At 70.3% G+C, this 54293-nt stretch carries 63 protein-coding genes (1 of these 63 running past the window's edge); 40 read left to right on the top strand and 23 right to left on the bottom strand.

Annotation, left to right across the window (positions count from 1 at the left end):
- Window positions 1–783 carry the 3' portion of an MFS transporter gene (locus tag ACTWPT_RS40940; protein ID WP_443182919.1) on the top strand. It extends 390 nt beyond the left edge of the window, so only the last 783 of its 1173 coding nucleotides appear in the window; its start codon lies off the left edge, out of view; its stop codon occupies window positions 781–783.
- A gap of 200 nt (window positions 784–983) precedes the next feature.
- On the opposite strand, the gene ACTWPT_RS40935 is transcribed toward ACTWPT_RS40940, so the two are convergent.
- From ACTWPT_RS40935 to ACTWPT_RS40925, 3 genes are all read right to left on the bottom strand, one after another.
- Window positions 984–1241, bottom strand: coding sequence for a hypothetical protein (locus tag ACTWPT_RS40935; RefSeq protein WP_443182918.1), 258 nt, complete (start codon window positions 1239–1241; stop codon window positions 984–986).
- A 263-nt stretch (window positions 1242–1504) separates the two neighbouring features.
- Complete coding sequence (locus tag ACTWPT_RS40930; protein WP_443182917.1) at window positions 1505–3772, bottom strand: arylsulfatase; 2268 nt, start codon at window positions 3770–3772, stop codon at window positions 1505–1507.
- 100 nt (window positions 3773–3872) lie between these two features.
- Window positions 3873–4769 carry a TauD/TfdA dioxygenase family protein gene (locus tag ACTWPT_RS40925; RefSeq protein WP_443182916.1) on the bottom strand — a complete coding sequence of 299 codons (897 nt, stop codon included), beginning with the start codon at window positions 4767–4769 and terminating at the stop codon, window positions 3873–3875.
- Window positions 4770–4951: 182 nt separating this feature from the next.
- On the opposite strand from ACTWPT_RS40925, the gene ACTWPT_RS40920 reads away from it, so the two are divergent.
- Together ACTWPT_RS40920 and ACTWPT_RS40915 are read left to right on the top strand one after the other, a co-directional pair.
- Window positions 4952–5182, top strand: a complete 231-nt coding sequence (locus tag ACTWPT_RS40920) for a hypothetical protein (protein WP_443182915.1) — start codon at window positions 4952–4954, stop codon at window positions 5180–5182.
- Between the two features lie 18 nt (window positions 5183–5200).
- A complete protein-coding gene (locus ACTWPT_RS40915) occupies window positions 5201–5533 on the top strand; it encodes a chromate transporter (protein WP_443182914.1) in 333 nt (110 codons plus the stop codon).
- 126 nt (window positions 5534–5659) lie between these two features.
- Here the strand turns inward: ACTWPT_RS40915 and ACTWPT_RS40910 are convergent, their stop codons facing one another.
- The gene (locus ACTWPT_RS40910) at window positions 5660–6256 is read right to left on the bottom strand and encodes a 1,2-dihydroxy-3-keto-5-methylthiopentene dioxygenase (protein ID WP_443182913.1); all 597 of its coding nucleotides are present in this window, start codon (window positions 6254–6256) and stop codon (window positions 5660–5662) included.
- Between the two features lie 50 nt (window positions 6257–6306).
- Here ACTWPT_RS40910 and ACTWPT_RS40905 point away from each other — a divergent pair, with 50 nt between their 5' ends.
- The 9 genes from ACTWPT_RS40905 to ACTWPT_RS40865 are packed head-to-tail and all read left to right on the top strand — an operon-like array spanning window position 6307 to window position 12946.
- A complete protein-coding gene (locus tag ACTWPT_RS40905; protein WP_443182912.1) occupies window positions 6307–7389 on the top strand; it encodes a substrate-binding domain-containing protein in 1083 nt (360 codons plus the stop codon).
- Window positions 7386–8930, top strand: coding sequence for a sugar ABC transporter ATP-binding protein (locus tag ACTWPT_RS40900; RefSeq protein ID WP_443182911.1), 1545 nt, complete (start codon window positions 7386–7388; stop codon window positions 8928–8930). Before ACTWPT_RS40905 ends, ACTWPT_RS40900 begins: the two co-directional genes overlap by 4 nt.
- Complete coding sequence (locus tag ACTWPT_RS40895; RefSeq protein WP_443182910.1) at window positions 8927–9952, top strand: ABC transporter permease; 1026 nt, start codon at window positions 8927–8929, stop codon at window positions 9950–9952. The genes ACTWPT_RS40900 and ACTWPT_RS40895 overlap by 4 nt, the downstream gene beginning before the upstream one ends.
- Window positions 9949–11130 carry an S-methyl-5-thioribose kinase gene (mtnK, locus tag ACTWPT_RS40890; RefSeq protein ID WP_443182909.1) on the top strand — a complete coding sequence of 394 codons (1182 nt, stop codon included), beginning with the start codon at window positions 9949–9951 and terminating at the stop codon, window positions 11128–11130. Before ACTWPT_RS40895 ends, mtnK begins: the two co-directional genes overlap by 4 nt.
- The gene (locus tag ACTWPT_RS40885) at window positions 11127–11549 is read left to right on the top strand and encodes a hypothetical protein (protein ID WP_443182908.1); all 423 of its coding nucleotides are present in this window, start codon (window positions 11127–11129) and stop codon (window positions 11547–11549) included. The genes mtnK and ACTWPT_RS40885 overlap by 4 nt, the downstream gene beginning before the upstream one ends.
- A 4-nt stretch (window positions 11550–11553) precedes the next feature.
- A complete protein-coding gene (locus ACTWPT_RS40880) occupies window positions 11554–11862 on the top strand; it encodes a hypothetical protein (RefSeq protein WP_443182907.1) in 309 nt (102 codons plus the stop codon).
- The gene (locus ACTWPT_RS40875; protein ID WP_443182906.1) at window positions 11853–12344 is read left to right on the top strand and encodes a WXG100-like domain-containing protein; all 492 of its coding nucleotides are present in this window, start codon (window positions 11853–11855) and stop codon (window positions 12342–12344) included. Before ACTWPT_RS40880 ends, ACTWPT_RS40875 begins: the two co-directional genes overlap by 10 nt.
- A complete protein-coding gene (locus tag ACTWPT_RS40870) occupies window positions 12337–12804 on the top strand; it encodes a hypothetical protein (protein WP_443182905.1) in 468 nt (155 codons plus the stop codon). Before ACTWPT_RS40875 ends, ACTWPT_RS40870 begins: the two co-directional genes overlap by 8 nt.
- The gene (locus ACTWPT_RS40865) at window positions 12785–12946 is read left to right on the top strand and encodes a hypothetical protein (protein WP_443182904.1); all 162 of its coding nucleotides are present in this window, start codon (window positions 12785–12787) and stop codon (window positions 12944–12946) included. The genes ACTWPT_RS40870 and ACTWPT_RS40865 overlap by 20 nt, the downstream gene beginning before the upstream one ends.
- Here ACTWPT_RS40865 and mtnB read toward each other — a convergent pair.
- From mtnB to ACTWPT_RS40825, 8 genes are read right to left on the bottom strand one after another with little or no spacing between them, the layout of a single operon-like run.
- On the bottom strand, window positions 12932–13564 hold the full coding sequence (mtnB, locus tag ACTWPT_RS40860) for a methylthioribulose 1-phosphate dehydratase (RefSeq protein WP_443182903.1): 633 nt from the start codon (window positions 13562–13564) through the stop codon (window positions 12932–12934). The two genes, ACTWPT_RS40865 and mtnB, sit on opposite strands and share 15 nt — an antisense overlap.
- On the bottom strand, window positions 13561–14226 hold the full coding sequence (gene mtnC, locus ACTWPT_RS40855) for an acireductone synthase (protein WP_443182902.1): 666 nt from the start codon (window positions 14224–14226) through the stop codon (window positions 13561–13563). The genes mtnB and mtnC overlap by 4 nt, the downstream gene beginning before the upstream one ends.
- Entirely contained in the window at window positions 14223–15170 is a 948-nt protein-coding gene (locus tag ACTWPT_RS40850) for a nucleoside hydrolase (RefSeq protein WP_443182901.1), read from the bottom strand. Before ACTWPT_RS40850 ends, mtnC begins: the two co-directional genes overlap by 4 nt.
- Window positions 15167–16171, bottom strand: coding sequence for a s-methyl-5-thioribose-1-phosphate isomerase (locus tag ACTWPT_RS40845; RefSeq protein WP_443182900.1), 1005 nt, complete (start codon window positions 16169–16171; stop codon window positions 15167–15169). Before ACTWPT_RS40845 ends, ACTWPT_RS40850 begins: the two co-directional genes overlap by 4 nt.
- Complete coding sequence (locus ACTWPT_RS40840) at window positions 16168–17037, bottom strand: ABC transporter permease (RefSeq protein WP_443182899.1); 870 nt, start codon at window positions 17035–17037, stop codon at window positions 16168–16170. The genes ACTWPT_RS40845 and ACTWPT_RS40840 overlap by 4 nt, the downstream gene beginning before the upstream one ends.
- A complete protein-coding gene (locus ACTWPT_RS40835) occupies window positions 17034–18056 on the bottom strand; it encodes an ABC transporter permease (protein ID WP_443182898.1) in 1023 nt (340 codons plus the stop codon). Before ACTWPT_RS40835 ends, ACTWPT_RS40840 begins: the two co-directional genes overlap by 4 nt.
- Before the next feature lie 50 nt (window positions 18057–18106).
- Window positions 18107–19675: an ABC transporter ATP-binding protein gene (locus tag ACTWPT_RS40830; protein ID WP_443182897.1), complete on the bottom strand. Its 1569-nt coding sequence runs from the start codon at window positions 19673–19675 to the stop codon at window positions 18107–18109.
- Window positions 19672–20694 carry a BMP family ABC transporter substrate-binding protein gene (locus ACTWPT_RS40825; RefSeq protein WP_443182896.1) on the bottom strand — a complete coding sequence of 341 codons (1023 nt, stop codon included), beginning with the start codon at window positions 20692–20694 and terminating at the stop codon, window positions 19672–19674. Before ACTWPT_RS40825 ends, ACTWPT_RS40830 begins: the two co-directional genes overlap by 4 nt.
- Before the next feature lie 77 nt (window positions 20695–20771).
- Here ACTWPT_RS40825 and ACTWPT_RS40820 point away from each other — a divergent pair, with 77 nt between their 5' ends.
- On the top strand, window positions 20772–22037 hold the full coding sequence (locus ACTWPT_RS40820; RefSeq protein WP_443182895.1) for an MFS transporter: 1266 nt from the start codon (window positions 20772–20774) through the stop codon (window positions 22035–22037).
- Window positions 22034–22591, top strand: a complete 558-nt coding sequence (locus ACTWPT_RS40815) for a hypothetical protein (protein ID WP_443182894.1) — start codon at window positions 22034–22036, stop codon at window positions 22589–22591. Before ACTWPT_RS40820 ends, ACTWPT_RS40815 begins: the two co-directional genes overlap by 4 nt.
- Window positions 22592–22778: 187 nt before the next feature.
- Here ACTWPT_RS40815 and ACTWPT_RS40810 read toward each other — a convergent pair whose 3' ends face one another.
- From ACTWPT_RS40810 to ACTWPT_RS40790, 5 genes are read right to left on the bottom strand one after another with little or no spacing between them, the layout of a single operon-like run.
- Window positions 22779–23864, bottom strand: coding sequence for an LLM class flavin-dependent oxidoreductase (locus tag ACTWPT_RS40810; protein WP_443182893.1), 1086 nt, complete (start codon window positions 23862–23864; stop codon window positions 22779–22781).
- A complete protein-coding gene (locus tag ACTWPT_RS40805; protein ID WP_443182892.1) occupies window positions 23864–24691 on the bottom strand; it encodes an ABC transporter ATP-binding protein in 828 nt (275 codons plus the stop codon). Before ACTWPT_RS40805 ends, ACTWPT_RS40810 begins: the two co-directional genes overlap by 1 nt.
- Window positions 24675–25709 (bottom strand): taurine ABC transporter substrate-binding protein, encoded by a 1035-nt coding sequence (locus tag ACTWPT_RS40800; RefSeq protein WP_443182891.1) that lies wholly within the window; start codon window positions 25707–25709, stop codon window positions 24675–24677. The genes ACTWPT_RS40805 and ACTWPT_RS40800 overlap by 17 nt, the downstream gene beginning before the upstream one ends.
- 16 nt (window positions 25710–25725) lie before the next feature.
- Window positions 25726–26505 (bottom strand): ABC transporter permease, encoded by a 780-nt coding sequence (locus ACTWPT_RS40795; protein WP_443182890.1) that lies wholly within the window; start codon window positions 26503–26505, stop codon window positions 25726–25728.
- Window positions 26506–26520: 15 nt separating this feature from the next.
- A complete protein-coding gene (locus ACTWPT_RS40790; RefSeq protein WP_443182889.1) occupies window positions 26521–26871 on the bottom strand; it encodes a putative sulfate exporter family transporter in 351 nt (116 codons plus the stop codon).
- A 167-nt stretch (window positions 26872–27038) separates the two neighbouring features.
- Between ACTWPT_RS40790 and ACTWPT_RS40785 the strand changes: the two genes are divergently transcribed.
- From ACTWPT_RS40785 to ACTWPT_RS40760, 6 genes are all read left to right on the top strand, one after another.
- Entirely contained in the window at window positions 27039–28112 is a 1074-nt protein-coding gene (locus ACTWPT_RS40785; RefSeq protein WP_443182888.1) for an ABC transporter substrate-binding protein, read from the top strand.
- Window positions 28113–28129: 17 nt separating this feature from the next.
- Window positions 28130–28921 carry an ABC transporter ATP-binding protein gene (locus ACTWPT_RS40780; RefSeq protein ID WP_443182887.1) on the top strand — a complete coding sequence of 264 codons (792 nt, stop codon included), beginning with the start codon at window positions 28130–28132 and terminating at the stop codon, window positions 28919–28921.
- The gene (locus tag ACTWPT_RS40775) at window positions 28911–29771 is read left to right on the top strand and encodes an ABC transporter permease (protein WP_443182886.1); all 861 of its coding nucleotides are present in this window, start codon (window positions 28911–28913) and stop codon (window positions 29769–29771) included. Before ACTWPT_RS40780 ends, ACTWPT_RS40775 begins: the two co-directional genes overlap by 11 nt.
- Window positions 29772–29776: 5 nt before the next feature.
- Entirely contained in the window at window positions 29777–30184 is a 408-nt protein-coding gene (locus ACTWPT_RS40770) for an RrF2 family transcriptional regulator (protein WP_443182885.1), read from the top strand.
- A 110-nt stretch (window positions 30185–30294) separates the two neighbouring features.
- Window positions 30295–30708, top strand: coding sequence for a hypothetical protein (locus ACTWPT_RS40765; RefSeq protein ID WP_443182884.1), 414 nt, complete (start codon window positions 30295–30297; stop codon window positions 30706–30708).
- A 117-nt stretch (window positions 30709–30825) separates the two neighbouring features.
- A complete protein-coding gene (locus tag ACTWPT_RS40760; RefSeq protein WP_443182883.1) occupies window positions 30826–34041 on the top strand; it encodes a BTAD domain-containing putative transcriptional regulator in 3216 nt (1071 codons plus the stop codon).
- Window positions 34042–34083: 42 nt separating this feature from the next.
- Here the strand turns inward: ACTWPT_RS40760 and ACTWPT_RS40755 are convergent, their stop codons facing one another.
- The 3 genes from ACTWPT_RS40755 to lgt form a co-directional block, all read right to left on the bottom strand.
- On the bottom strand, window positions 34084–35112 hold the full coding sequence (locus ACTWPT_RS40755) for a hypothetical protein (protein ID WP_443182882.1): 1029 nt from the start codon (window positions 35110–35112) through the stop codon (window positions 34084–34086).
- Between the two features lie 35 nt (window positions 35113–35147).
- Window positions 35148–36581: a phenylacetate--CoA ligase family protein gene (locus tag ACTWPT_RS40750; protein ID WP_443182881.1), complete on the bottom strand. Its 1434-nt coding sequence runs from the start codon at window positions 36579–36581 to the stop codon at window positions 35148–35150.
- An 860-nt stretch (window positions 36582–37441) separates the two neighbouring features.
- Window positions 37442–38251, bottom strand: coding sequence for a prolipoprotein diacylglyceryl transferase (gene lgt / locus ACTWPT_RS40745; RefSeq protein WP_443182880.1), 810 nt, complete (start codon window positions 38249–38251; stop codon window positions 37442–37444).
- A 112-nt stretch (window positions 38252–38363) separates the two neighbouring features.
- On the opposite strand from lgt, the gene ACTWPT_RS40740 reads away from it, so the two are divergent.
- The 9 genes from ACTWPT_RS40740 to chrA all read left to right on the top strand — a co-directional run bounded on the left by ACTWPT_RS40740 (window position 38364) and on the right by chrA (window position 45365).
- Entirely contained in the window at window positions 38364–39491 is a 1128-nt protein-coding gene (locus tag ACTWPT_RS40740; protein WP_443182879.1) for a sensor histidine kinase, read from the top strand.
- The gene (locus ACTWPT_RS40735) at window positions 39488–40120 is read left to right on the top strand and encodes a response regulator (protein WP_443182878.1); all 633 of its coding nucleotides are present in this window, start codon (window positions 39488–39490) and stop codon (window positions 40118–40120) included. The genes ACTWPT_RS40740 and ACTWPT_RS40735 overlap by 4 nt, the downstream gene beginning before the upstream one ends.
- A 46-nt stretch (window positions 40121–40166) precedes the next feature.
- Window positions 40167–40505, top strand: coding sequence for an ArsR/SmtB family transcription factor (locus tag ACTWPT_RS40730; protein ID WP_443182877.1), 339 nt, complete (start codon window positions 40167–40169; stop codon window positions 40503–40505).
- Window positions 40502–40978 (top strand): SRPBCC domain-containing protein, encoded by a 477-nt coding sequence (locus ACTWPT_RS40725; RefSeq protein WP_443182876.1) that lies wholly within the window; start codon window positions 40502–40504, stop codon window positions 40976–40978. Before ACTWPT_RS40730 ends, ACTWPT_RS40725 begins: the two co-directional genes overlap by 4 nt.
- Window positions 40975–41601: a dihydrofolate reductase family protein gene (locus tag ACTWPT_RS40720; protein ID WP_443182875.1), complete on the top strand. Its 627-nt coding sequence runs from the start codon at window positions 40975–40977 to the stop codon at window positions 41599–41601. The genes ACTWPT_RS40725 and ACTWPT_RS40720 overlap by 4 nt, the downstream gene beginning before the upstream one ends.
- 305 nt (window positions 41602–41906) lie before the next feature.
- The gene (locus tag ACTWPT_RS40715; RefSeq protein WP_443182874.1) at window positions 41907–42398 is read left to right on the top strand and encodes a Chromate resistance protein ChrB; all 492 of its coding nucleotides are present in this window, start codon (window positions 41907–41909) and stop codon (window positions 42396–42398) included.
- Window positions 42395–42826: a chromate resistance protein ChrB domain-containing protein gene (locus ACTWPT_RS40710; RefSeq protein WP_443182873.1), complete on the top strand. Its 432-nt coding sequence runs from the start codon at window positions 42395–42397 to the stop codon at window positions 42824–42826. The genes ACTWPT_RS40715 and ACTWPT_RS40710 overlap by 4 nt, the downstream gene beginning before the upstream one ends.
- 20 nt (window positions 42827–42846) lie before the next feature.
- Complete coding sequence (locus tag ACTWPT_RS40705) at window positions 42847–44013, top strand: MFS transporter (RefSeq protein ID WP_443182872.1); 1167 nt, start codon at window positions 42847–42849, stop codon at window positions 44011–44013.
- Window positions 44010–45365, top strand: coding sequence for a chromate efflux transporter (gene chrA, locus ACTWPT_RS40700; RefSeq protein WP_443182871.1), 1356 nt, complete (start codon window positions 44010–44012; stop codon window positions 45363–45365). Before ACTWPT_RS40705 ends, chrA begins: the two co-directional genes overlap by 4 nt.
- Window positions 45366–45570: 205 nt before the next feature.
- Here the strand turns inward: chrA and ACTWPT_RS40695 are convergent, their stop codons facing one another.
- Window positions 45571–46692 (bottom strand): MFS transporter, encoded by a 1122-nt coding sequence (locus tag ACTWPT_RS40695; RefSeq protein ID WP_443182988.1) that lies wholly within the window; start codon window positions 46690–46692, stop codon window positions 45571–45573.
- 485 nt (window positions 46693–47177) lie between these two features.
- Here ACTWPT_RS40695 and ACTWPT_RS40690 point away from each other — a divergent pair, with 485 nt between their 5' ends.
- From ACTWPT_RS40690 to ACTWPT_RS40665, 6 genes are all read left to right on the top strand, one after another.
- Complete coding sequence (locus ACTWPT_RS40690; RefSeq protein ID WP_443182870.1) at window positions 47178–47501, top strand: hypothetical protein; 324 nt, start codon at window positions 47178–47180, stop codon at window positions 47499–47501.
- A 105-nt stretch (window positions 47502–47606) separates the two neighbouring features.
- Window positions 47607–48626, top strand: coding sequence for a PLP-dependent cysteine synthase family protein (locus ACTWPT_RS40685; RefSeq protein ID WP_443182869.1), 1020 nt, complete (start codon window positions 47607–47609; stop codon window positions 48624–48626).
- Window positions 48626–49831, top strand: coding sequence for an MFS transporter (locus ACTWPT_RS40680; RefSeq protein WP_443182868.1), 1206 nt, complete (start codon window positions 48626–48628; stop codon window positions 49829–49831). The genes ACTWPT_RS40685 and ACTWPT_RS40680 overlap by 1 nt, the downstream gene beginning before the upstream one ends.
- A gap of 293 nt (window positions 49832–50124) precedes the next feature.
- Window positions 50125–50400: a hypothetical protein gene (locus tag ACTWPT_RS40675; protein ID WP_443182867.1), complete on the top strand. Its 276-nt coding sequence runs from the start codon at window positions 50125–50127 to the stop codon at window positions 50398–50400.
- 171 nt (window positions 50401–50571) lie between these two features.
- Window positions 50572–50697 carry a hypothetical protein gene (locus ACTWPT_RS40670; protein ID WP_443182866.1) on the top strand — a complete coding sequence of 42 codons (126 nt, stop codon included), beginning with the start codon at window positions 50572–50574 and terminating at the stop codon, window positions 50695–50697.
- A 58-nt stretch (window positions 50698–50755) separates the two neighbouring features.
- Complete coding sequence (locus ACTWPT_RS40665) at window positions 50756–51355, top strand: TetR/AcrR family transcriptional regulator (protein ID WP_443182865.1); 600 nt, start codon at window positions 50756–50758, stop codon at window positions 51353–51355.
- A gap of 99 nt (window positions 51356–51454) precedes the next feature.
- Here ACTWPT_RS40665 and ACTWPT_RS40660 read toward each other — a convergent pair whose 3' ends face one another.
- The gene (locus ACTWPT_RS40660) at window positions 51455–51730 is read right to left on the bottom strand and encodes a hypothetical protein (RefSeq protein WP_443182864.1); all 276 of its coding nucleotides are present in this window, start codon (window positions 51728–51730) and stop codon (window positions 51455–51457) included.
- A 15-nt stretch (window positions 51731–51745) separates the two neighbouring features.
- Entirely contained in the window at window positions 51746–52009 is a 264-nt protein-coding gene (locus tag ACTWPT_RS40655; RefSeq protein WP_443182863.1) for a hypothetical protein, read from the bottom strand.
- Between ACTWPT_RS40655 and ACTWPT_RS40650 the strand changes: the two genes are divergently transcribed.
- The 5 genes from ACTWPT_RS40650 to ACTWPT_RS40630 form a co-directional block, all read left to right on the top strand.
- On the top strand, window positions 51999–52205 hold the full coding sequence (locus ACTWPT_RS40650; RefSeq protein WP_443182862.1) for a hypothetical protein: 207 nt from the start codon (window positions 51999–52001) through the stop codon (window positions 52203–52205). The genes ACTWPT_RS40655 and ACTWPT_RS40650 overlap by 11 nt on opposite strands.
- Before the next feature lie 36 nt (window positions 52206–52241).
- Window positions 52242–52523, top strand: a complete 282-nt coding sequence (locus ACTWPT_RS40645; protein ID WP_443182861.1) for a metal-sensitive transcriptional regulator — start codon at window positions 52242–52244, stop codon at window positions 52521–52523.
- Window positions 52524–52556: 33 nt separating this feature from the next.
- Window positions 52557–52766, top strand: coding sequence for a heavy-metal-associated domain-containing protein (locus ACTWPT_RS40640; RefSeq protein WP_443182860.1), 210 nt, complete (start codon window positions 52557–52559; stop codon window positions 52764–52766).
- Window positions 52763–53743, top strand: a complete 981-nt coding sequence (locus ACTWPT_RS40635; RefSeq protein ID WP_443182859.1) for a hypothetical protein — start codon at window positions 52763–52765, stop codon at window positions 53741–53743. Before ACTWPT_RS40640 ends, ACTWPT_RS40635 begins: the two co-directional genes overlap by 4 nt.
- Window positions 53744–53764: 21 nt before the next feature.
- A partial coding sequence (locus ACTWPT_RS40630) for a cation transporter (protein WP_443182858.1) occupies window positions 53765–54293 on the top strand: 529 nt, incomplete at its 3' end.

The following is a 54293-nucleotide window of genomic DNA, read 5'->3' as shown; positions in this document are numbered from 1 at the left end:
CTCGTCATGGGCGGCCTCAGCGCGGCGGGACTGATCGGCGTGCCGTTCGGCACGGTGGTCGCGCAGGCGGTGGGGCCACGGGGCGTGTTCTGGATGATCGTGCTGCTCGGCCTGCTGGCGTCGGCGGGTGTGGCCGTCTTCCTGCCCTCCGTCCACCTGCCCGGCGCGCTCTCGCTGCGCGAGCGGCTGGCCATGGCCGCCCGGCCGAGTATCGCGGGCCTGCTGGCGGTGACGGCGGTGACGCTGCTCGGAGCGTACATGGTCATGACGTACGTCGCGCCGCTGCTGCGGGAGACGGCGGGGATCGCCGGGCGCGGCCTGACGCTGGTGATGCTGGTCAGCGGTGTTGCGGGCGTGATCGGCACGGCTGTTGCCGGGCGAGCCATCGACGCCTACGGCGGCCGCCGTGTCTTCGCGGTCGCCGTAGGCGCGGCCGCGATAGGGACGCCGCTGCTGCTGTTCGCGCACAACCTGGTCCTGGCCGGCGTGCTCATCTTCGCCATGGGAGTGGCATCGGCGGGAATGGTGCCCGCCCAGCAGATGCGGCTCATGGCGGCGGCGCCGGAGGCGGGGACGCTCCTGCTCAGCCTCAACAGCTCCGCGCTGTACCTGGGAATGTCGGCCGGCGGCGGACTCGGGGGCGCGCTGCTGACCACGCTGGGTGTGACCGCGCTGCCCTGGTGCGCCGCGGCCGTCTACCTCGTCGCGCTCCTCGTCACCCTGCTGCCCCGCCGTCGCGCGGCCGCCGTTCCCGCCAGCCGGTCCGGCGCGATGAGGACGTGATATCGCTGCCGGGAAGCGCGAGGTAAGCGCAGGCCGCCGCCGGTTATGAGCGTTCCCCCGTCAGGACGTGTCACGTGATCGTGTGACGGGGTCACGAAGCCAAGTGCGGATCAAGGCGACATCGACGCCTGGTGGACGTTTCGGCGTCGGAGATGAGTGGGGCGGGCGGACCATGAAGCCCAGCGGGTGGACGTCCGCCGCTACTTTTGGGTCCGGGCTTGCGTTGCGGAGGAGTGGTCGACGGGGTCCGGGTCAAGGTGGGCGAGCGGCGGCGGCACGCCCGTGCTGCTGGCGGTTTGCTCCATGTGCCAGAGCGCCGCCGCGGGGCTGGTCATCTCGCCTCTCCAGGCCTCGGTGCTCCAGCACGCGCCGGCGGAGGCGGCCGGAGTGGCGGGCGGCATCCTCCAGATGGCGCAGCGCATCGCGGCCGCGATCTGCATCTCGGCGGTATCGGGCATTTACCTGAGCGGCTCCACAGGCGCCGATACGGCGCGGCCTACTGGCACGCGGTCCTCCTCTGCGCGGGGGTCGCCGTCTTCGCGGCGATCGTCTCGCTCCTCGGGATCCGAACGGCCCGCCCGCCCTCGTGACGACCGGCCCGCTACAGGGGCGTCCCACAGCACGGTCGGCCCGTACTCGCGACGCCCTTCCTGTCCCCGGTGCGCGCCCGCTGAGACCTCCCACTGAGCCCGCCCGGCATTGATGAGGCCGGTCGCGCGGCTCAGTCGAAGGAGTCGGCGGCGGCGCGTAGGGTGGCCAGGACCTCCTTCGGGTCGTAGGCGGCAGGCGCTCCGGGTCGGTAGGTGACGGAGATCAGATCGCCGCTGTAGGGGAAGGGGCCGTGGCGTTCGTAGACGGGCCAGGAGACGGGGGAGCGGCGGTCGATGCCGACATCGATGCCCTCCATCGGAGCCAGCCCGATCAGCATGCGCACCCCCTCCAGCTCGGCGCCGCGGTGACCGTCCAGCTCCAGCCGCAGGTCCCAGCGGAAGCCGGGCAGCGCGGCGGCGGTCAGCGAGACCACGTGCGAGCCCGGCCTTAGGTGATCAGCGGCGACCACCTTCAGCTCGCCGTACTCGTTGTAGGCCAGATGGACGCGGCCGTCCTCGACGTAGAGGCCGTAGCCGCCGCCCTGATCGCCGTGGGCCACGAGCACGCCCTGGTCGGAGGGGCCGTGGGTGAGCCGCACGTCGATACGGAAGTCACGGAACGCGATCAGCTGGGCGGCGCGGTAGCGCTCCAGCGTGGGCGTGCCGGGCAGGAGGGTGACGGGCTCGTGGAAGGCGGCCTCCGCGGGTGGGCGGGCGGTCCAGAGGTAGCCGGTGCCGTCGTCGAGCGGGAACACCTGGTTCTGCCAGGCGGCGCTTTCCCACGCCGCGGCCAGCTCGGCCACCAGCTCCGGGTGGTCGGCGGCCAGGTCGCGGGTCTCGGTGGGGTCGGCGCGCAGGTCGTACAGCTCCCAGGGGTCGTCGTCGTGGGAACGGCCGGGACGGTGCAGGGCGACGAGTTTCCAGCCGTCGCGGTGGAAGGCGCGGTTGCCGGTCATCTCGGCGTACTGCTCGCGGTGGGTGCTGGGCGCCGCCGGGTCGGTCAGGACGTCGGCGAAGGATGTCCCGTCCAGCTTCGCCGCGGGCTCGGGACGGGTCACGCCGGCGAGCTCCAGCAGTGAGGGGAGCACGTCGGTGACGTACTGGTAGCGGTCGCGCAGTCCCGCCTCGCGCAGCCTGGCCGGCCAGGACAGGAGGAACGGCGCGCGTACGCCGCCCTCGTGGGTGGTGCCCTTGTACAGGCGGAAGGGCGTGTTGGAGGCCATGCCCCAGCCCCGCGGGTAGTGGACCATCGCCTGCGGCCCGCCGATCAGCTCGGGATCACGCGGCACGTCAGGACTCCAGTCGACGCTGAGCGCGGCCCGGTTGCCGAACGCTTTGAAGTAGGAGCGGGTGCCGCGCGCGCCGCCCTCGCCGGTGCCGCCGTTGTCCGAGGTGAAGATTACGATGGTGTTGTCGAGCTCTCCGTACTGTTCGATCACGGTCAGCAGACGGCCCAGGTTCTGATCGACGTTGTCGACCATCGCGGCATAGACCTCCTGGTACCGGGCGAACAGCTCCCGCTCCTCCGCGGGGAGCGAATCCCAGACGGGGACGTCGTGGAAGGGCTCGCTGTTGCGCGGCGGCAGCGCGGTACCTTCGGGGAAGAGCCCGTCGGAGAGTTGCCTGGCGAACCGCTCCTCGCGCAGCGCGTCCCAGCCCTTCCCATACTTGCCCCGATATTTCGCGATGTCGGCGGGCTTGGCCATGAGCGGGCCGTGCACCGCCGGATGCGCCAGATAGAGAAGGTACGGTTTGCGCGCGTCGTGCGCCCGCAACGACTTGATCATCCCGATCGCCTGGTCGGTGAGGTCGTCGGTCAGGTAGTAGCCCTCGGGGTAGGCGTCGGTCTCGATCGGGGAGTTGTCGCGCACCAGGCGGTGCGGATGGTGCAGCGACGTCAGCCCCTCCAGGATGCCGTAGAAGCGGTCGAAACCCTTCTGCGTTGGCCAGGAGGAGCGGGGAGCGCCGTCGTGCATCGTGGCGTCCTTGGTCAGGTGCCACTTGCCGACCGCGAAGGTGGCGTACCCGGCTCCGCGCAGGATCTCAGGCAACGTCGGCACGTCGTCGGCGATCTCGAAGGCGTAGCCGGGGAAGCCGGGATCGGCGTTGGCCACGAAGGCGTACCCCGCCCGGTGGTGGTTGAGCCCGGTCAGCAGGCTGGCGCGGGAGGGGGAGCAGAGCGGGGTGGTGTGGTAGTTGGTGAAGCGCAGGCCGCGGGCGGCGAGCCGGTCGAGCGTGGGGGTGTCGATCTCGGAGCCGTACGGCCCGATGTCGGCGAAGCCCATGTCGTCGAGCAGCACCAGGACGATGTTGGGGGCGCCCTCGGGCGCGCGCACCTGTTCCGGCCACCAGGGGGCCGACTCGGCTACGGTCCGGCCGACACGTCCATGGAACGTCATGTGGCTTCCTCCGGGTGTGTGGTGGGCGGGGCACTCCGAAGGCCCGGCCGCACGCCCCTGCCACGTCGTTGGGGCCGGGGTCGTACGGCGGTCGACGGGGTCAGGCGGCGATCGGTGAGTACGCGGCGGCATCACCCGCCAGCGCCAGGCTTGGCCGCCCGTCCACCCCGACCGGCACGTCGCCGGCGATGGTGACCCGATGCAGGCGGCGCGGCCGGTCGCCGAAATCGTGCACCACCCGGTGCTGGGTGGCCCGGTTGTCCCAGATGGCCACGTCGCCGGGCGCCCAGCGCCAGCGGACGGTGTTCTCGACCTCGGTGACGTGCTCCTGGATCAGCCGGATCAGGGCGGCCGAGGTGGACTTGGACAGGCCTACCAGGTGTTTGGCGAAGTCGCCGAGCAGGATCGAGCGTTCGCCGGTCTCTGGGTGGACGCGCACGACCGGATGTTCCGTTTCGAACACCGTCGAGGCGAACACCTTGGCGTACTCGCGGCTCCGGTCGTCGGCGCCGGCCAGGCGGGCGTAGTCGTAGGCGTTGGTGTGCACCGCGCGCAGCCGGTCGAGCAGGTCGCGCAACTCGGCGGGCAGGTGCTCGTAGGCGGTGACGGTGTTGGTCCAGAGCGTGTCGCCGCCCGAGTCGGGGACGGTGACGGCTCGCAGGATGGAGGCCAGCGGCGGCCGGTCCACGAACGTGACGTCGGTGTGCCAGCGGTCCACCTTGTGACCGTTGCGGTAGTCCAGGTCGAGGATGTGGGTGTTGCCGTCGAGCGCGGGCACGGTCGGGTGGGCCGTGGTCGGCTCGCCGAGGAGGTTGGCGAAGGCCACCTGGCTGCGCTCGTCGAGGTGGTCCTGGCCGCGGAAGAAGATCACCTTGTGGCGCAGCAGGGCCAGGCGGATCTCCGCAACCACGTCGGCGGGCAGGTCGCCGCCGAGCTGCACGCCGGTGATCTGGGCGCCTATGCGACCGGCTACAGGGGCGATGGACAGGGATGACATGGGTTTCGTCCTTCCGGTTGAGGGTTGGCCTGCAGTCGGAAGGAGGGACACAGCGCGCTGGCCACGCGGCAGTAGTCCACGTGGCCCCGGATGGTCAGATCCGTGGTCGTCACGTTCCCCAAGGTAGATCGAGTGCGATCACATAGTCAATAAATTATGTAGGAAATGTGGGTTTATTGGCCGTGGGCGGCGTGATCGTCCTGACCAATGTGCGCACCCTGTTGCGCAGCGACTGGATCGACGCCTCCGGCGCCGTCCAGACGGTCGCCTACCTGGCCATCTCGGTGATCTGGGCCGGTGCCATCGCCTACTCGGTGCGCGAGTACCGGCGCGACAAGGCCCACGAGTCTGTCGAGGCGATCGATACCGACCTGCGCGTCCGGACCGCCGAGGAGGAGCAGGCCTCGGCATGAGGTCGTACGCGCCGGGCTTTGGGCAGGGGGTACTGCTCACCTACCGCATCCCGCGTCAGCCGTCGACGTTGCGGATCACGATCTGCCGCAAGCTGGACTGGCTCGGCGTGGCTCGGCTGGGCGACGGGCTGGTGGCTTTGCCCGCCGACGCCCGTACCCGTGATCAGCTGGAAGGGCGCCCCGTACGTGGAACGGCTGCGCCACAACACGGCCATCAGCGCCGCGCTCACCGGCATCACCGCATCGGTCGTCGGCGTGATCGCCAACCTGGCCCTCTACTTCGCCGAGCACACCCTCTTCACCTGGGCCTGGGCCCGTTCCACGCTCAACTCCCCGAGCCGGCCACGGTGAGCCCGATCGCCTTGGGAATCACCATGATCGCCCTGGTCATGACCTTCGTCCTCCGCGGGCCAATGCTGCGCATCCTGCTCCTGTGCGCAGCCCTGGGCATGGGCACGGTGCTGTTTTCCTGAGCGGTCACGCTCCAGCCGTACTGGCGGCACGGGTGGACGTGATCGTGTCGAAGTCCGGGATGCGCTCGGCGATGGGGTCGCCGGTGAAGTCGCCGATCCAGCCGTCGTCGTCGTGGAAGAAACGGATGGCAGTGAAGTCGGGCCGCGTGCCCATGTCGAACCAGTGCGTGGTGTTCTTGGGCACGCTCAGCAGGTCGCCGGCCTCGCACAGCACCGCGTGCACCTTGCCGTTCACGTGCAGGTAGAAGATGCCGGAGCCGGCGACGAAGTAGCGCACCTCGTCGTCGTCGTGCGTGTGCTCGTTCAGGAACTTCTGCCTGGCCGCCGCGGCCTGCTCCGGCCAGTCGGGGCTGTCGTCGGGGTGGAGTTGGGCGACGTCGACGAACGTGTAGCCCTCCTCGGCGATGACGCGGTCCACCTCCTGCCGGTAGGCGGCCAGGATCTCCTCCTGGCCGGCGTCCTCCGGCAGGTCTTCGACGACCGCCCAGTGCCGTAGGACGACGTCGATCTCCTTCAGCGTCGCCGCGATCTCCGCGGCGTTCTCGGTCGCCAGCAGCGTCTCCGGCTGCTCGCCGTCGGTGTAAACGGTCAGATACGTCATGACCATAAAGTCTACAATACATGCATGAATAGTGGGATATAGTCCGCTGTGTGAACCTCGCAAGACTCGTGGGCGTCGCGGCTCTCCTCGCCCTGGCCGGTTGCTCTCAGGGCACACCTGCCGCCGCCCCATCCGCTCCACCGCCCTCGCCGTCACCTGCCGCGGCGAGCCCGACGGCCTCCGTGCCCGCCAAGTTCGCTGCGGGCGACGTCAGGATCTCCCTGGTCCGCCAGTTGTCCTCCGGCGACTATTTCGAGCAGTGGCTCGCCGGCGCCCAAGCCGAGGCCAAGGCGCTCAACGTGAAGCTGGAGATCTCCAGCGGCGACGGCAACAACGACAAACAGGCGCTCAACCTGGAGCAGGCCGTCACCGGAAAGGCCGACGCGATCATCGTCGACCACGGGTTCGCCCAGACGGTGCAGCCCGCCATCAAGAAGGCGGCGGCCGCCAAGATCCCGCTCGTCGCGTTCGACGTCGATCCCGGCACCGCAGAGGCCGTCACCCTGAGCCAGGACGATCACCAGATCGCTGAGCAGGCGCTGGGCGCGCTGAAGGCGGACACGGGCGGCTCCGGCGAGGTCGTCTACGTCTACGTGGCCGGCTTCGCGCCGCTGGACCGGCGCAACGAGACCTGGGAGCAGTTCAAGAAGGACAACCCGGGCATCAAGCAGGTGGCGCAGATCGGCGTTGTGAACAGCTCGACCGCCTCGGCTGTGGCCGACCAGGCCAAGGCGGCGCTCCAGGCTCATCCGGGCGTCAAGGCGATCTTCGCGCCGTACGACGAGTTCGCCAAGGGCGCGGCGCTGGCGGTCAAGGAGCTCGGCGTCGCGGGCAAGGTGAAGATCTACGGTGCGGACGTGTCCACCGCCGACATCGGCGTCATGACCGAGCAGAACAGCCCGTGGGTGGCCACCTCGGCCACCGACCCCGCCAACGTGGGCCGGGTCGCGGTACGGGCGGCCGCCCTCTTGGTTGCGGGTGAGCAGGTGGACCGGGCGCTCACCGTGCCGCCGTCGCTGATCACGCAGAAGGGGCTGTGGGACGCCGGCATCACCAGCGTCGAGCAGCTGACTCGAGCCTTCCCCGGCCTGACCACGCCCGACGTGGCGCGCGTGCCGTGGGCGGCGCCGTGACCTTCGCGGTCACGTCCGTCTCCAAGGTGTACGGCGCCACCACGGCCCTGTCCTCGGTCACCCTCGACCTTCGGCCGGGCGAGATCGTGGGGCTCATCGGCACCAACGGGGCCGGCAAGTCCACGCTCATCAAAATCCTCTCCGGGGCGACCGCGCCCAGCTCCGGGACGCTGTCATACGAGGGGAGACCCCTGGCGTTCGGCGGCCCGCTGGACGCGCAGGCGGCCGGGGTGCAGACCGTGCACCAGAACATCGACGACGGCGTGGTCTTCGGCGCCACCGTGGCGGAGAACCTGACGCTCGACGCGCTGGCGACACGCGGCCGGCGGGGGTGGTTCCAGACCCGTGCCCGGATCCGAGCCGCCGCGTCCGCCGCCGCCCCCGGGCTCGACTTGTCCATGGACGCGCCGGTGGAGAGTCTGCCGGCGAGCGCCCGGCAGCAGATCGTCATCGCCCGCGCGCTGGCTCGCCACGCCCGGCTGCTGATCCTCGACGAGCCCACGTCCACGCTGTCGGAGGTCGAGGCGGGCGCGCTCGCCGCCCGGGTGCGGGAGGCGGCGGCCGCGGGCGTGTCGGTGCTGTATGTGTCGCACCGGCTGTCGGAGATCGAGGCGCTGTGCGATCGGGTGGTGGTCCTCAGGGACGGTGAACTGGTCGCCACGTTCGCCGCGCCGCTCGATCGGGCGGCGATCGTGGGCGCCATGCTGGGCTCGGCGGCCGATGCGCCCGCTCGCCGGGCTGCCGTTGCGCGGGAGGCCGGTGCGGGTGCGGGGCGGGACGTACTCGTCGCCGGCGGGGTGCGGGCGCTGCCGGGCGGGCACGCGTTCGGCTTCCGGGTTCGCGCCGGGGAGCTGCTGGGCGTGACCGGGCTGGTCGGGGCCGGGAAGACCGAGCTGCTCGAGCAGCTCGGCGGTGCCCGGCCGCTGGTGTCGGGGGAGCTGTCCCTCGACGGTGTGCCGTACAAGCCGAAGGACCCCCGCGACGCGATCGCGGCGGGGGTGGCGTTCGCGCCCGAGGAACGGGCGGCGCAGGCCATGGTGCCCGGATGGTCGGTACGCGCGCACGTCACGTTGCCGTGGCTGCGCCGGCACACCCGGTCGGGACTGCTGGCGCGCCGCTCGGAGTCGGCCGCCGCCCGGCACGTCATCGACCTGTTCGGGGTGCGAGGTCCTGGGCAGGAGGCGCCCATCGAGGCGCTGTCCGGCGGCAACCAGCAGAAGGTGGTGGTCGGCCGCTGGCTGGCGGGGGAGCCGCGGCTGCTGGTGCTCGACGAGCCGTTCCGAGGTGTGGACCTGGCCGCGCGGGCGGACATCGGCCGGGTGATCAGGGAACGCGCACGGGAGTCGGCCGTCGTCGTGGCCTCCTCCGATCCGCAGGAGCTGTACGACCTGGTGGACAGGGTGCTCGTGCTTCATGAGGGCGACCTGGTGGGTGAGCTGCCGATCGCCGACGTGACGCCGGACCGCCTGGCCGCTCTCATGTCGGGCACTGGAGTCAGCGCTGCGGCCGCTTCCCTGATCGAGCCGGGAGGCCGAGGATGATCGCCACCGCGCGAGGCGCGAGCCGCAGCATATCGTCCCACCGCGTCGCGTCCCGGGTTGCCGCCGTGGCCTACCGCTACGGCCTGCTGGGCGTGCTGGCCCTCATGGTCGTCCTGTTCTCCCTGCTGCGGCCCGCGTTTGCGACCTACCCCAACGCCTTGGTCGTGCTGCAGTCCGTGGCCGTGGTCGGGATCGTCGCGCTCGGCGTCACCGTCTCCATGACGACGGGCGGGTTCGACCTGTCGGCGGGTGCCTGCGTCGGCGCGGTGGTCATGGTGACCGCGTTGACCATGGTCAGGTTCAACCTGACCGGCGGCACCGCGATCGTGGCCGGGCTGCTCACCGGCCTGCTCGTGGCCGGGGTGAACGTGCTGCTCACCGTCGTCGCCAAGGTGCCCGACCTGGTCGCGACGCTGGGCACGCTGTTCCTGTTCCAAGGCCTGGCGCTGATCGTCACGGGCGGCCAGTCGGTCGCGCCGGGCATGACCGTGGACGGCGCGCCCGCCCCCGGCCGCTACACCGAGGGCTTCGCCTGGCTGGGCGGCGGCACGATCGCCTCCGTGCCGGTCCCGGTGGTGGTGTTCGCCCTGCTCGCCGCTGCCGTGTACGTGCTGCTCAACCACACCCGCTGGGGCCGGGCGCTGTACGCGATCGGCGGCAACGCCGAAGCGGCCCGCTTGGCGGGCATCCGCGTGGCCCGCTACCGCGCCCTGGCGTACGCGGTGTCGGGGGTGTGCGCGGCGATCGCCGGGATCCTGCTGTCTGCCCGGCTCGGCAGGGGCGATGTGGGCGCCGGGGACCCGTACCTGCTGCAGTCGGTGGCCGCGGCGCTCATCGGCTTCGCCGTGCTCGGGGCCAACCGCCCCAACGCGCTGGGCACGGTGGTGGGGGCGCTGTTCATCGGCGTCATGATCAACGGCCTGACCATGCTGAACGCCCCCTACTACGCGCAGACGTTCGTCCAGGGCGCGCTGCTCGTCGGCGCGCTGGTGACCAGTTACACGCTCAGGAGGATCAGGTGAGCTACGAGCTCCTCACGGTTGACACGGTGCCCGGCTATGTCGCCACGCGGCCCGCGCTCGCCCGCTTCGGCGCCGTCTCGCGGGTGCGGGAGGTGGGCGATGGCAACCTCAACCTGGTGTTCGTGGCCGAGGCCGACGGCGGCGGGCTGGTGCTCAAGCAGGCGCTGCCGTACGTGCGGGTGGACCCCACCTGGCCCATCACCCCGGAACGCAACGGCATCGAGGGACGCGCGCTGCACGTGCACAACCAGGTCGCGCCCGGCCTCGTGCCGGAGCTCTACGACACCGACGACGAGTGGCACGTCATCGCCATCGAAGACCTATCCGACCACCGGGTGTGGCGGGGCGCGCTCAACGAGGGGCTGCGGCACGAGGGCGTGGCCGAGGACCTCGGGCGGTATGTCGCGAAGGTAGCGTTCGGCACCTCCGTGTTCGGGCTCGGCGCCAAGGGACACAAAGCGGCGGTGGCCACCACCGCCAACCCGGAGCTGTGCGAGATCACCGAGGATCTCGTGTTCACCGAGCCGTACATCTCCCACGAGCACAACCGGATCCTGCCCGCCAACGAGGCGGACGTGGCCGCGTACGCGGGCGACCCCGGCGTGCGGGCGGCCATCGGGGCGGCCAAGCTCGCGTTCATGACGCACGCCGAGGCGCTGATCCACGGCGACCTGCACACCGGCTCCGTCCTGGTCCGCGACGAGCCCCACTCGACCAGGGCCTTCGACGTCGAGTTCGCCTTCTACGGCCCGGTCGGCTTCGACGTCGGCGCGCTGTGGGGCAACTACGTGCTGGCCGCCGTCCGCGCGCTCGTCCTGGGCGAGGACGCGCACGCGGCGTGGGTGCTGGCGCAGGCGGCCGAGACCTGGCAGGGGTTCACCGACGAGTTCGCCGCCCTGTGGCCGGGCCGGGCCGACCCCCGCGTCATCGACCTGGAGAGCTATCTGGCCAAGGTCTACGCGGACGCCGTGCCGTTCGCCGCGGCCAAGGCGGCCCGGCGGGTGATCGGCTTCTCCCCGGTCAGCGACATCGAGACCCTGCCGGAGCAGCGGCGCGAGCGCGCCATCCGGGCCGTTCTGGCGGCGGCCAGGTTGCTGCTCACCGGGGAGAGGCGGCAGGGCGAGCCGAAACCGCTGTTCGACCGGGTGGGACAGGTCATGGCGGAGGCAGGCAGATGATCGGCGACCTCGGTGCCGGCGACTTCGACCGGCTCATCGAGGCCGTCAGACGAGCCGTGGAGGCCGCCCGGACGGAACCGCCCGCTCTGCCCGACGTCCGGCACGAGGCAGCGGACCCCGAAGGGACGGTCCGCGCGACGGCGGTTCTGACGGCCGAGGGCCCTCGCCTGCAGTCGCTGCGGATGAATCCACGAGCCCGGCGGCTGGACTCCGGCGACCTGGCCGAATTGGTCCTGCGCACGGTGAACGAGGCGCTGGACGGCGTGTCCGCGGCAGCCGGTGGCCAGGCCGTCCCGAATCTGGCGGCGCTGTCGGCGGAGTTACACGAGCTTCAGCAGTTCTCGGCCGACCGGTTCGGCGTTTTCGCCGACACCATCGGCGATGTTCTTAGGCAGCTCGACAGGAGAATCGAGGGATAAGCGCATGGAAATCCGCAAGACCGTTCTGGAGGGCGCGGTAACGGACGTGGGCGAGGTCGCCATCGAGGTGCGTGCTGCTTTCGATGAGCTGCTCGCCGCCGTCTCCGCTGTGGGTTCCCTTCCGCAGAACGATGACATCAGCGCCATGATCTCCGCAGCCTGTGCCGCCATCCACGAGATCGCGGCCGAGTCCGTCGAGTCGGCGGTCACCGCGCTGGGCGAGCACGGCGAAGGGCTGGTCTCGATGGCCGCCGCCTACGAGGCCGCCGAGCAGGACTCGATCCTGGCGATCAGGAGCGGGACGTGGGCGTGAGGCTGCCGGCCGAACTCGCGGCCCTGCTCAACGAGCTCGGCTACCTGTGGCCGGAGGTGGACGAGGAGTCGCTGCACCGGTTGGCCACCGCCTGGATCGGCTTCGGCGCCCGGCTCGGCGTCGCCACCGGGCAGGCGGACGCCGTCGCCGAGGCCGTCCGGCGCGGCAACGCAGGTGAGGCGATCGACGCGTTCCTGACCGCGTGGAGGCGCGAGGACGCCCCGCGCACGGTGGTCGCCGAAGGCATGACCGGCGCCCGGGTCGTCGGCGTCTGCCTGGTGGTCTGCGCCGCGCTCGTGCTCGCTCTCAAGATCGCCTTCTTCGTGCAGCTCGTCGCGCTGCTGGTCAGGATCCGCCTGGCGGTCGCCACAGCGGCGGCCACCTCCGGCGCCTCGCTGCTGACGATCCCGGCGGCCAAGCGGCTCACCGGCCTGCTGCTGAACCTCGCCGTGAACCAGGCGTCGCGGGTGCTGGTTGCGTAGGGTCCCCGCGGGCGCGGCCGGTTTCATCGCCCGCCGGGCCGCCAGGTTCTTCCGCGGCGCCAAGCCGGTGCCGCTCGGCGGGCTGATCAGGGACGCCCGGCGCAGCGGCGGCTTTTCCTGGTCACCGGCCACCGGCCGGCCGCCCGCCCGGGGTTACATGGTGGCCACGACCGGGCGTACCGCCCAGTTCCCCGAGAGCATCCTCGACGATCCGGACGTCGCCGCGCGGGCCATTGACAAGTACCTGCGCGACAACCGCGACGTCTTCGAGAACCGCAAGAACATCTACCTGGGGTGCTGGATCGAGGACGGGAAGATGTGGCTCGAACCGTCCATGAACCTCCCCAGGAAGAGAGGGGCGATCAAGCTGGCCAGAGAGACCGACCAGATCGCCATCTACGATGTGAGAACCCGCGACTACATTCAGACGGGAGGCGATGGTGGCTTTCTGGAGACGTAAGAAGGTCCACGCCGCGCTGCCGGAAGGCTATTTCGACCTGCCGGAGGAGGAGCGCCTGGCCTGGACCAGGCAGCTCGCCGAGGAGCTCAAGGCGGAGCGCGACGTCCCTCGGCAGGACGACGACACGTCAGGCGATGGCTAGCGCGTAGGAGAGCAGCCACTCCACGCACTCCGTGATGTGCCTGGCATGCTTCAGGTCCCCGCCCCAGGCGTACAGACCGTGATCGGCCACGATGACGGCCGGCGTACGCGGGTCGTAGGCCGCCTCGAACCGGTCGCCCAGCTCTTCCATGTCCTGACTGTTGCCGATGACCGGGATCGTGACCGCGTCGTCGTGGGCGAGGCGGCCGATGCCCTTGAGCGTCTCCACGTCCCGCAGCGACACCCCGCCCGGCCAGCGGTGCCCGGCCACGACCGCGTTGAGCGCGTGGACGTGCACGACCGCATCGGCTCCTGTCAGTGCGGCTACCCGGGCGTGCAGCCCGGCCTCGGCGGACGGCTTGAGCGGCTCCACGCCGTCCACGGCGACGGCCTCGCCGCGCGCGCCGACCACCGCCACGTCCGTCGGCAGCAGCTCGCCCTTGTCCAGCCCGCTCGCGGTGACGGCCAGCCGCAGCGGCTCCCGTGACACCACCTCCGAGATGTTGCCGGAGGTGCCGCGCATCCACCCGATCCCGGTGAAGCGCGCCGCCTCCACCGCCAGTCTCGCGCCTGCCGCGTGCACCCGCTCGGCGGCCAGCTTCGTGTCCACGCTGCTCATAGGTCTATCTCCTCGAAGGTCGTGATGACGGGATGGGTGCCGAACGGTGTGGCCGCGTTCGGCTCGCCCGGCCTGCGTACCCCGGTGGTGCGCCACCCGGCCGCCGCCGCGGCATCCAGCTCGGCCGGGACGTCGGACAGGAAGAGCAGCCCAGCGGGGTCGCCCAGAGTCTCCGCGATTCGCGCGTATGAGGCGGGCTCCCGCTTGGGGCCCGCGTTGACGGTGTCGAACCAGTGGCCGACCAGCACCGACAGGTCGCCGTACGCGGTGCCCGCGAACCACGGCCACTGACTGGCCACCGATCCCGACGAGAACACCGCCAGCCGGTGCCCGGCCGCGTGCCAGGCACGCAGCGCGGGCGGCACGTCGGGGAAGAAATGGGCGGTCAGCTCGCCCGCCGCGAAGCCCTCGGCCCAGATTCGCCCCTGCAGCGTCTTGAGCGGGGTGGCCTTGACGTCGCCGTCCATCCAGCCGTGCAGCACCTTCACCGCCTCCGCCGCGGTTGCCGCGCCGATCTCGGCGAGCGCCGCGCGCACGTCCGGGTCGTCACGGTGGGCGTCGAGGTACGGGCCGAGCCGGGGCCTCGCGTAGGCGTACAGGCCGACGTGCACGGACTCCGTCGAGCTGGTCGTTCCCTCGATGTCGAGCACGATCGTGGTCACCGGGTCAGCACCTCCACGAAGTCGGTCACGAACCTGCGGGCGTCCACGGCGGTGATCACCCGTGTGTCCGGTGCGGGCTCGTAGGGGAAGGCCGGGGGCAGGCCGTCGTGCGTGCGCATCAGCCTGGCCCGGTGCAGGAAGCCGTCGCCGCGCACGTTGACCGGGCCGTCCGTCCAGGCGGTGGCGAAGGTGCGGTCCAGCAGGATGCCCGCGGCGAGGGGGTCGTGCAGCGGGATGATCCTGCGGCCCCACTCGTTCTGGTAGAAGTCCAGGTACGCGTCCAGGATCTCGGTCGCGAAGCGTGCCGTGGGCGTGCCGGACGCCCGCAGGGCGGCGATGGCGGATTCGTCCAGGATCGTACCCGCCGTCACATTCACGCCCACCATGACCAGCTCGCGGCGCGGCGCCGCGAAGACCACACGCGCCGCCTCGGGGTCGTTGTTGACGTTGGCGTCGATCATCAGCAGGGTGCCGGGCGGGGCGTAGGGTCCCGAGCCGCCCATGAGCACCACCGAGCGGTATTTGGTGAGAAGCTCGGGGTCCAGGCGCAGGGCCAGCGCCAGGTTGGTGAGCGGGCCGAGCGCGAGTAGGTCCAGCTCGCCGGGCTGCTCGTTCGCCAGCCGCACCAGCAGCTCCGGTCCTGACTCGGTGCTCACCTCCGGTAGCGGCCGGTCGTGGCCCAGGTCGCCCAGGCCGTCCTTGCCGTGGACGTACCCGGCGATGTGGGCAGGGCCGCGAAGCGGCTCGGCGGCGCCTCTGGCGACGGATACGTCCAGGCCGAGCAGGCGGGCGACGTAGCCGATGTTGCGGGCGGCGTCCTCCTCCGTGCAGTTGCCGTACACCGAGGTGATCGCGACGATCTCGGCGTCGGGGCGGCCTGCCAGGTACAGCAGGGCGTGGGCGTCGTCGATGCCGGTGTCGGTGTCGACCACGATTCGTCTCATGAGAGCTCCTCAGGATGGTGGACGCCGTGTTCGGTCACGATGCGGGTCACCAGGTGGGGCGGGGTCACGTCGAAGGCCGGGTAGTAACCGGTCACGCCGTCGGCGGCGGTGCGCTGGCCGAGCACGTGCAGCACCTCGTCACCGTCGCGTCGCTCGATCACGACGTCTCGTACGGTGGGCGCCTGCGGGTCGGGGGCGTCGATCAGCGCGTAGAACGGGATGCCGGAGGCCTTGGCGGCCAGCGCGACGCCGAGTGTGCCGACCTTGTTGATCACGTGGCCGTCCAGCGTCACCCGGTCGGCGGCGGTCAGCGCCACGTCGGCCAGCCCGTCGGCCAGGGCGGCGGCGACCATGCCATCAGTGATGAGCGTCGGCCGGTAACCCATCTCGACCAGCGTCGCCGCGGTCAGCCGCGCCCCTTGCAAGTAGGGGCGGGTCTCGGTGCAGACGAACTCCAGCCGCTTGCCCGCCGCCTGCGCCGCCCGGACGGTCGCGATCAGGAACGCGTCGGCCCAGCAGTGGGTGAGTACCCTCGTGCCGTCGCCGAGCAGCGAGGCGGCGTGCTCCCCGACTGCGGCGCTGCGCGCCCGATAGCCGTCCTCGTGCGCCCGCGCCGCCGCCTCGACGGCCGCCGCCAGCTCGTCCCCGGCCAGTCGCGCCGAGTCCTCGCCCACCGTCGCCGACAACACGGCCTCTACGGCGTCCCGGATGTGGTTGTTCGTGGGCCGAGTCGCCACCAGCCGCGCCCCCACGGCCCGCAGCCGCGCTGCCGCCTCCTCAGGAGGGTCCCGTCGAGCCTCCCGTGCTCCGAGCACCAGGCCGGCCGTGGCCGCGAAAAGCGGCCCCGAGCTCTGCGTCACCATCCGCTCGATCGCCACCGCCACGTCCTCGCTGGTGGCACAGCGGACCCAGCGCGCCTCGAACGGGTACACGCGGCGATCGAGGATCTCCACCGCGTCCCCCGCGAACCGCACGGAATCAGCGAGTACCGGGCCGTTCACACCGTCTCCTTCCGACGTGTCGCCGCCACCAAGACCAGGGCCAGCAGCGTGATCAGATACGGGGCGGCATCGGCCGCCTGCTGCGGCAGCCCCGCCCCCTGCAACCGGAACCCCAGCGCTTCGGCCGCGCCGAACAGCAGGCACGCCCCCAGCCCGAGCCACGGCCGGGCACCGGCGAGCATCACGGCCACCACGGCCACCCAGCCCCGCCCCGCGCTCATCCCCTCGCTGAACAGCGTCACGTTCCCGAGCGCGAGCTGCGCCCCGCCGAGCCCGCACAGCGCGCCCGCGCCGAGCACCGCGGCGTGCCGGTAGAGCGGCAAGCGCAGGCCGATCGACTCGGCGGCCTCCGCGTGCTGCCCGATGCCGCGTAGCCGCAGCCCCGACCTGGTCCGGCCGAGCCACCACGCGGCCCACGCCACCAGCAGGAACGCGACCGGCACCAGCGGTGACTGTGGCCCGAGCACCGGCAGGTCCAGTCCGAGTTCGGCGAGCGTGGGCAGTCCGGCCAGGTCCGGGGAGCTGAAGGTGCCGCCGCTTCCGAACACCAGCCGCATGAGGAACGCCGTCAGGCCGAGCGCGAGCAAGTTCATCCCGACCGCCACGACGACGGCGTCGGCGCGGAAGGTGACGGCGGGTACCGACAGCAGCAGGGCGTACAGGGCGGTGGCGAGCACGGCCCCGGTCACGCCGAGCCAGGCGCTGCCGGTCAGGTGGCTGATCAGCACGGCCGTGAACGCGCCCCACAGCAGCTGTCCTTCCAGGGCCATGTTGAAGACGCCGGAGACCGAGCACAGCAGTCCCCCGAGCGCCGCCAGCACGACAGGCGTGGTCGCGGTGAGCACCGCCGTCAGGAACGCGGTCATCCGCGCCTCCCCGCAAGCCGGGCGCGGACGACGGCGGCCACCGCGACGATCACGATGATCAGGCCCTGCACGATCTGGGTGAGCTGGCTCGGAACGCCTGCGTCCCGTTCCATCCCCTGTCCGCCGGCCTGCAGGATCGTCATCAGCGCCACCGTCGCGGGGATCGCCGGCGGGCGTCCCGCGGCCAGCAGCACGGCCGCGATCGCCGTGAAGGTGTAGCCCGGCGCAGTCAGCGCGCCGTCCACGAACCGGTAGGGCGGGCCGAGCACGATCAGGCCTCCGGCCAGCCCCGCCAACGCGCCGCCCGCGGCCAGCGTGACGGCGGCCAGCCGGTCCACGCGGACGCCGCCGTACCGGGCGAACTCGCGGTTCGCGCCGATCGCACGGATCTCGTAGCCCGGGACGGTGCGCGCGTCGGCATACAGCCAGAGCGCGGTCAGGACGGCGATCACGGGCAGCCCGATCGTGACGTACGCGCTGGAGCCGAGCGCGGCCAGGCGAGCCGCGTCCGGCAGCAGCGGTGTCTGCGCGAGCCCCGTTCCCGGCTCGGCCAGCGGGAACCTGGCCAGATAGGAGGCCAGCGCCACCGCCGGGGCGCCGAGCAGCAGCGTGCTGACGATCGCCGGGACGCCGAGCCGGGTGCGCAGCGGCGCGGACAGGCCCGCCAACAGCGCTCCCGCCAATGCTGCCCCAAGCAGCGGCACCACGAACGAGCCGCCGGCATGCAGCGCCAGCGCCGCCGCGGCGATGCCGCCGAGCGACAGCTGGCCGTCGCCGCCCAGGTTGAACTCGCCCGCGCGCAGCGGGATCGCGAATGCCAGCGCCATGCCGAGCGTGGGAACGTACGTGGCGATCGTGTACTCGAGGTTGCCGTCCATGAGCGCGCCCCGCACAAGCGCGGGGTAGGCGAGCGATGGGTCGACCCCGGCAGCGATCATGACGAGGGTGGTGACTGCCAGTGCGCCCGCCACGGACAGCACGGCGGGCGACAGCGCCAGCCGCCGCGCGACCACGCGCACCTGTTCAGCCTGCCGACCCGGCGGCGTCAACGGGGGGTTGCCGACGCGGGTCATCCGGCGGTCTCCGAGCCTGCGGGCGGCCTCGAGAGGGCGGCGCCCGTCATGGCGGCGCCGAGACGCTCGTCCGTGGCCTCCACCACCGGCAGCTCGGCCACCACGCGGCCCTCGAACATGACCAGCACCCGATCGGCCAGGGCGCGCAGCTCCGACAGCTCGCTGGACTGCACCAGCACCGCCCCACCGGCGTCGCGCGCCTCGGCCAGCAACGCGTGGATCCGCTCCTGAGCGCCCACGTCCAATCCCTGCGTCGGCTCCTCCACCACCAGCACCGGCGTGTCCTTGGACAGCTCCCTGGCCAGCACCGCCTTCTGCGCGTTGCCGCCGGACAGGCTCTCGATCGGCGCCGTCACCGATGCGGCGCGGATGGAGAACCGCTCCACCAAAGCCGAGGCCCGCCGCCGAACCCGGGCGGGATTCAGGCGGACGCCGCGCTGCTCGCCCATCAGCAGGTTGTCGGCCAGCGACATGCCGGAAGCCGTCGCCCTGCCCGCACGGTCCGCGGGCACGGAGGCGATGCGCCGCTCCCGGCCACCGCCGACAGGCCGCCCGTCGAGCAGCACCGAACCCGAGTCGGCGGACCGGAGCCCTGTCACGGCGTCCAAAAGTTCACGCTGCCCGTTCCCCGCCACGCCCGCGAGGCCGACGATCTCACCGGCGCGCACTCCGAACGAGACCCCGGCCACCGCCATGACGCCGTCACGATCCCGCACCCGCAGGTCTCGCACGTCGAGCAGATAAGGCCGTTCCGAAGCGGCGAGCGGCGCGGGCCGCCCAGGTCTAGCGGGCGTCGTGGCGACCGAGCGGCCGATCATGGCGCGGACCAGCTCGTCCGCCGAGGTGGCCGCCGTGTCGAACCGGCCGGTCACCCGCCCGCCGCGCAGCACCGTGACCCGGTCGCTCGCCGCCAGCACCTCCTCCAGCTTGTGCGTGACGAGCAGCACCGACACACCCTCAGTGGTCAACTCCCTGACCATGCGGAACAGCCCCTCGGCTTCGCCAGGGGTGAGCACGGCGGTGGGCTCGTCCAGGATGAGCACCTCGGCTCGCCGGTAGAGCGCCTTGAGGATCTCCACGCGCTGCCGCACTCCTACCGGCAGTTCTCCTGCGCGCGCCGCGGGATCCACGTCCAGTCCGTACCGCCTGGCCAGCTCGGTCACCGCCCGGCGACCGGCCGCCCGGTCGAGCACGCCGTGCCGCACCGGCTCGGCCCCGATCACCACGTTCTCGGCCACGCTCAGGCCGGGAAAGAGCCGGAAGCGCTGGTGCACCATGCCCAGCCCATGGGCGATGGCATCGGCGGGGGAGCGCAGCCGGACGGGAACCCCCGCACGCAGCACCTGGCCGGCGTCGGGGCGGTGCAGCCCGTAGAGCACGGACATCAGCGTGGACTTGCCCGCGCCGTTCTCGCCGACGACGGCGTGCACCTCGCCCGGCCGCACCACCAGGTCGATTCGGTCGTTGGCCAGCACGTCGCCGAAGCGCTTGGTGATCCCGGCCAGCTCGACCGCCGGCGCAGGCACCCCATCAGCGGGTCGGCGAGCGTGCTCGAGCGCGCTCATCCCGCCAGCGGGTCGGCGACCGTGATCCGGCCGGCCACGATGTCGTCGCGTACCTGCTTGACCTTGGCGACCACGTCGGGGCTCGAGGCGACCGCGCAGCCGGAGGCGGACAGGTCCGGGCCGAGGGCGTTCACGCCGACGCCGCCCTGTTTGAGCCCGTACACCTTGAGGCCGCCCGCCCGGCCCGCCGCGATGTCCTTGATGGCGGCGCTCTCGGCCACGTCGACGTGCTTGAGCACGTTATCGATGATCGTGTCCGGGCTCTGTGTGCACTGGTTGACGTCCACGCCGAACGACTTGGCCCCGGCGGCGGCCGCCGCCTCGAACACGCCCTGGTTGCCTCCGGACGCTGCGGCGGCCACGATGTCGGCGCCCTGGCCGGTCAGGGTCTGGGCCTGCGACTTGGCTCTCGCCGGATCGCTGAAGGGGTTGTTGCCGCCGACGTACAGCGGCGTGCCGGTGACGGAGGCGTTGACGGACTTGGCGCCGGCGAAGAACGGGTCGATCCAACGGTGCACGAACGGCGAGTCGAGCGCGGCCACCACGCCGATCTTGCCGCTCTTGGACAGCAGGCCCGCCTCCACCCCGGCCAGGTAGGCCGCCTCATGCTCCTTGAACGACACGCAAGTGAGGTTGGCCGCCTGGTCCTTGGCGCACGAGTCCACCTGGAGGAACTGCTGGCCGGGATGCTGCTTCGGCACGGTGGCGAACAGGTCGTCGAACGAGAAGCTGACCCCGACGATCAGGGTCGGCTTCGCCCTGACGGCGGCGTCGAGATTCTGCGCGATGCTCGTGGGGTCCTTGCTCTCGTACAGCTTGAACGAGGCGCCGATCTCCTTGGCTGCGGCTTCCGCGCCCTTCACGCTGAGCTGCAGGAAGCTGTTGGTCCCGACGGGGTTCGGCGTGATGAGGATGACGGACTTGCCGGGGGAGGAAGCGGGCGGCCGGTCGGCCCCGCCGCACGCCGTGAGGGCGAGCGCTGCCGCAGCCAGGACAGCCGGTGTGGAGGTCGTGCGCATGTCGGCGAGCATAACATGCATATTAGGTAGGAAATATCGCCTATGGTCCGGATTGGTCCTACGGCATACTTGCGGCCGTGACCGACGCTGCCTCCGCCACCGACGAGTCCGCCGGCAACCCCGCTCAGCCCGGCGACGTGCCGGGGGGTGGCTGGTTCAGTCCGGGGGTAGCCGGCATAGGCGGGGCGAGCTTGCTCGCCGACGTCGGGCACGAGGTGCCCTCCGCGCTGCTGCCCAGCCTGCTCACCTCCACCCTGGGCGCGCCTGCCAGCGCGCTCGGGCTGATCGAGGGAGTCTCCGACGCGCTGGCGGGAGCCGCCCGGTTCGGCGGCGGCGCCCTGGCCGACGACCCCAAACGCCGCCGAGCGATCGCCGTCGGCGGCTATGCCACCACCGCCGTGCTGTCGGCCGGCATCGGTGCCGCCACCGCCGTCTGGCAGGTCGCCCTGCTGCGCGCCGGCGCCTGGACCGTCCGCGGCCTACGGGTGCCGGCACGCAACGCACTGCTGGCCGACATCGTCGCGCCCACCGCCTACGGCCGGGCCTACGGTTTCGAGCGCATGATGGACAACCTCGGCGCGGTCCTGGGCCCGCTGCTGGCCATTGCTCTGGTCGCCCTCTTCAGCGTCAAGACCGCCATCATCATCTCCGTCTTCCCCGGCTTGCTCGCCGCCGCGGCGATCATCTACGCCATCCGGCACACCGCCCGGCCCCGGCAACGCGACAAGGTGCCCCTGCGCATCCGCGTCCGCCCCATCCTGCGCGGCGACCTCGGCAAGATCCTCGGCGCGATCAGTGCGTTCGAGGTCGGCAACGTCGCGGCGACCATGCTCATCCTGCGCGCCACCGAACTGCTCACCCCCGCCCACGGCGCCGCCGGCGCGACCATGATCGCGCTGGCCCTCTACACGGCCTACAACCTCGCCGCCACGGTGGCGTCCGTGCCCGCCGGCCATGTCGCCGATCGGATCGGCGCACGCGGTCCGGCCCTCGTCCTGGCCGCCGGCGTGATCGCCTTCGCTCTGGCCTACGGCCTGTTCGCCGTCACCGGCGCAAGCGTCTGGCTGCTGGCGGTGCCGTTCGTCATGGCCGGGGTCGGCATCGGCGCGGTGGAGACCGCGGAGCACTCCGCCGTTGCCGCGCTGGCGCCCGCCGGCCTGCGCGGTTCGGCGTTCGGTCTGCTGGCCGCCGTCCAGTCGCTGGGCAACTTCGCCGCCAGCGCCATCGCCGGGCTGTTGTGGACTTTCCTTTCCCCCGCTGCCGCGTTCGCTTATCTCACCGCCTGGATGATCGTGGCCTCGAGCGGCGCGCCGATCCGTCCTTCAGCGCCGACCTGGCGATGATCCACGGGCTGCTCTCCGCGCGAGCCGTCCTGGCCGCCGGCGTAGCGACCGATCCCTGGCTCCAGAGGCTGTCCGGCCTCCTCGCCGGCGGTCCGTCCCTTGCCCGCCAGGCCGAGCTGCGTGCCCTCGCCCGGGCAGGCGTCGTCACCTTTCTCGGCGCCGAGCCGCGCATCGAGCAGGACGAGGCGGCCGGCGCGTGGCGGGCGACCAGCCCTACCGTGCCCGGCTCGACGATGGCGCGGGCGCTCATCGAGGCGCGGCAACCCGCACCGAGCGTGCGGCGGAGCACCGATCCGCTGATCGTCGGCCTGTTCGCCCAGGGCGAGTGCCGGGAGGTGTCGGGCCTGCTGGACGTGCGCCTTCCCGACCGGCGGCTGGTCACGCGAACCGGCGCCACGCATGACCGCCGATTCGCCCTGGGCCCCTGGACCGCCGGCGGCATCGCCGGGTTCGACGGCCCGGGCGGAATCGCGCCGCTGCTGCGGGAGGCCGACGCGCTGGCCCGGACGGTGCTGGCCCAGGTCGCCGGATCGTGGCTGCACGCGGCGGCCTGAGCGTACAACTGAGGAGGCGCATGAGGATCGGCGAGGCCACGTTCGCAGCCCAGACGACCGCTGCGGCGGGAGTCGGGCTGCACGGCGTCGGCCTGGAGGGCTTCCACCGGCACCGACCCTGCCAGGTCTCCGGCGGAATGGCGCAGCGCGCCGCTGAATCAGGTGTCGGGCCCACCCGTCGTCGTCGCTACGTGCGCACGGCCGCCTCGCGCGACAGGCGGGGGAGCAGGTGTTCGCCGACCCGGTACGCCTCCTCAAGATGCGGCCACCCGGACAGGACGAATTCATCCACACCGGCGGCCGCGTACTCCCGGAACAGGGCCGCGACCTCGTCGTACGAGCCGACCAGCGCGGTGCCCGCCCCTTCCCGGACCAGCCCGACCCCGGCCCACAGCCCTGGGTGGATCTCCAGGTCGCGGGTGTCGCCGGTGTGCAGATCGACCATGCGGCGCTGGCCGACGGAGTCGTAGCGGGCGAAGTGCCGCTGGGCGGCGGCGATGCGGGCCGGATCCATGCCCGCCAGCAGCCGGTCGGCCTCGGCCCAGGCGGCGGCGCCGGTGTCGCGGGCGATGACGTGCACCCGCAGGCCGTACCGGAGCTTGCGGCCGAGCGGCCCGGCCAGCGCGCGCAGCCGGGCGATGCGCTCGGCGATCGCGTGTGGTGGCTCGCCCCACATGAGCACCACGTCGGCATGCCTGGCAGCGACCTGCTCGGCCGTCGGCGACGCGCCGCCGAAGTACAGCTCGGGTGGCGGGTCGAGGGGCTCGGCCAGCCCGCCGCCCTCGACGCGGTAGTGCTCGCCGTGGTGGTCGAAGGGCACGCCGTCCCAGGAGCGGCGCAGCACGTGCAGGAACTCGGCGGTCCTGGCGTAGCGGGCGTCGTGGTCGAGGAAGTCGCCGTAGGCGCGCTGCTCGACGGGGTCGCCGCCGGTGACGACGTTGAGCAGCAGCCGCCCGCCGGAGACCTCTTGGAAGGCCTGAGCCTGCTGGGCGAGCAGGGTGGGCAGCGCGTAGCCGGTGCGGAAGGCGACCAGCATCTTCAGCCGCTCGGTGTGCTGGGCCAGCGCCGCGCACACGATCCACGGGTCCGGGCAGCCCGCGCCGACCGGGGTGAGCGCGGCCTCGAACCCGGCCTGCTCGGCGGCCCTGGCCACCTGCGTCAGGTAGGCCACGGTGGCGGGGCGGGCCGTGGGATGGAACGCGTCGGTGGTGGTGATGGCCGAGCGGACCTCGTGGCCGTCGCCGGTCGTCGGCAGGAACCAGTGAAAACGCATCAGGTCACCTCGGTATCGGAGGAGGCGGCCCGCCGTACGGCTGCCGCCACGATCTCGCGTACGGCGGGGAACTCCGGGTGGGTGTGCGGGTCGGGCGCGTGCGGGAGGTCGGAGGCCTGGTCGAGCACGATGCGGCCGGGCCTGCGGCTCATCACCAGCAGGCGGGTGCCCAGGTAGACCGCCTCGTCCACGCTGTGCGTGACGAACAGCACGGTCTTGCCCGTGGCCTGCCAGATGCGCCGGATCTCCTCCTGCAGGCGCTCCCGGGTGAGTGCGTCCAGCGCGGCGAACGGCTCGTCCATGAGCAGGATCGCGGGGTCGGGGGCGAGTGCTCGGGCGATGGCGGCGCGCTGCTGCATGCCGCCCGACAGCTCGTACGGCCGCCGCCCGGCCACGTCGCCCAGCCCCACAAGGTCGAGCAGCTCGGCGGCCCGGGACCGCCTGACCGGCGAGGGAACCCCGGCCATCCGCAGCCCGAACTCCACGTTGCGGCGCACGTTCAGCCAAGGGAACAGGCGCGGCTGCTGGAACACCACGCCCCGGTCCGGCCCTGGCACCGTCACCGGTTCGCCCGCCACGGCGATCTGCCCGCCGGTCGGGAACGCGAACCCGGCGACCAGCCGCAGCAGCGTGCTCTTGCCGCAGCCCGACGGCCCGACGATGGTCACGAACTCGCCCGCGCCGACGTCGGCGCTGATGCCGCGCAGCGCCTCGACAGGCTCGGCCCTGGACCAGCGGGAGGGGAGGCCATATGTCAGCGAGACCTCACTCAGTCGCACCGCGGCGGCGGTGCGCACCGCGGTGAGCGCCTCATCCTGCGAACGCATCGCGTAGATCCTTGGTGGCCAGCCCCTTCTGGAACACGGCCAGGTCGGGCACGGCGGGGAGTTTGTTCTGCGACTTGAGGAACTCGGCGGCGCTGCGCAGGTTCTCTGCGAGCGCGCCGGGCTGCTCGGGCGTGCCCAGGTAGTCGGGGCCGGCCTGCTCCTTGCCATTGAGCAGGATGAGCTCGTCGATCTGCTTGGAAGCCTCTGCGGGGTCGAGGTTGAGCTGGCGGCCGACGGCCGCGGCGGCGGCCGCCTTGTCCGCGCGTACCAGCTTGACCGCGCGGTCCTGCTGCTGCAGCCAGGTGCGCAGTGTCTGTGGGTACGTCGTGGCGAACTGGGTGCGGACCACGGCCAGGTCGGCGGTGAGCTTGCCCTTGGCGGCCAGTTCCTTGCTGGTGACCAGCACCTTGCCGGTCTTGCGCAGTTCGCCGAGCACCGGCGTCCAGACGTAGGCGGCGTCGATGTCGCCGCGTGCCCAGGCGGCCTGGATATCCGGTGGCTCCAGGTCGACGACGGTAACGTCGGACTCGGCCAGCCCGGCCTCCTGGAGTGCGGCCAGCAGGCTGTAGTGCGAGGTCGAGGCGAACGGGGTCGCGATCTTCTTGCCCTTGAGCTCGCCGACCGAGCCGGCTTGGCGGGCCACGAGCGCCTCGTTCTCGGCGATGACGTCGAAGATCCACGGCACCTGGTAGGGGATGTTCAGCGGCGCGGACAGGCCGCGGGTGACCGGGCTGCTGCCGGCCAGGCCGATGTCGATGCTTCCGGCGACCATCGCAGTGTTCACATCGCCGCCCGAGTCGAACTTGATCCAGCTGATCTTCGTGTTCGGCAGCGCGGTCTCCAGCCACCGCTGGTCCTTGACGATCAGGTCGCCGTTCGGGATGAGCTGGTAGCCGATGCGCACTTCCTTGGGGCTGCCATCGGCGTTGGGCGCGGTGCTCGGGGTGGCGCCGGTGCCGGTGGAGCACGCAGCTAGGCACAGGGTGAGCGCGAGCGCGGGGATGAGGCGGTGTTTCATGGCTGATGCCTTCTTGTCATGCCTTGCCGCGCCAGGGCACGAGCAGGCGCTCGGTGAGTTGCAGGAGGGCGTCGATGAGCAGGCCGGAGGCGCCGATGACGAGCAGCCCGAGCACGACCACGTCGGTCTGGTTGTAGCGCTGCGCGTCGCGGATCATCCCGCCGATGCCCGGCACCCCGTTGACGGTCTCGGCGGCCACGACCGTGGTGTACGCCACCCCGACCGCGACCCGGATGCCAGTGATCACTTCAGGCAGCGCGGAGGGGAGCACGATCCGGTACGGCAACTGCCACCGGCTCGCCCCCAGCGATCGGGCAGCGTGCAAGTAGTCCTCGTGCACGCCACGTACCGCGTCCGCCGTTGCCACCGCGACGGGCGGCAGCGCGGCCACGAACAGCAGCGAGACCTTGGGCGGCTCGTCGATGCCCAGCCAGATGATGAGCAGGCTGAAGTAGGCCAGCGGCGGCAGCGTCCTCACGAACGTGATCAGGGGGTTGAGCAGGGCCCGAACGGTCGGCACGAGCCCGACGACCAGGCCGAGCGCGATGCCGCCTGCCACGCCGTACAGGCTGCCCAGGGCGATGCGGCGCAGGCTGGCCAGCAGGTGCTCCGACAGCAGGTATCCGCTGTAGCCGCGCTGTCCGTCGTGTATGGAGGAGGTCAGGAAGAACTGCTCCCACACCGAGCCGGGCGAGGGTACGAACACCTCGGGCCACAAGTGGGCGGCCGAGACCGCCCACCAGATCGCGGCCAGCAGGACCACGCTCGCCACCCGGAGTCCGACACCACGGATCACCGACACTTCCTCAATTCAGTAATAAGAGACTGGTTTAGTGGGAAATAGCGTAGATGATCCCACCCGGACCTCGCAACGGGGGGAGACGCCGCTGTCAGGCCCCGGAGAACCCCGAGAGCAACGCGACTGCCAGGGCGAGTGCGACCAGCACGTTGAAATCCTTGCCCCGGCGAACACGCCGATCGGCCGCCAGCCCGCCTCCCGCAGCGACGAGACGCGGAACTCCAGACCGATGCTCACGAACGCCAGGATGAGGAACCAGGTGCGCAGGTCGTTGGCGGCCCCGATGATCTCCTTGCCGTGCGCCACGGAGACCGTGGTCAGGTACCAGGTCGCCAGCACCGAGGCGGCCACGAACCCGAGCACGAACTTCGGGAAGCGCCGCCACAGCTCCGCCAGGCCGGAACGGGGCGCGTCAGGCCCGACCGTGGCCGCTTGCTCACGTCTCGCCGAGGTGTGACTTGACGTGACCGTGCGGGTAGAGCTATAAACTCCACAAAAGCTACTAAATAAGTGGGAAATAGGGAGAACCGATGTACGCACGCAGGGCTCGCGGGGTGTTGGCCGCACTGGCCGTCCTGGCGCTCACGACCGTGGCGGCGGCCTGCGGTGGCGGCGCAAGCGAGGGTAACGCAAGCGGAGGCGCCGCCGCCGGCGGCGGGCCGGCGGAGGTGCGGCTCGGGTTCTTCCCGAACATCACCCACGCCACTGCTCTCGTCGGCGTCGAGAAGGGTCTGTACGCCAAGCACCTGGGCAGCGGTACGACGCTGAAGACCAGCACGTTCAACGCCGGCCCGGCGGCGATCGAGGCGGTCTTCTCCGGCGCGATCGACGCCACCTACATCGGCCCGAACCCCGCCATCAACGCCTGGTCCAAGTCCAAGGGGCAGGCCATCAAGATCATCGCGGGGGCGGCATCCGGCGGCGTCTTCCTGGTGGTCAAGCCGGGCATCAATACGCCGGAGGACCTCAAGGGCAAGAAGATCGCCACCCCGCAGCTCGGTAACACCCAGGACGTGGCGCTGCGCTATTGGCTGACCGAGAAGGGCATCAAGACCGACACCAAGGGCGGCGGCGAGGTCTCCATCGTGCCGCAGGAGAACTCCCAGACCGTTCAGACCTTCGCCACCGGCGACATCGACGGCGCCTGGGTGCCCGAGCCGTTCGCCAGCCGCCTCATCAAGGAGAGCGGCGGCAAGGTGCTGGTCGACGAGCGCGATCTGTGGCCGAACAAGCAGTTCGTGATCACCCATCTGATCGTCCGCCAGGAGTTCGCCAAGGAGCACCCGGAGGCCGTCCGAAAGCTCATCGAGGCGCACGTCGAGGCCAACGCCTTCATCAACTCCGACCCCGCCGGTGCCGCGCAGACCGCCAACGCCGCGCTGCAGAAGCTGACCGGCAAGCCGCTCAAGCCCGAGGTGCTCGACACCGCGTTCAAGAACATCACTTTCACCAACGACCCGATCGCCTCCTCCCTCGTCACCAGCGCCGAGCACGCCACCAAGGTCGGCCTGCTCGACCCGGTCGACCTGAACGGCATCTACGACCTGAAGATCCTCAACGAGGTCCTCGCCACCAAGGGCCAGTCCCCCATCTCGGACAAGTAAGCGACCCAGGAGATCCCATGACCGCTCCACTGACGGAGCAGGCCGGCAGCCGCAACGGCGGGCACCAGCCCGCCGTGCGACTGGAGGCCGTCTCCAAGATGTACGGCCAGGGCAAGACCGGCCTGCTGGCCCTCGATGACGTCGCCCTCGACGTGGCACCGGGCGAGTTCGTCTGCCTGCTGGGGGCCTCCGGCTGCGGCAAGAGCACGCTACTGTCGTTGGTCGCCGGGCTGGACGCGCCCACCGCCGGCCGCATCGACGTCGACCGCGACCGGGTTGCGCTGATGTTCCAGGAGCCGGCGCTGTTCCCGTGGCTGACCGTCTCGGCGAACGTCGAGATGGCGCTGCGCGGCAAGGGCGTGGCCCGCAAGGAGCGGCGGGCCCGCGCGGCCGAGTTCCTGGAGATCGTGCACCTGGGCGGTTTCGGTGGCAAGCGCCCGCACGAGCTGTCCGGCGGCATGCGCCAGCGCGTCGCCCTGGCCCGCGCGCTCGCCCAGGACGCCGACGTGCTGCTGATGGACGAGCCCTTCGGCGCGCTGGATGCGATGACGCGCGACCTGCTCCACGACGAGCTGGAGCGCATCTGGCGCGAACGCGGCCTCGCCGTCCTGTTCGTCACCCACAACGTCCGCGAGGCCGTCCGGCTCGGCGACCGCGTCGTGCTGCTGTCCAGCCGGCCGGGGCGGGTGGTCGAGGACTTCCCGGTGACGCTGCCCCGGCCCCGCCGCACCGACTCGGCCGAGGTGGCCGAGCAGGCCGCTGAGATCACCGACCGGCTGCGCCAGGAGGTCCTGCGTCATGGCCGTTGACACCCACGCCCGGCAGATCGCCGGGCTCGACGCCCTCGAACTCGCCGACCGCCGACGCGCAGGCCTGGCCACGCGCGCCTGGTCGGGGCTGTGGCCGGTGGCCTCGGCGATCGCCATCACCCTCCTCGCCTGGCAGGCGGTGGTCCTGGCCGGCTGGTGGCCGGAGTACGTCTTCGCCGGCCCGGTGACCACCCTGACCGAGCTGGGCCACCGCCTCGGGGAGGCCGAGTTCTACCAGGCCGTCGCGGTCACCATGCGCCGCGCCGTGACCGGCTTCGCGGCGGCCATCGCCGTCGGACTCGTCGTCGGCGCCCTCGTCTCGCGTATCCGGCCGCTGCGCCGGGCCGTCGGGTCGCTGATCACCGGGTTGCAGACCATGCCGTCCATCGCCTGGTTCCCGCTCGCCATCTTGTTGTTCGGGCTGAGCGAGAGTGCGATCCTGTTCGTCGTCGTGCTCGGCGCCGCTCCGTCCGTCGCCAACGGCCTGATCGCCGGCGTCGACTACACCCCGCCGATCCTGCTGCGGGCCGGGCACATGCTGGGCTTCCGCCGCCTCGCCCTGTACCGGCACGTCATCCTGCCCGCCTCGCTGCCGTCGTTCCTGGCGGGGCTCAAGCAGGGCTGGGCGTTCGCCTGGCGCTCCTTGATGGCCGGCGAACTGCTCGTCATCATCGCCAACCGGCCCTCCCTGGGGGAACAGTTGCACTTCGCCCGCGAACTGGCCGACTCGGCCGGCCTGCTCTCCACCATGATCGTCATCCTGGTCATCGGCATCCTCATCGACCGCCTCTTCGGCGCGGCCGACGGCGCGTTGCGCCGCCGCTGGGGCCTGCACCAGGTCACCAACTGACCGACATGCGGATCTCCGCCCGAACTCAATACGCCCTGCGCGCCGCCGCCGAACTCGCCGCGGCGCCGCCGGGCCCTGTGCCGGCCGACAAGATCGCGGCAGCTCAGGGGATTCCCCGCAAGTTCCTCGACAACATCCTGCTCCAGCTCCGCCGCGCCGGTCTCCTGCACAGCCAGCGCGGCCCCGAGGGCGGCTACTGGCTGGCCCGTCCCGCCGCCGAGATCACGCTCGCTGACATCATCACCGTGGTCGAAGGCGTACCCGAGGGGAGCGACCACGGCGGGTACCCGGGCGTGGCCAGGCCGCTGGCGGACGTGTGGAGCGCCTTGCGGGACCACGAGCAAGCCCTGCTCACCGAGATCACCCTCGCCCACGTCGCCGACGGCTCGCTGCCCGAGCCATCGGACCACTGAGGGACTTGAAGGCCCACCAGGCGTGGAGTGCCGGCAATGCGCGCAGGACCGTCCGACTGGCTGAAGCCGCGCGCTGGCACGACGGACGGGTGACTCCCGGGGTGCGCGGCATGGCCACCCAGATGGCCGCGCGAGGGCACGCTTTGGCAGGGGAGGCCCGTCCGGCCCGCACGCTGCTGGACGAGGCTGAAGCCCTCATCCGTCGAGCCGCCGAGCACGCCGACGACGAACCGGCGTGGATGTACTTCTACGACGAGACCTGGTTCCGACTCCAGCGTGGCATGACGAAGCTGCGTCTCTCGAACTGGCCCAAGGCCGTCGACTTGCTGACGGCCGGACTGGCGAACCTACCTGCGCCCTACAAGCGCGACCGCGCATGGTACGGATCATGCCTGACCAAAGCAGACGCGGAGACGGGGGACGCACGGGCATCCCTCGATGTAGGGCTCCCAATCGTGGGAGACGCGGTCAAGCTGAACCGCCATGCCCACAAGGAACTCATCAACGTGCAGGTAATCCAATGACGTGCCAGTACCACAGCCACCCCGAATCGGGCGCCCCGTGACCATCCCCTGTGGATCGCCTTGCGTGCCTCGGCGGCCCGGTGTACAACGTGTCTCGATGATGATCGGGAGTTGCCTGTGACCGTGTTTGGAATTCTCGGTTCTGTTCAGGCTCTTTCCGGAAATAGGCCCGTGCATCTCTCGGGAAAGCAGCGGTCCGTGCTTGGCGTGTTGCTGCTCTATCCCAATACGTCGGTCTCTCTGGAGCGCCTGATCGACTGCCTGTGGGAGGAGCCGCCCGCGTCGGCCGTGTCGAACATCCACAGCTACGTCACCCGCCTCCGGCGAACGGCCGTCCCCCAACTCGTCACCCAGGACCACGGCTATCTCCTGAACCTTGAGCGGACCCAGCTCGACCTGCTCGTCTTCGAGGACACGCTGAGCAAGGCCCGCCGCCACGCGGACGCTGGAGACCTGGCCGCGGCCAGCGACGAATACCGGACCGCCCTGTCGCTGTGGCGCGGCCGACCTGCCGAGGACGCGCTGCTCACCTCCTCCGTGGCGCCTCGCGTCGCTCTGCTGGAAGAACTGGCGCTTTCAGCCCGGTCCGACTGGACCGATGTCCGCTTGAGGCTGGGCCTGCACGAGGAGCTGATCGGCGAGTTACGGGCGCTCGCCGAAGCCAACTCGCTCAACGAAGGCGTCTGGCGGCAGCTCATACTGGCACTCCACCGGTCCGGCAGGCGGGCAGAGGCCCTGGAGATGTACAGCCGGGTCCGTACGGTGTTGGCGAGCGAGCTGGGCGTCGAACCGGGCACCGAGCTCCAGCGCCTGCGCGCGGCGATCCTGGGCAACGACGCGGTGCTCACCCGTCCCGAGCGCGAGACTGTACGCCGCCTCGTTCCCCGGCAGCTCCCGCCGGCGGTGGGCCGGCTGATCGGCAGGCGGGCGGAGCTCAAACAACTGGACGAACTGTCAGTGGCGCAGCTGATCCTCGTGGTCGGGGGCGCCGGGGTAGGCAAGACCACGCTGGCCGTCCACTGGGCGCATCGCGTGGCGGAGCGGTTCCCCGACGGGCAGCTCTTCCTCGACCTGCGGGGGTTCGACCAGGCGCAGCCAATGAGCACGGCCGAGGCGTTGCCGCGCCTGATCCAGGGGCTTGGCTGGCCCGCGGCGGACATCCCCGTGGAACTGGACGCCCAGATCGGCCTGTACCGGTCGATCCTGGCCGGACAGCGTGTTCTCGTGGTGCTGGACAATGCCGCCGAGCCGGACCAGATCCGATCGCTGATACCCCCCGAAACCGGATCCCGGATCCTGGTTACCAGTCGGGACCGGCTGAGCGGTCTGGTGGCGCTGGAGTCCGCCGGGCGGATCACGCTGGACGTGCTCGACCCGGACGCAGCCGTCGATCTGCTCGCCGACACCGTGGGACCGGACAGGATCCGCAGGGAACCGCACGCCGCCGCGCGCCTGGCGGAACTCTGCGCGCGCCTGCCGCTGGCCCTGCGGGTGGCCGGTGCCAGAGCGGTGGGCAGCCCGCACAAGACGCTCGCACAATACGTGGCCGAGCTCGGCGATCATGACCTGCTCTCCCAACTGGAGGTCGAGGGCGATCCGCGTACGGCGGTGCGCGGCGCGGTCGGCCGATCTCACGAGGCGCTGGCCCCGGCGGGACGGCGGCTGTTCCGGCTGATCGGGCTGGTGCCGAACACCGGCATCACTGTCGCGGGCGCGGTGGCGCTGTCAGGCTACTCCCCAACGCACACGGCCCAGCTCCTGGACGACTTGGCGCGGGTCCATCTGATGAGCGCGGAACCGGACCGCTATACCTGTCATGACCTGCTGGTCACGTACGCCGCGGAGCGGACCGAGGCGGAGGACCCGCCCGCCGACCGCGAGACCGCCATCAACCGGTACTTGGACTTCTACTTGCGGACGATCGTCTCTGCGGGCGAGCACGTCGATGTGCGAGTGGTCGGACCGGCGCCGGACGGACCGGGCACGGAGGTGACGCCCCTCTCCTTCGGCAACGCGACCGACGCGGAGAACTGGCTCGACCAGGAGTGGGACACCATAGCCGCGATGATCGCCCGCGCCGCGGAGCGCGGCCCCCACCCCTTGGCCTGGCGGCTGGCCGATGCCCTGAGAGACGTCCTGCCCTGGAAACGGCCCATCACTGAGTGCCTGCGCATCGCCGAACTCGGGCTCAAGGCTGCTCGCATCGAGCAGGACAGCATGGGACAGGGCGCGATGCTGATGTCCATCGGCTACGTACGGTGGCGGATCGCCGACCTGGACGCCGCCATCGACGCCTACCGTCAGGCGCTGCCCTTCCTGCGCCGCGCGGGCTGGCGCGCGGGAGAATCGGCCGTGCTGCGGGCCAGCGGTGTGGCCCTCGCGCAGGCCGGGGCGCCCGAGCAGGCCGTCAACCGGTTCCGGCGGGCACTGGCCATCGACCGCGAGCTCGGCAACCGCGCGGGCGAGACGTCCAGTCTCGGCAACCTGGCGGCGCTGTATCTCGACCTCGGCCGCTTGCGCGACGCGGAAGAGCGCCACCGGCAGGCGCTCGCCGCCGCCATCGAGATCGGCAAGCGCCAGCTCGAGGCTGTCGTCCGCACCAACCTCGGAGTGGTTCAGCGGGAAATGGGCCGGCTCGGGGATGCCTTCGACACGCTCAGCGGGTCATGGTCCGTCGGGCGCGAGATCGGATCCCCGTACGTGGAGGCCATGGCGCTGGAATCCCTCGGCGGCGTGCATCTGGAGGCCGGTCGCCATGACTCCGCGCTCCAGGCGCTGTCGGAGGCGATATCCGTGGCCAAGAGCGTCGAGAACCACGAAATCGAGGTGCGCGCACTGATCGGGCTGGCGCTGGCGAGACTCCGGCGGGGGGATGTCGGAGACGCCGACGACCACCTCGCCGCGGCTGCGGCCGTCGCCGAACACACCAGCCACCGGCCGAACCAGGTGGAGCTGCTGCTGGCGCGCTCGGAGCTGGCCCGCTTCCGAGGCCTTCACACGGAGGCGCTGGCCCACGCCGACAGCGCCCGGCACCTGGCAGGCAATGGGTACGCCTTGGCGCTGGGCAAGGCACACAGCGCCATCGCGGACGCGCGCCTTGGCCTGGGCGAGCTGGTCTCCTGCCAGGAGCACTGCGAGGAGGCGCTGCGGGTCTTCCGCCGAACGGGGCAGCGGCTCGCCCAGGCCAGAACGCTGATCACCCTGGGGCATGTGCTCCGGGGTATGGGGAGGGAGGGCGCGGCCTGGTCGGCTTGGCGGCGCGCGCACGCCATCGCGACGAAAGCGGACGCACCTGAACAGAGGGAGACATTTGCCTTGCTATACCCGTCCTAGCCCCATTGCCCGGGTCGCGGCCCTCATGCCACGTCGCCGGTGCTACATCTGCCTGATGAACGGGACGTTCTGGTAACCGGCGCGGCGTGCGGCTCGTAGCGCCGTCCCAGGTGTCGTTCCCTGTGCTATGACCGCATCGCCGTCAACGGCCACCCAGGTGCCGGTCGGCGTGTCGGTCGCGGATTGGGCAGTGCGTAGGGCGGCCGCCATCTGGTCGATTCGGCCGGACGTGTCGACCGCTGCCGTCGGCACACCGAGCCATTGGTTGGTGCGGCGTTCCACTCTGCGGATCCTGCGCCAGACCAGATACTGAACAAGGATCGCCGGCCCCAGCACGGTGAGGAACGCCATACCTGAGCGGAGCACGCCGGTGGCGAATCCGATCTGCACCACTATGATCAGGCCGATGCCGCAGGCCGCCCCGATCCATCCCGCGGTCTTGCCGTACGCCTTGGTCGCGACCATCGGCCACAGTGCGAGGATCAGACAGTCGCCGAGGCCCGCCGCGACCGGTATGGCTCCGGTCGTCACGGCGAGGAGCGGCGCGAAGGGATACCCCTCCACCTGAGCCAGGAACCGATCGGTCATGTCGCCGAGGCCGGTCGCGAACAGGTCGTACACCGCCAGCGCGGTGGCGAACGCCGCGACGTGGCCGGCTGTCATCCCAGTCTGCGTCCACAGACTTGTCACACCGATCACGACGATCGCGATGAGGGCCGCATTGAGCACCAGCACCAAGGTGCCGGACCCGGCGATGGCGGCTCCGGCCGCGGCGGCGACGAGTAGCACAGCGGCGACCGTGGCAGGTCGTCCGCCCAGCAACGGCGCGAGGGCCAATTGGACGCTGGCGAGGAACATGACGCCGAACACCGCGGAGACGGCCGGTGCCGCCATGGCGAGGTACGCGATGGGCATCACGACCACCAGGCAGCTCATGATGAGCACGTCGGAGGTGGTGAAACGCCCCACCGGCGGTCGCGGCAGCCGGAACCGGTGCGCGTAGCCGAGGCCGAGCAGCACGATCAGACCGATGAGGAGGTCGAGTAACGCGAAGTTCTGCAGGGTGAACATAGGGATCTCCGGGCCGCCGAGTGAGGTGATCGCCGCTATGAACGCGACGTCTCGAAGCTGTGCTCATACAGGTCCGCGCGTACTCGGCACGGCTCGGGAAGATCTCGGGCCTCTTCGACGAGCACAATGTCGGCGACCTGGAGCGCACGAGCCGTCGCCAGTTCCTCGATCCGGCCGAGCAGACCGCCGCCGCGTGGTGCGACGACGTGAAGATCGGGCTTGAGCGGATCGCCGGCCAGCGCGTACCGGGTCGGCAGCGGGACCTCCCTCACTCCCTGCAGCACCTCCAGGACGTCGCGGGCGGTCGGACCTCCGGTGAAGTGTTTGGCCCGCCCGACGATCGGGGAGGTGGCGGGCAGCTGGGCCAGTTCGCAGCCATAGGGTTCGTCCGCGAGCCGGCGGACGAGATCGCCTGTTCGGTATCGGACGAGCAGTGTCGTGTCGCGGTAAGGAGCGTACGGCGTCGCCACGAGCTCGCCGATCTCACCCACCGCTGCCGGGGTGTCCGCGTTCAGGTCGAGTACCTCGAAGTGGGCCTGCTCGGATGCCAGATGAAGGTGCTGCTGGGTACACACGAGTCCCGTGGTCGGCACCAGCTCCGTCATTCCGTACACGTCGGAGACCGGTACGTCGAACACCTCGCGTACGCGGTCGCGGAGCGCGTCGGTCAGGATCTCCGCTCCGGTCAGTATCTGGCGCAGCCCGAAGTCTCTGGCCTGCCAGCCGTCCTGCTCGGCCCGCTGCACGAGCGCCCCCAGGTATGAGGGGACGGTGTACAGGTCGGTGATGTGTGGTGCCTTGCCGGGTAGGTGCAGCGGCGTGGCCAGCCGGTCCAACGCGATGCCCGGGTCGACCAGTCCTTGTGCGACGAAACCGGCGCCGACGAGGCCCAGCGCCCGCTGTACGGAGATCAGGCCCACCGTTGCTCGCGAGCTGACACACGACATGCTGACGTGGTGTTCTCGCACGCCACCGACCATCAGGTAGGAGATCGCTGACAGCACCGCCGAGAGTTCCAGCTCGTAGCGCGAAAACCAGACGACGGTCGGCGTCCCGGTGGTGCCGGTGGTCTGTGCCATCAGGACCGGTTCGCTCTGGTCGGACACGAACGCGGGACCGGCGCCGCGTAAGGCCGACTTGGGCGTGGATGCGACCTGATGTAGTTGATCGAGACCGATTCGACTCGAATCGACGCCGTGCTCCTTGAACCAGAGCCGATAGTAGGCAGTGTGCTCGGCAGCCTGGCGGATCGCCTGGCGCAGGCGTCGGTCCGCCATCGATCGGCGGATCTCCGGGTCGTCGACACCGCTGCCGGGCAGCAGCTCATTGGCACCGTCACCCGGCTCGCCGAATTCGTCAAGCGTTTGGCGGAGGTCCGTCACCATTTTCCGTAGTGCGTCCACGTCGAATCGGCCCCCGCGGAGCACGGTGGCGACATAGCGAAGCTGTCGAGCGGCTGTGGCAAGCATGGGGCCTCAATTCATCCGACGGCACAAACCGGCCGGTCGGCCGGTCTGTGCGACCGGCCGACCGTGTTCCATTAGCTGCAGGGCAGCTGGAACAGTGCGGTCGTCAGGGTGCTGAGTGCGTACCTGGCATAGCGCAGGCTCATTCTGACCACAGGTTCCTCCATTCGACTCTCGCCCCGGCCTTTCCGCAGCGAGGCATATGGGTGGTGTGGTGACCAGAAGCCGCATTTGGACGATGATGCGCGAGCAGCTAAGAGCATCAAAGCGCTCGACACCGCCCAAACCCGGCCGTCTGCGCACACCGATCGGCGGTTTCCGGTCCGATAGACGGTGTAGGCAGAGGGTCCCCTTGGGACGCGGAGGCGGGGGAGGCCACGCCCAAGGTCGCCGCGGTCGCGCTGAGGACGCCAGTCTTCGCTTGAGATTGACAAACACGGAGCTGCTGTCCCCATTTCGTGAGCCCGGCTCTCCTGGTGCGATCGCCTCACGGTCAACGATTGCGGCGGACTCCACAAAGCCTCCATATGATCACCACATGCGAGAGCCCCCTCCGGCCTGATGAGCGAGAACGTCGATGGCGCCCAAGGCTTGCTGACGTCCGGGCTGGCGAGTCTGCCTGTCTCCCACACGCGCGACCGCGCGGGGTAGGGCTCGTGCCTGGCCAAGACGTACGCGGAGACTGTGGCAGAGGCGCTCACGGCCGCGCGCCAAACGGCGGGCCGGGGCTGAGCGGTCGGAACGCTTCTGCCGGTGGGTGACCAACTGAGTGACAACGACGATGGATCGGGCCGTACTCTGCCTTTGTGTGGACGCTGGCGCGGCGGCGGGCCGTCCTCGACAGCGTCCGGTTCGACCTCGTCCTACAGGCTCGGGATCAGGGGGTTGCGCACCTTGCGAGTGGCCGTCAGGTAGGCCGCCGCCGCCGCGAAGACCAGCAGCGCGGTCCAGACGTTGAAGCGCAGCCCGAGGATGTGGGGGGCGGGATCGATGCGCAGCCACTCAATCCAGGCGCGACCGGCAGTGTAGGCCGCGACGTACAGCGCGAACGTCCGGCCACGCTCGAGCTGGAAGCGCCGCTCGGCCCAGACGACGAAGCCGGCCACGCCCAGGTTCCACAGCGACTCGTAGAGGAAGGCCGGATGGTAGGTGGCCGTGGATTTCATGCCCGGCGGCCGGTGAGTGGGGTCGATCTCCAGCGCCCAAGGCAGTGTGGTCGGCCTGCCGTACAGCTCCTGGTTGAACCAGTTGCCCCAGCGGGCGATCGCCTGCCCGAGCGCGATCCCGGGTGCGGCGGCGTCGGCGAAGTCGCGCAGCGCGATGCCGCGCCGGCGGCAGGCCAGCCATGCGCCCACCGCGCCACCGGCGACGGCGCCCCAGATGCTGATTCCGCCCTCCCAGATCGCGAAGGCACGCAGGGGGTCCTTGCCGGGACCGAAGTACTGCTGCCAATCGGTCGCCACGTGGTAGAGCCGGGCGCCGACTATGCCGAACGGCACGGCCCAGGTGGCGATGTCCCCGACCGCGCCGTGCTCGCCGCCGCGGGCGGACCAGCGGCGCTGGGTCACCCAGATGCCGACGGCGATGGCGAGCACCATCAGCAGGGAGTAAGCGCGAATAGGGAGCGGGCCGAGGTGCCAGACGGCTTGGGACGGGCTGGGGATGACTGTCACGCCGTCGAGTCTGGTTCCAGTACAGCTGCGCGCACATCGAGCAGGACACCGATCGCAAGGTCAGTCGACTGGTTGATGCCGAGCCGACGGATGGCTGATTATCGTCGGTGCCGTGGAGTCCTGGGAGCGGTCGCGGCGCCGGTGGCAGCACGCCTTCTTCGGCTCCTGGCTGGTGCTGACCTCGGCCGGACCTCTGATGGAGGTGGGTCAGGTCCTCCCGGTCCTATTGGTGGGCGGCCTGGCCGTGTGGTACGCGGCGTGGTTCGTGCTGCGGACGCCGCCCTCGGGCGATGTGCCCCTGCCTTATGTGGTCGGCGGGGGGTTGCTCTGGCTGGGGTTGTTCGCCGTCGACTCCTCCTTCCTGGTGGTCTGCCTGAGCGTGCTCGTGCCGTACTGCATGGACGCCGTGCGCGTCGGGCTGGTCGCGGTGGTGTCGTGCGCCGGAGGCTGGTTGTGGCATCGCTACCACGAGAGTGGGTCGATCACCTGGACCGAGATCGCCATCACCGCGCTGATCGCGATCAGCGCGGCCACCGCGGTCGGGTACTTCTATTCGGTGGCCCGGCAGAGCGCCGAGCGCCAGCGGCTCATCGACCAGCTGCAGGCCGCGCAGGAGGCGCGGGCGGCGGCCGAGCGGCAGGCGGGCGTGGCAGCCGAGCGGCAGCGGTTGGCCCGCGACATCCACGACAGCCTGACCCAGGGGTTCGCCAGCGTGGTGATGCTGCTGGAGGCGGCGCAGGAGACGTTGCCGGACAACAAGCACCTGACCCAGGCGTTACGGGCGGCCAGGGAGAACCTTGCGGAAAGCCGCCGGGTGGTGCGGGCGCTGCGACCCGGCGAGCTCGACGAGGGCGGCCTGCCGGAGGCCCTGCGGCGGCTGTCCGGCCGCCTGGCCGACGAGACCGGCATCGAGGCGCACACCGTGATCACCGGGACGCTGCGGCCCCTGGACGCGCACGTCCAGGTGGAGCTGCTGCGCGTGGCACAGGAGGCGGTCGCCAACGTCCGCCGCCATGCCCGCGCCGAGCAGGTTACGCTGACCCTGTCGTACATGGAGGACTTGGTCGTGCTGGATGTTCACGACGACGGCGACGGCTTCGATCCCGAGCGAGCCGGCTCCGGCCACGGCCTGTTGATCATGCTTGAGCGGATGGAGCAGCTCGGCGGCACGTTACTCGTGGAGAGCACATCGGGGGAGGGCACCACGGTCGTGGCCAGCCTCCCGGCGGTGGCGCGATGATCGTCCGCGTCCTGATCGCCGACGATCACCCGGTGGTCCGCGACGGCATCCGGGCGATGCTCGGCACTCAGGACGATCTGGAGGTGGTCGGCGAGGCGGTCTCAGGCACAGACGCCGTACGGCTGGCGCGCGATCTGCGGCCCGACGTCACCCTGATGGACCTGCAGATGCCCGAGGTCGACGGCGCGACGGCGATCAGCCGGATCCGCCGCCACGACCCCGGTGCCAGGGTGATCGTCTTGACCACTTATGACACCGACGGCGACATCTCACGTGCCATCGACGCGGGAGCCATTGGCTACCTGCTCAAGGACACCCGCCGTGAGCAGCTGTTCGACGCCATCAGGGCGGCGGCCCGAGGGGAGAGCGCCCTCTCGCCCGCGATAGCGAGTCGGGTGTTGTCGTGGGCGCGTGCCGAAACGCCCGGCGCCCTCAGCGGCCGGGAGATCGAGGTCCTCGGCGCGGTCGCCCAGGGAATGAGCAACAAGGCCATCGCCGCCCACCTGTGCATCAGCGAGGCCACGGTCAAGACTCACCTGCTGCACATCTTCGCCAAGCTCGGTGTCGATGACCGCACCGCCGCCGTGACCGTGGCGGCCACGCGGGGGATCATCCGGCTCAGCGGCTAAGACTTAGCCCTTGCGCTAACTACAGCCGGTCGTAATACTTAGCCTCATGGCACAGTATTCGGCGCAACTGGACGGCGTGTTCGTCGCCCTCGCCGACCCGACTCGGCGCGCCGTCGTCCGGCGCCTGGGTCACGGGCCCACGAGCGTCGGCGACCTCGCCCGCGAGTTCCCGATGACCCTCCCGTCGTTCATGAAGCACGTGCGGACGCTCGAATCGAACGGGCTCATCCGCACGGTCAAGTCCGGCCGGGTGCGCACGTGCGTGCTCAACCGTGAGCGGCTCGCCCTCATCGACGACTGGCTGGCGGAGCAGCGCCGCATCTGGGAGGAGCGCACCGACCGCCTGGAGCGGTTCGTCACCGACCCGAAGGAGAACACGCAGTGAACCCCGACCTCGACCTCGGCGTGGAGCGGATCATCCGCGCCCCGCGCGCGACCGTGTGGCGGGCTTGGACCGACCCGTCCCGGCTCGAGCAGTGGTGGATCCCGGCTCCGTCCCGCTGCCGGGTAGACCGTCTGGACCTGCGACCCGGGGGAGCGTTCGTGACGCGCCTGAGTGACGGCGGGGCCGAGTTCGTCCTGCATCTGGACGCGTGCTTCCTTGCCATCGACGAACTCGAGCGGATCGTGTTCACCAATGCGATCGACAGCACGTGGCGTCCCGCGAACCCCGCCCCGGTTGCGATGACCGCCACGATCACGCTGAACGATCACCCGGACGGCACGGACTACCGGATTCTCGTACGGCACGGCGACCCGGAATCCCGTGCCCACCACGAGAAGCTCGGCTTCGCCGAGGGCTGGGGCACGGTCGCCGGCCAGTTGGCCGCCTTCGCTGAGAGCACGGTCCCGCGATGAGGATCACTCTCACCGAGTTCGTCACGCTGGACGGGGTCAGCCAGGGACCTGGCTCTTCGGACGAGGACACCAGCGACGGCTTCGCCCTCGGCGGCTGGCTCGTGCCCCACATAGACGGGACGTTCGTCCAGCGAGCCTCCGGCTGGCTCGACCGCGCCGACGGCCTGCTGCTCGGCCGGCGCACTTATGAGGCGTTCGCGCGTGACTGGCCGAAGATCACCGACCCGGCCGATCCGTTTGCCGAACGGATGAACACCCTGCCGAAGTACGTCGTGTCGAACACCCTCACCGAGGGAACCTGGCATCCCACGACCATGCTCGGAGGCGACCCGATCCAGGCGGTCACCGAACTCAAGGCGCGATCGGGACGGGAACTCCAGATCCACGGCAGCGCCCGACTGGCGGACACGCTCCTGGCAGCGGGCCTGATCGACACGCTTCGCCTCGTGGTCGCGCCCACAGTGCTCCGAGCCGGCCGCCGCCTGCTGGGCGGTTCGGGAACCACGTCCGGTCTCCGCTTGGTCCATCATGAGGCGACGCCGACCGGCCTGCTGCTCCTCGAATACGAGACGATAGGCCGAGCACCCCGAGGCGACTACGAGGGCGTCACCGCCTTCCTCTGAGGCAGGGATAAGGATGCGGCGAGCGCTGCAGTCAGTACGAGGAGAATCCCTGTGGTGGTCGTCGGAACCACACTTCGAACCGAAAGCTAGGACCACGTCCCTCAGGATGGCGTGAATCTGCTGGTGGGCGCTCACGTAGCGGCTGTGCCAGGCGCGCAGGATCGACTCGAGGGCGCCGGGCTGGGCAACCTGTTCATGAACGCGCCGCTGCCCTTCTGGATCTCGGCGCTCGCCGCTGACGCCCCGACTGGACTCATTGCTGCAACCGTGGTTACAGTAATAATGGTTGCGGCAAGGAGGTTCGCATGGATCCCGTGGCGGGCACGGCAGGGCAGTGGGTGCTGCTGGCGTACCGCGTCCCGCGCCAGCCGTCGACGTTGCGGATCACGATCTGGCGCAAGCTGGACCGGCTCGGCGTGGCGCGGCTGGGCGACGGGCTGGTGGCGCTGCCTGCCGACGCTCGTACGCGCGAGCAGTTGGAGTGGATCGCCGAGGAGATCGGTGAGGTGGGCGGCAGCTCGACCATCTGGCTGGCCGCGGCCGGCAACGTGGCGCAGGAGAAGGCCATCGCCGCGGAGATGCGGCGGGCTCGGGCGGCCGAGTACCGGGCCGTCATCGAGCAAGCCGAGGCGGCGGTGCGGGCGCGACCCGGAGAGCGCAGCCGGGCGGTCAAACGGCTGCAGGCCGAGCTGCACAGGATCGGGCGTCGCGACTATTTCCCGCCCGCCGAGCGGGAGGCCGCACAGCGGGCCGTCCGTGCTTTGGCTCAGGCGATTGTGGGGGAGGGGGCCGGATGAAGTGGGTCACGCGTGCTGGAGTGCACATCGATCGGGCGGCGTGCGCCTGGCTGATCCGCCGCCACATCGACACCGAGCCCGAGTTCGTGTTCGTCGACGACCCGGCGCTGGTGCCCGCCGATGCGACCGCGTTCGACATGCGTGGGGTAGAGCTGTCCCACCACGGCGATGACTGCAGCTTCGAGACGATCCTCCGCCGGTACGAGCTCCACGATCCGGTGTTGTGGAAGCTGGCCGAGATCGTGCACGAGGCCGACATCGACGATGAGCGGTTCGACGCGCCCGAGGCGCGCGGGCTGGACGTGGTCCTGCGTGGGTTGTCGATGACCTGCGACGACGCCCGCGTGCTGGAGATCACCGCGCCGGTGTTCGACGGGCTGTACGAGTTCCACCGGCGCGCGCTGCTGCTGGGGCGAGAGCCGGCGTGATACGGGATGCCGCAGGCGCTGTGCCCGTCCTACTGGCCGCGCAAGCACTCCGCGGGCTGGGGTATGGCGTCGCGGCGGTCCAGTTGGGCGCGATCTTGCGGATGGAGGGACTGTCGTCGGCCGACGTGGGGCTGATGCTGGCGGCCGTCCTGGTCGGCACGCTCGCCTCAAGCCTCGCCTTGGCGCGGTGGGGTGATCGCGTTGGCCGTCGCCGGGCTTATGCGGCTCTGTATGGTGCGCTGGCCTGCTGCGGGATGGCCTTCGCGTTCGGGGCGCCGTTGTGGCTGCTGGCTGTGGTGGCCATGACGGGGGTGTTGTCGGTCGAGGTGATCGAGTCGGGGCCGTTCACCACGCTGGAGCAGGTCATGATGGCCAGTACGGGCCGTCCGCAGCGCGAGCTGGTGCGGGGATTCGGGGTGTACAACGCGGTCGCGGCGGTCGCCGGGACAGTGGGTGCGCTGCTTGGTGCTCTGCCGGCGGACCGGCGGCTGCTCGGTGGCGTCCTGATCGCGGCTGGGGCTGCTGGCGTGGTGCTGGCCGCTCGCCTGCCTGCTGCTGTCGAGGCGCCGGCGGCGGTGCCGGGCCTGCCGCGTCCTCGGATGCTCGCTCGTTCGCGTGGTCCGGTGGCTCGGCTGGCCGCGCTGTTCGCGGTGGACAGCCTCGCCGGGGGATTCGTGGTGCAGGCCTACATCGGCTACTGGCTGAGCGTCCGCTACGGCGCCACTACCCAGACGATCGGGATCACCTTCGCCGCACTGGGGGTGCTGCAGACCGCCTCCCTGCTGGCGGCGCCGGTGGTGGCGGGGCGGATCGGGCTGCTGCGGACGATGGTGTTCACGCATCTGCCGTCGAACCTGTTGCTGGCCGCCGTCCCGTTCGCGCCCGCTCTGCCTTGGGCCATTGTGTTGCTGATGGCGCGGGCTTGCCTGTCGCAGATGGACGTGCCGACCCGGCAGGCGTACGTGATGGCCCTGGTTCCGGCGGAGGAGCAGACCGCGGCGGCCGCCGTCACCAACACCGCCCGTTATCTCACGCGTCCCGCCGGACCAGCACTGGCTGGGCTGCTGCTCCCGCTCGGCCTGGCGCTCCCGTTCCTGATCGCCGGGGTCGCCAAGACCGGCTACGACCTGACCTTGTGGCGGATCTTCCGGTCCGTCCGACTGCCCGCTGAACAGAGGTCCCCATGAACACTGATGTACGTCAAGATGTGATCCCGTTTCGCGAGGCCGTGCGCGCCTGGTTTCTGATCTCCTTGCAGACGTTCGGCGGCCCGGCCGGGCAGATCGCGGTCATGCAGCGCACTCTCGTGGAGGAGAAGCGGTGGATCGGCCAGCAGCGCTTCAATCACGCGTTGAACTATTGCATGCTCCTGCCTGGGCCCGAGGCGCAGCAGTTGGCGATCTACGTCGGCTGGCTGCTCAACGGCACTCGGGGCGGGTTGGTGGCGGGCGCGCTGTTCGTCCTGCCGGGCATGCTGGCGTTGCTGGTCCTGTCGGCGGTCTACATCCTGTGGCAGGACACCACGGTGGTGACCGCGCTGTTCGCCGGGATCGCCCCGGCGGTTCTGGCCATCGTCGCCCAGGCCGTCATCCGGGTCGCCAAGAGGTCCCTGACCCATCCGGTGTTCGTGGCCGTCGCGGTGGCCGCCTTCGCCGCGCTCGCGCTGTTCGGCGTGCCGTTTCCCGTCGTCATCGCCGTTGCCGCGCTCATCGGCTGGACCGTGCACAGGCTGGCTCCGCACATCGTCAAGAGCGGAAACGGGCATGGTGGCGATGGCGGGCCCGCTCCGCTGATCTCTGATGACGCGCTCCACCACGCCCAGCCGAGTTGGCGTTCTGCGGGGAAGATCCTCGCCGTCGGGCTGGCCGCGTGGTGGCTGCCGGTGGCCGCCGTCGCCTTGTTCCTGGGCACGGACAGCGTCTTCACTACCCAGGGCCTGTTCTTTTCCGGCACCGCGCTGGTCACCTTCGGCGGTGCCTATGCCGTGCTGGCGTTCGTCGCCCAGCGGGCGGTCGAGACGTACGCCTGGCTGACGCCGGGGGAGATGGTCCGCGGCCTGGCCCTGGCCGAGACCACCCCCGGCCCCCTCATCATGGTCGTGCAGTTCGTCGCGTTCCTGGGGGCCTACCGCGATCCGGGGGTTCTCACTCCGTGGGCCGGCGCGGTGCTGGGAGCACTGCTGACGACGTGGGTGACCTTCGTGCCCTGCTTCCTTTTCATCTTCCTCGGTGCCCCGTACGTGGAACGGCTGCGCCACAACTCGGCGATCAGCGCCGCGCTCACCGGCATCACCGCCTCCGTCGTCGGGGTCATCGCCAACCTGGCCCTCTACTTCGCCGAGCACACACTTTTCGCCAGGACCTTCACCTGGGACTGGGGACCGTTCGAGGTCCAGCTTCCCGAAGTCGGCACGGTGAGCCCGATCGCCCTGGTGATCATCGTGCTTGCGCTGGTCATGACGTTCGTTCTTAAGTGGCCGATGCTGCGCATTCTGGGCATCTGTGCCTTGCTGGGCATGGGCACGGTGCTACTTCCGTGACGGATTCAGACGCGTGAGGGAAGCGAGAAGACGACGCGCAGGGTCGCGATCCATAGCAGGCCGGCTCCGAGCAAGTGCATCAGGACCAGCGCTGCGGCCGAGATGGACATCGACGCTCGTATCGACCGGCTGACCGCGCCCGCCAAGATACCGCTCCTGGTCCGCGCCCAACTCCTGGCCATCGTGGCGTGCGGGCGGTGTTGGCTCAGGAGTGGCTGAGGACAAAGGGCACTGTGAGGAACGCAAAGGCGGCTGTCCAGAATGCACCCGGACCTGTCGCCCCCGCGAACGAGCTGAGCAGGGCAACCAAACCTGGAACCACGGGCTGGGCGATGCCCCAGGACGAGCCTTGGAAGGCGAACCAGCGTGGCCGTTCGGGCTCGGGGGCGGCATCGGCCACGAGAGCCTGCCAGCGTCCGAGCAGCAATCCGTTGGCGGCCGTGAACGCGAGATAGGCCACGACCGTCGGCCATACGTGGTCGGTGAGCGCCATGGCAAGGGCGAGCAGGCCGAGAAGTGCGGTGCCAGCGCCGAGCACGATCCCGTGCCCGCGGTTGGCCAGGTGCCGCGCGGCCGCCCAGAGCGCGAGCGGACCGAGCAGGGCCGCACCGGCGAGCGTCAGTCCGGGTGCCCAGGCGGGGGCACCGCGTTCGAGCAGAGCCAAGGGAAGAAACATCATCACGGCCAGATAGCCGATCGCGAACACAGTGCTGGCCAGCGTCAGCCGCAGCAAGGGCAGGGGAGGACGCCAGCGCTGTCTCGGCACGGCGGCCCGTTCTTCTCCTCGGGGGAGGAAGCGCAGCGCGATCCCGGCCGCCGCCAGGCACGTGGCCGCATCCGTGATCACCAGCCAATGCGCGCCCAAGGGCAGCAGGACCGCGGCGAGCAGGCCAGCCAGCGCTCCGGCGACGGACAAGCAGACGCCGAGCATCGCGTACACGTGCTGTCGCCGCGCTCCCGTGGCGAGGCGGGCGAGGAGTTCCTGGGTGGCGGGCTCATACAGCTCGAAAGCCAGGCCCACCAGGACGACCGCACCCAGCACGTGGGCCGGGGCGCGGGCCGCGGCGAGGATCAGCAGCGACAGCCCGGTCAGCCCGAGCCCGAGGGCCAGCACGGTCCGCGGTGGCAGCCGGTCCAGCAGGAATGCTCCGATCCAGCGCGAGACGAGTGCCGCGATCCCGAAACTCGCCAGAGCGGCGGGCGCCAGCTCGGGACCGGTGAGCACCGCGAGAAAGGCCAGGGCGTAGGAGCCGAGCTGGTTGAGCACCCGGATCCACAGCAGTGTCTTGGCGGCCGTCGGGATTGACTCTTGCTGCCACTTGCCCATGAACACCGGTGCAGGCTACCTGGGCACACCGACAGGAAATGAGGAGAGGCGTCTGCTGTCGTGCGCCCGGGCCTGCGCGGCCAACGGCACCAGTGTGCATCTGGCCGACGCCTGCGGCGCGTCCGCACGGCTGCCAGCCATGGGGTCGGTATGTCATGGTGAACCTCTTGAAAGGCGGGGTGGCGATGCCCGCCTGGTGCGGGCCGTGGAACGGCTCGACGGCCGTTCCATCGACGGTTGAGGCGGTCGTCGATGCCAGCACCGGTCGAACTGGTGGGCGGAACGGTCGACCGCTGCGCCGCCGGCGGCGGTGACCGCACTCGCCGCCAGCACAGTGCCCCTGGTCAGCAGGCCACGCCTGCTGAGACCGTACGTGGATGTGTTCGGGCATGATGCCCCTTATGGCCCAGTGTTACCATCTGTAATCAGTCATGTACGTACGGGGAAGAGCGGGGGGTTGGCCACGCTGGCTGGCGTGGCCTTCTGTGCTGCTTGGCTTGCTGGTGGTCGCCCACATGTGGGCGCACGCCAGAGCCGCGGATGAAGTGCTCTTCGCGCCGGTGGGGTCGCTCGTCTACGAACACGGACACGACCACGATCACCTCGCCGACCACGCACATGGGGGCACCTTCCTGCTTCCCGTCGCAAAGGTCGCCTTCCTCAAGGCGATGCCGCTGCTCGTGGCCCTGCCCACCGCCGTTCTTCCGCCGGCGACCGAGCCTCATGTGAGACCGCCCGAGCACGTCCCGAAATGCGGCCACCGCGAGCGAGCCGTCCGGAATCACACGCTCGAGGTCTATCGACCCTGAGGACACGCCTGCCCCGGGTCTGTCCTCAGTCGGTAGCGTCCCGCGCCCGCCCGCGGGAGAGAGCGCGTCTTCGCCATGTCATCGATCTCGTCAGTTTCCATACCTATGGTCGCCCTGGCCCAGCTGGTCGGCGACACCCCTGTGTGCTGGATCGGGGAGCCCTTCGCCCCGGCCGGACGCGGCTTCTGGGCCAAAATCGAGGGAGCCAACCCAGGCGGGTTGAAGGACCGGCCCGCCCTGCACATCATCGAACAAGCCCGCCATCGGGGAGAGCTCGCGCCGGGCGCGATGATCGTCGAGTCCACGTCCGGCACCTTCGGGCTGGGGCTCGCACTGGCCGGCATCGTCTACGGCCACCCCGTCACGGTCGTCACCGACCCGGGCATGGAGACGATCGTGCACCGGCTGCTGGCGTCCTATGGCGCCCGCGTCGAAACCATCGAGCATCCGCACCCGGTGGGCGGTTGGCAGCAAGCACGCCTGGACCGGGTGGCTCAGCTGCTCGCCCGGCATCCCGGCGCGTACTGTCCGCAGCAGTACGACAACCCCGACAACGTGGCCGCCTACGCCGGCCTGGCACGCGAACTCACCGACCAGCTCGGCCGGATCGACATCCTGGTGTGCAGCGTGGGAACCGGTGGTCACTCGGCCGGAGTCGCCAAGGCGTTGCGTGAGCACAATCCGGCGCTGCGCTTGGTCGGCGTGGACGCCACCGGATCGACCATCTTCGGCCAGCCCGCCAGGCCGCGGCTGATGCGCGGGCTGGGCAGCAGCATCCACCCGCGCAATGTGGCCCACGACGCGTTCGACGAGGTGCACTGGGTTGCACCGCACGAAGCGGTGTGGGCCTGCCGCATTCTGGCGGCCACCCACTACACCACCGGCGGCTGGAGCGTCGGCGCGGTCACCGTCGTCGCCGCCTGGGTGGCGAGGACCAACCCGCCGGGCTGCCGGATCGCAGCGGTTTTCCCTGATGGCCCCGCTCGTTACTACACCACTGTCTACGACGATACTTACTGCGCCGAGCACGACCTGCTCGGCAGGCCGCCGGCCGATGAGCCGGACCAAATCAAACACCCAGATGAAGCCGAGGCCACACGCTGGACCCGGATGGTGATGCGCTGATGGGGCGGCGATTCGTTTCCTTCGAGCGCAGCGTCCGGCTGCTGATGGTCAACCAGCTCGCGATCAACGTCGGCTTCTACATGCTCATGCCCTACCTCGCCGGCCATCTGTCCGCCGGGCTGGGTCTGGCGGGCTGGACGGTCGGGCTGGTGCTGGGGGCGCGCAACCTGAGCCAGCAAGGGTTGTTCCTGCTCGGTGGCACGCTGGCTGACCGGCTCGGTTATAGGCCGGTCATCATCGCGGGCTGCCTGCTGCGAACAGCGGGGTTCGCCTTGCTCGGATTCGTCGACGCGGTGCCGGCCTTGGTGGCGGCCTCCATGATGACCGGTTTCGCCGGCGCCCTGTTCAACCCCGCCGTACGCGCCTACCTGGCACAGGACGCGGGTGCGCGGCGCGTGGAGGCGTTCGCGCTGTTCAACGTCTTCTACCAGGCGGGCATCCTGGCCGGTCCACTGATCGGGCTGGCTCTGATCACGGTGAACTTCCGGATCGTGTGTGTGGCCGCCGCCGCCGTCTTCGCGCTGCTCACCATTCTCCAACTGCTCGCCCTACCACCATGCCGGTCCGGGACTCAAGCACGCACGAGCGTGCTGGCCGACTGGCGCGCCGTCGCGGGCAATCGGCCGTTCCTGCTCTTCTCGCTCGCCATGGCCGGTTCGTACGTGCTGTCGTTCCAGCTGTACCTGGCCCTGCCGCTGGAAGTCGGCCAGACGGAGGCCATCGGCCTGCTGTTCGCGGTGTCCGCGCTGGTGGCCATCGCCGGGCAGCTCAGAATCACCGACTGGGCGCGCCGCCGCTGGAGCGGACCGCAGGCCATGGTACGCGGGGTCGCGCTGATGGGGCTCGCCTTCGTGCCCATGGCTCTGTACGGCCTCACCCCTGCCCCGGCTGAAGTACGAACGGTGGCGGTCATCACCTGCACCGCGCTGCTCGCGGTGGGCAGCGCACTGACGTACCCGTTCGAGATGGATGCCGTCGTCAGGCTCTCGGGCGAGCGACTGGTCGCCACTCACTACGGCCTGTACAACACCGTCGCGGGGATCGGTATCGCCGGGGGCAACCTGCTGGTGGGTGCCCTGATCGGGAGCGCCGGAGTATGGATCGTGCTGGCCGTCGTCGGCTCGCTTTGTGCTCTGGCCGTCGGCCTGCTCAACCGCGGAGGAATGCTCACGACAGGCGTCGTGCCGGTTCAGGCCAGGCCCTGACGCCGCTCACTCGTGCCGTGCCAGGCCCGACACCCGCAGCACACGCAGCGGCGCAGTGGCAGGGGTGGCTGGTGGCAGCAGGCCAGGATCTTCACCGCAGCCGTCCTAAGTCGCCTGCTGAAGATGTGCGGGGCGCTTCGGACGGCTTCACCCGGGCCAGAATCGGAGGACGGTGGGCGTTGAGCTGCGGAATGCGCCGAGAGCAGCTCTGACCTGCATGTACGTCGCATGTGCTCCTGCGAAATACGGTGCGGACGTGCCCAAGGTCGCTACCTGTTAACGGTAGGCGGATCGTGCTCGAGCAGCCGACCCACCGCCAGTCTTCCTGCGGCGACGCCGATGCTCGCTACCGTGTTGGCGACGCCGTAATGGGCCGCCACCCGATGCCCGCCCGACAGGGGCACGACGGTGTCCGTCTCGAATCTCTGCGACCCTTGTACTCTCCGTCCACGCGGCTGCACGATGGCCGGGTGAAGCCTTGGGTGAAGGGTGCCGGGGTGGCGCTGTTCTATGTGCTCGCCGCCATCGTGCTCATATGGGCGCTGAGTGTGGTGGTGAATCAACTATGAGTGCGAGGCTTCGGCTTCCCCGCCGACGAACCCGCTGGCCTTCGTCTGTTCCCCGATGCCGCGCGGCATCGGGGTTCGGGGAGACAGGCCGGTGGCGTGCTGGGCATCCATGCCCCATCCCGCGCCGAAGAGATGGTGGAACCCGCTGACTGGCATCTGAAGGGAGCCGACATGCGTTCTGCCATCAGGTTCGTCGTCATGTTCGCCGTAGCGCTGGCCGCCGTCGTGGCTGCGCAGGCCGCAGCCACCGCCGCTACGGCCATCGAGTACGGGCTCATCGCCGCGCTCATTCCCTAGGGCCCGCCGGACAGCGAGCACGCCGGATTCACGAACACTGCGTATGGTGCTGAATACGGTGTCCGGAATCTGGAGGGCTCGATGCCGATGGGCCGCCACGGACCGCAGGGTGCGGCGGACCAGGCAACTGCTCCGCCGTGCCCTGGTAGAGCTGATCCTGGAGAAGGGCTACGACCGGATCACCGTGCAGCACATCATCGACCCCGCGGACGTCGGCCGCTCGACCTTCTGCGCGCACTACATCGACAAGGACGATCTGCTCCTCGGCAACCTGGAAGAGCTGGCGGCGGCGTTCGAGGAGCACATGGAGCGCCACTTCGCCAGCCGTGCCGAGCCGAACCCGGTCCTGGCCGCGTTCCAGCACGCCGACCGTCAGCGCGACCTGTACAAAGCGCTGGCCGGCAAGCGAGGCGCGGAGGTGATGCGGGCCGGGCTGCGCCGCCGGATCAAGGAGGTCATGGCGCGGCGGATACCGGAGTTCCTGCCGCACCGGGACGGCGCGGTGCCGGTGGACGTGACCATGGAGTTCTTGCTGACCTCACTGCTCGGCCTGCTGGTGTGGTGGCTGGACAATGACGTGCCCTACACCGCCCAGGAGATGGCCGAGATGTACATGCGTCTCATCGTGCCCGGCGTGCAGGCCGCCTACGGAATCTGAACACTTTCGCCGATCTGTTGGCTACCGCACTGAACTGCGGTTTCGTCGATTGACCCGTACGCGAGGTCACCAAGACCTACGACACCCCGCAAGGCCCGTTCACCGCACTGCGCCGCGTCTCGCTGAGAACCGATCCCGGCGAGTTCCTGGCCGTGGTCGGCCGGTCCGGCCGAGCGCCCGTTGCGCCGCAAGCCAGGCGATGGCCCAGGCACGCCCGGCCGACGGCGGTTCCCCGGTCCGGCCCGCTGCGGCCCAGGGCTGGGCGAACCAGTCGGCTGCGATGTCCGGACGCTGCCCCGCCTGCGCGGGGGTGACGAGAGTGACGACGATCAGCCCGGCGAGCAGGCCGATCCGCCCGTAGTGAGATGGTCGCATGCTTGACCCTTCTGGTCAGAGATGGATGAGGGCTTCGCGTACGGTGATGCGGGAGGCTCGGGTCGCCGCGGCGTCGGTGGCCAGAGCGGCGCCGACGATGACGAGCGCGACCCAGATGCCCACGGCGAGCATGGAGATCCGGAACGGCAGCGCCGCCGACATGAACAGGTTGCCGAACCCGGCACCGAGCGCCGCGGTGAGCCCGAGCCCGGGCAGGACGGCCACCAGGCAGCTTGCCAGGGCCAGGAAGACGCCCTCCGCGACGACGATGCGGCGCACGCTCGTCGTGCGCGACGGTGGCTATGCGTATTTGGTCGACCTGGATGGGCTTGCCCATGGCCTGGGCGAACCCTTCGGCGGTGGTGTCGAACTCCTGGGTTTCGCGATGGATGGCTGCGTTCCGGGTGCCGGCGGCGTCGGGCAAGCTGCCCTGAAAACGCACCGGGCTTTTCTGGAATACCATAGGGGGGTATAGTGTTGTTCTGGGTGACGAACCCGAGGGAGGACTGACATGGCCGGATACACCAGCAGCAAGCAGGAGCATGCGGTGAGACTGCGCCGCATAGAAGGGCAGATCCGTGGCCTGCAGCGCATGGTCGACGACGACAAGTACTGCATCGACATCCTGACCCAGGTGTCGGCGGCCACCAGCGCGCTGCGGTCGTTCTCCCTGTCGTTGCTCGAAGAGCACCTGACCCACTGCGTCGCGGAGGCCACTCTGAAGGGCGGTCCGGAGGCGGACGCCAAGGTCAAGGAAGCCTCCGACGCCATCGCCAGACTCGTCCGTTCCTGATCGCATTGACCCCGTATTGAAGGAGAGATCGCTATGAGCACCGCCACCTACACCGTCAAGGGCATGACCTGCGGCCACTGCGTCAGCTCGGTCAAGGAAGAGGTCAGCGAAGTGGCCGGCGTGACCAACGTCAAGGTGGACCTGGACACCGGACTGCTGACCGTGGACAGCGACGCCCCCATCGACACGGCGAAGATTGTCGCCGCGGTCGAGGAGGCCGGATATGAGGTGGCGAACCCGTGAACACCGCGGCCAAGCTCGGTTCCTACGTCCTGGGGCTGGCCGTCGTCTTCGGCGGGGCCTTAGGAGTGGGCAAGGTGGTGGGACCGGTCGGGACGCCCCCGGCAGAGGATCACGCCACGATGGCCATGGCGACGCCGGCGGCGAGCGCGGGACACGGGGAGCACGCCACCGACCAGGCGAAGAGCGATACCCCCGGAGGGCTCCAAGTGTCCGAGAACGGCTACACCCTCACCCCGCTCACCGCGGCGATCAAGCCGGATGAGCCCACCGACTTCCGTTTCACCGTGACCGGTCCGAACGGCAAGCCGGTCACCGACTACGAGGTCGAGCACGACAAAAAGCTGCACTTCATCGTCGTCTCCCGCGACCTGACCACGTTCCAGCACCTCCACCCCGAGATGACGTCCGACGGCGTCTGGTCGGTCAAGCTCACCCTGCCGGCCGCGGGGACGTATCGCGCATTCGCCGATTTCGCCCCAACCGGCGGCAGCGCTCTGACCCTGGGCACTGACCTGTTCGTGGCCGGCGACTATGAGCCCAGGGCACTTCCCGAGACCAGCCGTACGGCAAGTGTCGACGGATACGAAGTCACCCTCGACGGCGAGCTGGCGCCAGGGCAGTCGAGCAAGCTCACCCTGAAGGTGAGCAAGGACGGCGAGCCGGTCACCGACCTGCAGCCGTACCTCGGCGCCTACGGCCACCTGGTGGCCCTGCGGGCCCGAGACCTCGCCTACCTGCACGTCCACCCGGACGGCGAGCCCGGCGACGGCACGACCCAACCTGGGCCCGAGATCGTTTTCTACGCCGAGGTGCCCAGCGTCGGCGACTACCGGCTCTTCCTCGACTTCCAGCACGACGGCGAGGTCCGCACCGCCGACTTCACCCTCGGCGCGGGCGACCGGCCGGCGGTCCCGACGCCCACTCCCACATCCACCCCAAGACCCACATCCACTGGGCACGGCGACCACAGCCACTGAGCGAGAGGAAGGAGAACGCTGATGTCCTCGGTCACCGATGACCGGCAGAACGCGGTCGAGCTCTCGATCGGCGGCATGACCTGCGCCTCGTGCGCCAACCGCATCGAACGCAAGCTCAACAAGATGGACGGTGTGACCGCGACGGTCAACTACGCCACGGAGAAGGCGAAGGTCACCTTCCCCGAAGGGGTCGACCCGCACCAGCTCATCGCCGAGGTGGAGAAGGCCGGCTACACCGCCGCCCTGCCCGCACCGCCAAAGACGGAGGCGGAGGCAGCCGAGCAGGAACCGGAGGACGAGCTCCAGCCGCTTCGCCAACGCCTGATCACCTCCGTGGTGCTGGCCGTGCCGGTGATCGCGATGGCGATGATCCCGCCGTTGCAGTTCACCAACTGGCAGTGGTTGTCGCTCGTGCTGGCCGCACCGGTGGTGGTGTATGCGGGCTGGCCGTTCCACAAGGCGGCCTGGACGAACCTGCGGCACGGCGCGGCGACGATGGACACGCTGATCTCGATCGGCACCATCGCCGCGCTGGGCTGGTCGCTGTGGG

The organism is Nonomuraea sp. 3N208 (genome assembly GCF_052245935.1).
GTDB lineage: Bacteria > Actinomycetota > Actinomycetes > Streptosporangiales > Streptosporangiaceae > Nonomuraea.
The sequence above is the reverse complement of the archived record's forward strand: the minus strand, read 5'-3'. Positions and strand labels throughout refer to the sequence as shown.

Excerpts from the sequence above, each read along its gene's own strand:
- ACTWPT_RS40640 (WP_443182860.1), top strand. The coding sequence starts at position 52,557 with ATGAGCACCGCCACCTACACCGTCAAGGGCATGACCTGCGGCCACTGC.
- ACTWPT_RS40660 (WP_443182864.1), bottom strand. The coding sequence starts at position 51,730 with ATGCGACCATCTCACTACGGGCGGATCGGCCTGCTCGCCGGGCTGATC.
- ACTWPT_RS40895 (WP_443182910.1), top strand. The coding sequence starts at position 8,927 with ATGATCGCCACCGCGCGAGGCGCGAGCCGCAGCATATCGTCCCACCGC.
- ACTWPT_RS40770 (WP_443182885.1), top strand. The coding sequence starts at position 29,777 with ATGCGGATCTCCGCCCGAACTCAATACGCCCTGCGCGCCGCCGCCGAA.
- ACTWPT_RS40695 (WP_443182988.1), bottom strand. The coding sequence starts at position 46,692 with ATGGGCAAGTGGCAGCAAGAGTCAATCCCGACGGCCGCCAAGACACTG.
- ACTWPT_RS40645 (WP_443182861.1), top strand. The coding sequence starts at position 52,242 with ATGGCCGGATACACCAGCAGCAAGCAGGAGCATGCGGTGAGACTGCGC.
- ACTWPT_RS40825 (WP_443182896.1), bottom strand. The coding sequence starts at position 20,694 with ATGCGCACGACCTCCACACCGGCTGTCCTGGCTGCGGCAGCGCTCGCC.
- ACTWPT_RS40730 (WP_443182877.1), top strand. The coding sequence starts at position 40,167 with ATGGCACAGTATTCGGCGCAACTGGACGGCGTGTTCGTCGCCCTCGCC.
- ACTWPT_RS40765 (WP_443182884.1), top strand. The coding sequence starts at position 30,295 with ATGGCCACCCAGATGGCCGCGCGAGGGCACGCTTTGGCAGGGGAGGCC.
- ACTWPT_RS40735 (WP_443182878.1), top strand. The coding sequence starts at position 39,488 with ATGATCGTCCGCGTCCTGATCGCCGACGATCACCCGGTGGTCCGCGAC.
- ACTWPT_RS40930 (WP_443182917.1), bottom strand. The coding sequence starts at position 3,772 with ATGACGTTCCATGGACGTGTCGGCCGGACCGTAGCCGAGTCGGCCCCC.
- ACTWPT_RS40815 (WP_443182894.1), top strand. The coding sequence starts at position 22,034 with ATGATCCACGGGCTGCTCTCCGCGCGAGCCGTCCTGGCCGCCGGCGTA.
- ACTWPT_RS40850 (WP_443182901.1), bottom strand. The coding sequence starts at position 15,170 with ATGAGACGAATCGTGGTCGACACCGACACCGGCATCGACGACGCCCAC.
- ACTWPT_RS40840 (WP_443182899.1), bottom strand. The coding sequence starts at position 17,037 with ATGACCGCGTTCCTGACGGCGGTGCTCACCGCGACCACGCCTGTCGTG.
- ACTWPT_RS40715 (WP_443182874.1), top strand. The coding sequence starts at position 41,907 with ATGGATCCCGTGGCGGGCACGGCAGGGCAGTGGGTGCTGCTGGCGTAC.
- ACTWPT_RS40830 (WP_443182897.1), bottom strand. The coding sequence starts at position 19,675 with ATGAGCGCGCTCGAGCACGCTCGCCGACCCGCTGATGGGGTGCCTGCG.
- ACTWPT_RS40685 (WP_443182869.1), top strand. The coding sequence starts at position 47,607 with ATGGTCGCCCTGGCCCAGCTGGTCGGCGACACCCCTGTGTGCTGGATC.
- ACTWPT_RS40710 (WP_443182873.1), top strand. The coding sequence starts at position 42,395 with ATGAAGTGGGTCACGCGTGCTGGAGTGCACATCGATCGGGCGGCGTGC.
- ACTWPT_RS40755 (WP_443182882.1), bottom strand. The coding sequence starts at position 35,112 with ATGTTCACCCTGCAGAACTTCGCGTTACTCGACCTCCTCATCGGTCTG.
- mtnB (WP_443182903.1), bottom strand. The coding sequence starts at position 13,564 with ATGAGCAGCGTGGACACGAAGCTGGCCGCCGAGCGGGTGCACGCGGCA.
- ACTWPT_RS40880 (WP_443182907.1), top strand. The coding sequence starts at position 11,554 with ATGGAAATCCGCAAGACCGTTCTGGAGGGCGCGGTAACGGACGTGGGC.
- ACTWPT_RS40680 (WP_443182868.1), top strand. The coding sequence starts at position 48,626 with ATGGGGCGGCGATTCGTTTCCTTCGAGCGCAGCGTCCGGCTGCTGATG.
- ACTWPT_RS40750 (WP_443182881.1), bottom strand. The coding sequence starts at position 36,581 with ATGCTTGCCACAGCCGCTCGACAGCTTCGCTATGTCGCCACCGTGCTC.
- ACTWPT_RS40885 (WP_443182908.1), top strand. The coding sequence starts at position 11,127 with ATGATCGGCGACCTCGGTGCCGGCGACTTCGACCGGCTCATCGAGGCC.
- ACTWPT_RS40650 (WP_443182862.1), top strand. The coding sequence starts at position 51,999 with ATGCGGCGCACGCTCGTCGTGCGCGACGGTGGCTATGCGTATTTGGTC.
- chrA (WP_443182871.1), top strand. The coding sequence starts at position 44,010 with ATGAACACTGATGTACGTCAAGATGTGATCCCGTTTCGCGAGGCCGTG.
- ACTWPT_RS40910 (WP_443182913.1), bottom strand. The coding sequence starts at position 6,256 with ATGACGTATCTGACCGTTTACACCGACGGCGAGCAGCCGGAGACGCTG.
- ACTWPT_RS40780 (WP_443182887.1), top strand. The coding sequence starts at position 28,130 with ATGACCGCTCCACTGACGGAGCAGGCCGGCAGCCGCAACGGCGGGCAC.
- ACTWPT_RS40810 (WP_443182893.1), bottom strand. The coding sequence starts at position 23,864 with ATGCGTTTTCACTGGTTCCTGCCGACGACCGGCGACGGCCACGAGGTC.
- ACTWPT_RS40670 (WP_443182866.1), top strand. The coding sequence starts at position 50,572 with ATGCGTTCTGCCATCAGGTTCGTCGTCATGTTCGCCGTAGCGCTGGCC.
- ACTWPT_RS40785 (WP_443182888.1), top strand. The coding sequence starts at position 27,039 with ATGTACGCACGCAGGGCTCGCGGGGTGTTGGCCGCACTGGCCGTCCTG.
- ACTWPT_RS40935 (WP_443182918.1), bottom strand. The coding sequence starts at position 1,241 with ATGCCCGATACCGCCGAGATGCAGATCGCGGCCGCGATGCGCTGCGCC.
- ACTWPT_RS40925 (WP_443182916.1), bottom strand. The coding sequence starts at position 4,769 with ATGTCATCCCTGTCCATCGCCCCTGTAGCCGGTCGCATAGGCGCCCAG.
- ACTWPT_RS40805 (WP_443182892.1), bottom strand. The coding sequence starts at position 24,691 with ATGCGTTCGCAGGATGAGGCGCTCACCGCGGTGCGCACCGCCGCCGCG.
- ACTWPT_RS40800 (WP_443182891.1), bottom strand. The coding sequence starts at position 25,709 with ATGAAACACCGCCTCATCCCCGCGCTCGCGCTCACCCTGTGCCTAGCT.
- ACTWPT_RS40720 (WP_443182875.1), top strand. The coding sequence starts at position 40,975 with ATGAGGATCACTCTCACCGAGTTCGTCACGCTGGACGGGGTCAGCCAG.
- ACTWPT_RS40775 (WP_443182886.1), top strand. The coding sequence starts at position 28,911 with ATGGCCGTTGACACCCACGCCCGGCAGATCGCCGGGCTCGACGCCCTC.